This window comes from Niallia endozanthoxylica, from assembly GCF_008710145.1.
Classification (GTDB): domain Bacteria; phylum Bacillota; class Bacilli; order Bacillales; family Cytobacillaceae; genus Bacillus_BD; species Bacillus_BD endozanthoxylica.
In genome coordinates, this window is the sequence record NZ_VYKL01000044.1 from 1 (window position 1) to 46,749 (window position 46,749).

The 46,749-nt window shown below is 34.7% G+C and carries 40 protein-coding genes and 3 pseudogenes; 20 read left to right on the forward strand and 23 right to left on the reverse strand.

Going from position 1 to position 46,749, the window contains the following annotated elements; all coding sequences use genetic code 11:
- From F4V44_RS23050 to F4V44_RS23075, 6 genes and pseudogenes are all read right to left on the reverse strand, one after another.
- Positions 1 to 651: pseudogene (locus F4V44_RS23050) on the reverse strand (peptidase G2 autoproteolytic cleavage domain-containing protein); the annotation flags it as partial.
- A gap of 764 nt (positions 652 to 1,415) precedes the next feature.
- The gene (locus tag F4V44_RS28460; RefSeq protein WP_150442361.1) at positions 1,416 to 1,517 is read right to left on the reverse strand and encodes a DUF3105 domain-containing protein; all 102 of its coding nucleotides are present in this window, start codon (positions 1,515 to 1,517) and stop codon (positions 1,416 to 1,418) included.
- 1,057 nt (positions 1,518 to 2,574) lie between these two features.
- Entirely contained in the window at positions 2,575 to 2,733 is a 159-nt protein-coding gene (locus F4V44_RS27600) for a hypothetical protein (RefSeq protein WP_191090820.1), read from the reverse strand.
- Positions 2,730 to 5,027 carry an FtsK/SpoIIIE domain-containing protein gene (locus F4V44_RS23060; protein ID WP_150442362.1) on the reverse strand — a complete coding sequence of 766 codons (2,298 nt, stop codon included), beginning with the start codon at positions 5,025 to 5,027 and terminating at the stop codon, positions 2,730 to 2,732. Before F4V44_RS23060 ends, F4V44_RS27600 begins: the two co-directional genes overlap by 4 nt.
- A 107-nt stretch (positions 5,028 to 5,134) precedes the next feature.
- Positions 5,135 to 6,256, reverse strand: a complete 1,122-nt coding sequence (locus F4V44_RS23065) for a hypothetical protein (RefSeq protein WP_191090821.1) — start codon at positions 6,254 to 6,256, stop codon at positions 5,135 to 5,137.
- Positions 6,257 to 6,875: 619 nt separating this feature from the next.
- Entirely contained in the window at positions 6,876 to 7,319 is a 444-nt protein-coding gene (locus tag F4V44_RS23075; protein ID WP_150442365.1) for a helix-turn-helix domain-containing protein, read from the reverse strand.
- A gap of 1,092 nt (positions 7,320 to 8,411) precedes the next feature.
- Between F4V44_RS23075 and F4V44_RS23085 the strand changes: the two genes are divergently transcribed.
- Positions 8,412 to 8,726: a hypothetical protein gene (locus F4V44_RS23085; RefSeq protein ID WP_150442366.1), complete on the forward strand. Its 315-nt coding sequence runs from the start codon at positions 8,412 to 8,414 to the stop codon at positions 8,724 to 8,726.
- Positions 8,727 to 9,068: 342 nt separating this feature from the next.
- Here F4V44_RS23085 and F4V44_RS23090 read toward each other — a convergent pair whose 3' ends face one another.
- Complete coding sequence (locus F4V44_RS23090) at positions 9,069 to 9,572, reverse strand: DUF402 domain-containing protein (RefSeq protein WP_150442367.1); 504 nt, start codon at positions 9,570 to 9,572, stop codon at positions 9,069 to 9,071.
- Positions 9,573 to 9,738: 166 nt separating this feature from the next.
- Positions 9,739 to 10,134 (reverse strand): SRPBCC family protein, encoded by a 396-nt coding sequence (locus tag F4V44_RS23095; RefSeq protein WP_150442368.1) that lies wholly within the window; start codon positions 10,132 to 10,134, stop codon positions 9,739 to 9,741.
- 372 nt (positions 10,135 to 10,506) lie between these two features.
- Here F4V44_RS23095 and F4V44_RS27605 point away from each other — a divergent pair, with 372 nt between their 5' ends.
- Together F4V44_RS27605 and F4V44_RS23100 are read left to right on the forward strand one after the other, a co-directional pair.
- Positions 10,507 to 10,677 (forward strand): hypothetical protein, encoded by a 171-nt coding sequence (locus F4V44_RS27605; RefSeq protein ID WP_191090822.1) that lies wholly within the window; start codon positions 10,507 to 10,509, stop codon positions 10,675 to 10,677.
- 66 nt (positions 10,678 to 10,743) lie between these two features.
- Positions 10,744 to 11,016, forward strand: coding sequence for an HU family DNA-binding protein (locus tag F4V44_RS23100; protein WP_150442369.1), 273 nt, complete (start codon positions 10,744 to 10,746; stop codon positions 11,014 to 11,016).
- A gap of 344 nt (positions 11,017 to 11,360) precedes the next feature.
- Here the strand turns inward: F4V44_RS23100 and F4V44_RS23105 are convergent, their stop codons facing one another.
- Complete coding sequence (locus F4V44_RS23105) at positions 11,361 to 12,743, reverse strand: coiled-coil domain-containing protein (RefSeq protein WP_150442370.1); 1,383 nt, start codon at positions 12,741 to 12,743, stop codon at positions 11,361 to 11,363.
- Between the two features lie 551 nt (positions 12,744 to 13,294).
- On the opposite strand from F4V44_RS23105, the gene F4V44_RS23110 reads away from it, so the two are divergent.
- Positions 13,295 to 13,546 carry a hypothetical protein gene (locus tag F4V44_RS23110; protein WP_150442371.1) on the forward strand — a complete coding sequence of 84 codons (252 nt, stop codon included), beginning with the start codon at positions 13,295 to 13,297 and terminating at the stop codon, positions 13,544 to 13,546.
- Positions 13,547 to 13,733: 187 nt separating this feature from the next.
- Positions 13,734 to 14,861, forward strand: a complete 1,128-nt coding sequence (tnpB, locus tag F4V44_RS23115; RefSeq protein ID WP_396897513.1) for an IS200/IS605 family element RNA-guided endonuclease TnpB — start codon at positions 13,734 to 13,736, stop codon at positions 14,859 to 14,861.
- Between the two features lie 244 nt (positions 14,862 to 15,105).
- Here the strand turns inward: tnpB and F4V44_RS23120 are convergent, their stop codons facing one another.
- The 5 genes from F4V44_RS23120 to F4V44_RS23140 all read right to left on the reverse strand — a co-directional run bounded on the left by F4V44_RS23120 (position 15,106) and on the right by F4V44_RS23140 (position 21,166).
- Complete coding sequence (locus tag F4V44_RS23120) at positions 15,106 to 16,464, reverse strand: FtsZ/tubulin family protein (protein ID WP_150442373.1); 1,359 nt, start codon at positions 16,462 to 16,464, stop codon at positions 15,106 to 15,108.
- Positions 16,465 to 16,482: 18 nt separating this feature from the next.
- Positions 16,483 to 16,815, reverse strand: a complete 333-nt coding sequence (locus F4V44_RS23125; protein WP_150442374.1) for a hypothetical protein — start codon at positions 16,813 to 16,815, stop codon at positions 16,483 to 16,485.
- Between the two features lie 1,239 nt (positions 16,816 to 18,054).
- Positions 18,055 to 19,167, reverse strand: coding sequence for an RNA-guided endonuclease TnpB family protein (locus tag F4V44_RS23130; RefSeq protein WP_150442375.1), 1,113 nt, complete (start codon positions 19,165 to 19,167; stop codon positions 18,055 to 18,057).
- Positions 19,168 to 19,230: 63 nt separating this feature from the next.
- Positions 19,231 to 20,691 (reverse strand): transposase, encoded by a 1,461-nt coding sequence (locus F4V44_RS23135; protein WP_150442376.1) that lies wholly within the window; start codon positions 20,689 to 20,691, stop codon positions 19,231 to 19,233.
- Positions 20,692 to 20,899: 208 nt separating this feature from the next.
- Positions 20,900 to 21,166 (reverse strand): hypothetical protein, encoded by a 267-nt coding sequence (locus F4V44_RS23140; protein ID WP_150442377.1) that lies wholly within the window; start codon positions 21,164 to 21,166, stop codon positions 20,900 to 20,902.
- A 264-nt stretch (positions 21,167 to 21,430) separates the two neighbouring features.
- On the opposite strand from F4V44_RS23140, the gene F4V44_RS23145 reads away from it, so the two are divergent.
- Complete coding sequence (locus tag F4V44_RS23145; protein WP_150442378.1) at positions 21,431 to 22,096, forward strand: HAD family hydrolase; 666 nt, start codon at positions 21,431 to 21,433, stop codon at positions 22,094 to 22,096.
- Between the two features lie 158 nt (positions 22,097 to 22,254).
- Entirely contained in the window at positions 22,255 to 23,022 is a 768-nt protein-coding gene (locus F4V44_RS23150) for a class I SAM-dependent methyltransferase (protein ID WP_150442379.1), read from the forward strand.
- Positions 23,023 to 23,362: 340 nt separating this feature from the next.
- On the opposite strand, the gene F4V44_RS23155 is transcribed toward F4V44_RS23150, so the two are convergent.
- The 8 genes and pseudogenes from F4V44_RS23155 to F4V44_RS23195 form a co-directional block, all read right to left on the reverse strand.
- Positions 23,363 to 24,460 carry a GerAB/ArcD/ProY family transporter gene (locus F4V44_RS23155; RefSeq protein WP_150442380.1) on the reverse strand — a complete coding sequence of 366 codons (1,098 nt, stop codon included), beginning with the start codon at positions 24,458 to 24,460 and terminating at the stop codon, positions 23,363 to 23,365.
- A 233-nt stretch (positions 24,461 to 24,693) separates the two neighbouring features.
- Positions 24,694 to 25,188 (reverse strand): annotated as a pseudogene (locus F4V44_RS28465) (GerAB/ArcD/ProY family transporter).
- Entirely contained in the window at positions 25,185 to 25,424 is a 240-nt protein-coding gene (locus F4V44_RS28470) for a GerAB/ArcD/ProY family transporter (protein WP_150442397.1), read from the reverse strand. Before F4V44_RS28470 ends, F4V44_RS28465 begins: the two are co-directional and overlap by 4 nt.
- An 18-nt stretch (positions 25,425 to 25,442) precedes the next feature.
- The gene (locus F4V44_RS23175; RefSeq protein ID WP_150442383.1) at positions 25,443 to 25,676 is read right to left on the reverse strand and encodes a hypothetical protein; all 234 of its coding nucleotides are present in this window, start codon (positions 25,674 to 25,676) and stop codon (positions 25,443 to 25,445) included.
- Positions 25,677 to 25,679: 3 nt separating this feature from the next.
- A complete protein-coding gene (locus F4V44_RS23180; RefSeq protein WP_223882011.1) occupies positions 25,680 to 26,873 on the reverse strand; it encodes a Ger(x)C family spore germination protein in 1,194 nt (397 codons plus the stop codon).
- A 30-nt stretch (positions 26,874 to 26,903) separates the two neighbouring features.
- Positions 26,904 to 28,439: a spore germination protein gene (locus F4V44_RS23185; protein ID WP_191090825.1), complete on the reverse strand. Its 1,536-nt coding sequence runs from the start codon at positions 28,437 to 28,439 to the stop codon at positions 26,904 to 26,906.
- Positions 28,440 to 29,528: 1,089 nt separating this feature from the next.
- Positions 29,529 to 31,376, reverse strand: a complete 1,848-nt coding sequence (locus F4V44_RS23190) for a helix-turn-helix domain-containing protein (protein WP_223882012.1) — start codon at positions 31,374 to 31,376, stop codon at positions 29,529 to 29,531.
- 34 nt (positions 31,377 to 31,410) lie between these two features.
- Positions 31,411 to 31,581: a ribbon-helix-helix domain-containing protein gene (locus F4V44_RS23195; protein WP_150442384.1), complete on the reverse strand. Its 171-nt coding sequence runs from the start codon at positions 31,579 to 31,581 to the stop codon at positions 31,411 to 31,413.
- A 952-nt stretch (positions 31,582 to 32,533) separates the two neighbouring features.
- On the opposite strand from F4V44_RS23195, the gene F4V44_RS23200 reads away from it, so the two are divergent.
- On the forward strand, positions 32,534 to 34,078 hold the full coding sequence (locus F4V44_RS23200) for a primase C-terminal domain-containing protein (protein WP_150442385.1): 1,545 nt from the start codon (positions 32,534 to 32,536) through the stop codon (positions 34,076 to 34,078).
- Positions 34,079 to 34,411: 333 nt separating this feature from the next.
- Positions 34,412 to 34,708: pseudogene (locus tag F4V44_RS23205) on the forward strand (branched-chain amino acid transporter permease).
- A gap of 144 nt (positions 34,709 to 34,852) precedes the next feature.
- Here the strand turns inward: F4V44_RS23205 and F4V44_RS23210 are convergent.
- Entirely contained in the window at positions 34,853 to 35,758 is a 906-nt protein-coding gene (locus F4V44_RS23210) for a tyrosine-type recombinase/integrase (RefSeq protein ID WP_150442386.1), read from the reverse strand.
- A gap of 193 nt (positions 35,759 to 35,951) precedes the next feature.
- Here F4V44_RS23210 and F4V44_RS23215 point away from each other — a divergent pair, with 193 nt between their 5' ends.
- The 11 genes from F4V44_RS23215 (at position 35,952) to F4V44_RS23265 (ending at position 46,718) form a co-directional block, all read left to right on the forward strand.
- Positions 35,952 to 36,791: a hypothetical protein gene (locus F4V44_RS23215; RefSeq protein WP_150442387.1), complete on the forward strand. Its 840-nt coding sequence runs from the start codon at positions 35,952 to 35,954 to the stop codon at positions 36,789 to 36,791.
- Positions 36,792 to 37,634: 843 nt separating this feature from the next.
- Positions 37,635 to 37,892, forward strand: coding sequence for a hypothetical protein (locus F4V44_RS23220; RefSeq protein ID WP_150442388.1), 258 nt, complete (start codon positions 37,635 to 37,637; stop codon positions 37,890 to 37,892).
- Between the two features lie 59 nt (positions 37,893 to 37,951).
- A complete protein-coding gene (locus F4V44_RS23225) occupies positions 37,952 to 38,173 on the forward strand; it encodes a hypothetical protein (protein WP_191090824.1) in 222 nt (73 codons plus the stop codon).
- A 24-nt stretch (positions 38,174 to 38,197) separates the two neighbouring features.
- On the forward strand, positions 38,198 to 39,205 hold the full coding sequence (locus F4V44_RS23230; RefSeq protein ID WP_150442390.1) for a conjugal transfer protein: 1,008 nt from the start codon (positions 38,198 to 38,200) through the stop codon (positions 39,203 to 39,205).
- Between the two features lie 70 nt (positions 39,206 to 39,275).
- Entirely contained in the window at positions 39,276 to 39,497 is a 222-nt protein-coding gene (locus tag F4V44_RS23235) for a hypothetical protein (protein ID WP_150442391.1), read from the forward strand.
- A gap of 27 nt (positions 39,498 to 39,524) precedes the next feature.
- Positions 39,525 to 40,040 (forward strand): TcpE family conjugal transfer membrane protein, encoded by a 516-nt coding sequence (locus F4V44_RS23240; RefSeq protein ID WP_150442392.1) that lies wholly within the window; start codon positions 39,525 to 39,527, stop codon positions 40,038 to 40,040.
- The gene (locus F4V44_RS23245) at positions 40,018 to 42,681 is read left to right on the forward strand and encodes an ATP-binding protein (protein ID WP_223882013.1); all 2,664 of its coding nucleotides are present in this window, start codon (positions 40,018 to 40,020) and stop codon (positions 42,679 to 42,681) included. The genes F4V44_RS23240 and F4V44_RS23245 overlap by 23 nt, the downstream gene beginning before the upstream one ends.
- Before the next feature lie 25 nt (positions 42,682 to 42,706).
- The gene (locus F4V44_RS23250; RefSeq protein WP_150442393.1) at positions 42,707 to 43,195 is read left to right on the forward strand and encodes a hypothetical protein; all 489 of its coding nucleotides are present in this window, start codon (positions 42,707 to 42,709) and stop codon (positions 43,193 to 43,195) included.
- A 20-nt stretch (positions 43,196 to 43,215) separates the two neighbouring features.
- The gene (locus F4V44_RS23255; RefSeq protein ID WP_150442394.1) at positions 43,216 to 45,396 is read left to right on the forward strand and encodes a glycine zipper family protein; all 2,181 of its coding nucleotides are present in this window, start codon (positions 43,216 to 43,218) and stop codon (positions 45,394 to 45,396) included.
- Positions 45,397 to 45,411: 15 nt separating this feature from the next.
- A complete protein-coding gene (locus F4V44_RS23260; protein ID WP_150442395.1) occupies positions 45,412 to 46,104 on the forward strand; it encodes a hypothetical protein in 693 nt (230 codons plus the stop codon).
- Between the two features lie 11 nt (positions 46,105 to 46,115).
- Complete coding sequence (locus F4V44_RS23265; RefSeq protein ID WP_150442396.1) at positions 46,116 to 46,718, forward strand: lytic transglycosylase domain-containing protein; 603 nt, start codon at positions 46,116 to 46,118, stop codon at positions 46,716 to 46,718.
- Positions 46,719 to 46,749: the final 31 nt, after the last annotated feature.

Sequence of the window (46,749 nt, forward strand, 5' to 3'; positions counted from 1 at the left end):
CCCCCCTTCAGCATGGGAAAAAGTTCCACTAGCGGTTGTTAATTGGCCTTCAGAGTGGGAAAAATCACCACTGGCGATTGTACTAACTCCTTCGGCGTGGGAAGTTCTTCCACTGGCCGTGCTTCCTTCTCCTTCCGCATGGGATTGAGGTCCACTTGCTGTTGTACCACTTCCTTCGGCATGGGAGGCAGGTCCACTTGCTGTTGTGTCGCCCCCTTCGGCATGCGCATTGCTAGCGCCTACCGCGGTTTGCGTATTCAATCCCTCAACGTGAGAGTTGTCACCCCTCGCTATTGAACCTTGACCTTCGGCGTGGGAAGCCTGACCACTGGCGATAGTGTTACTTCCTTCGGCATGAGCATGGTGGCCACTTGCTGTTGTGAGATAGCCTTCTGCATGAGAAGCATCCCCGCTGGCCGTTGTTGAATTTCCCTCTGCATGTGCTGTATCGGCTGTTGTTTCAGTCAGGTGTCCTTCTGTATGAGAAGCCGCACCTCCTGCTGTTGTTGTATTTCCTTCCGCATGGGAGGTATCAGCATTTGCAATCGTTTGAAATCCTTCGGCGTGGGAAGCCGCCCCGTTGGCGGTTGTATTTAACCCTTCCGCTTCTGAACAGGACCCAATCGGATTTTGATTACATCCATTGGCCATTTCTTTTCACTCCTTTTGTATAAAATAATTAAAAACTCGTTAAGATTCTGAACAGTTCGAAATTTCTCTCTAATAATTAAAGTATGTTTTAACGACAAATTAGCTTGGACGAATATATTCTGCGGTGCTACAAGTGAAACATTTTTTGGCTAATCCTAACAGGTGAATAGTTCAGTTAAAAGCATTAAGTCAGCAACTTTTTCACTGTACATCACATAACCGTCCCTCTGAAAAACTACCTGTATCATGAATCTTTATTACTTCCAGAACCCCTTTAATCCAAGGTATATCCAATTCCGTCCACATTGTTCCCCTTGTTAACATAATGCGATGTTATCAGCACTGAAAAAGGATCCTCAAACGAAGATCCTTTTTTGCGGTTTATTTAAGTAACACACCCGTTTAGTTGAAATTGACCTGTCATTTAGAACTGGTATAATACTTAAACTATTAAAGTGATAATACCCATAAAGCCTATCAAATTAAAAGCAATTTGTTTAACTTGTGTTTCTTTCAGACTAATTAAACCAAGTATTAGTCCAGCAATACTAAGAAGCGTTCCTTCCTCAATAAAAATAAGTCCAAAAATAAAAATAGTTTTGGGATTTGCTTAAATAATGGAAAAAGTGGCTTGAATTTATAACGTAAACTCAAGTTTAATCAGTGATTAATTTGAATCTCAGTCCTTCACGTTTTGTAAGGGGGAATAATTTGAAATCTATTAATACGATCAAAAAGAAAAGCATAAGAATACGCTTTCTCTGCTATAATTTCTCGGGTCCTTCATAAATAAACTCATAAATAAACTGCTTAATCCGCTTAGTATCAACTGAATCCAATTTTAACATTTTAGTCCAAGCTGTCAAAACAATCCGTTGTCACCTAATTGGTAAAATTACCCAAAGTTATTGGTAAAATACATCAAAAGCAAAACTTCTATGTAATTATTCTTAAACAAACCCGTTAGTACAGAAGTACGGCTCCACAAATATGTATAAAAATTAGTACGTATACAGTTTCGAGTCATGATTCAAAAGAATTAATTAACATACTGCCAAAACATACATCAATTAATTGCCGAAACAGAAACTTTCAAAATTATTAATATAGGTAGTTCAGATTCCTTTAATCCTGGAAAAATAAATAAAATGTGTTAGTAAATTGTTTGAACTCAAGTAGTTAGTAAATACACATGTATATGAACCTCTCATGACTAAAAGTCACGAGTTTCCGGGTTGATGATTACGCACATTGACCACAGGTGGTGGGGAACACACCGCCGCTATCCCGTTGGCAAAAGCCTTTGGGACTACTTTTTTAGGCTGCTAAGTTCAAACGGTTTCCCCCTTTTCGGGCGGACCCTCCTTTTCTTCGCCTGAGTAGTTTAAGCTTTAATGCTTGAACATTTTACGTGACATGGGATGAATTTGCAGTTGGCTTTAGCCAAAATCACTGAATAATACAAACAAATGTGCCATAATTTACTTGTATAAATTGTGCAATTGTTCTTTGAAAACTGAACATATGAGGTTGTGACAAGGAGTGCTTTGTCTAAAGACGGGCTAACGTCCTGCACGGGTGTTCTTTTCGGAAAACAATAAAAAAAGAGATCAAACTGTTTATTTTGAATCTCCTTTTAAAATTTAGATTGATGAACTTTGTTTAATTGACCTACTCATCGGTTAATAACCTTCCAGCCACGCAGTCCCTGCAGTTAAAAAGTCTTATTGCTTCGTTTTTCACACCTATAAGGAACCTATGTACTTATAGGTGTGAGGATACTTTGGCTATCGCCAACCGGCATTCAACTCCTACTTATTCATTTGGGTTACAGCCCTTTGTATTCCTTGAAGTGGGGGCCTTTTGTCGGGGAAAGATAAAACAATCCCCGGAAATTATTCTTTAATACATATAAATTTATATTCAATGAACTACTATTGATGTCTGTTCATTTCCATACTTTGAACCAATCATCATTTTAAAGGTATCGATTTCAATTGGAAAATAACCATTAAGCAGCAATAAATTATAATTTTCTTCCCCAATCAGAAATTTTACTCTCTCTAGGCTTTGTTTGTTCATTTTTCATCCTCCTTCGAATTTGCAGATAAAAAGGATTCTCTCTCTTGGTCACTTTTTACTAGCTTGTATCCAGAATTCCTATTCTTTGGCGCCTCCAACCATCCTTCCTCCACCAATACCTGCATGAGATCTTTGACATCATTCATTCTCATTTTCATGTGTTTACGAAGGTGAGTGATCCTTGTTTCTCCTGTAAAGGCAATATATCGTTTTAATTCATCAAGAGGTCCTGACGTATTCACTTCCTTTGATTGTGAATGAATATCTAACAATAGTGGAGCTGAACCCGATTGATTTTTTCCATAAGTCTCGATAATGGCATCCATCTCTTCTTCGGTGCCTGCAATTAAAGGGCCTTGAAATCTGGTTAAAACTTTTCCCTCCAAAAGACAAGCCCCATCCCCATTTCCTAATAAGTTAAATGAAGGTTTTTGATCTAATACAGTGCTGTAATCATTACGACCACTACATTTAAACACGACTCTACTAGGCAAATTCGCTTTAATTAATCCTGTTACTACATCTACACTAGGACGTTGTGTTGTGATGATTAAATGAATGCCACATGCCCGTGCTTTTTGTGCCAAACGGATAATGCAATCTTCGACAGTTCCATTTTCTTTATCCTGCATCAAAAAATCGCTGAATTCGTCTATAACGGCTATCACATAAGGAATAGGAGCATCTTTTACTTTTCGATTGTATTGAGCTATATTTCGAACTCCCTCTTTTCCAAATAGTTCATATCGTTTTTCCATTAGATCAATTAATTTTACTAATAACTGTTTCGCTTCTTCTATTTCGGTATATACTTTAACGTTTTTAAATTTTGAAAACCCTGGGAATTCGACTCGTTTAGGATCAATTAAATACATCATCAGTTGTTCCGGTGGAACCCATATCAATAATGTTAAAATAAATTGCAAGAGCCAAATACTTTTCCCAGAACCAGTCGTACCGGCCACAAGTAAATGTTTCACTCTCGTTAAATCGTCATAATAAGGTTCTCCCGTTTCGGTTGCTCCTACAACGAACGGCAGAATCTTATCTTTGGAAAAGTTCTTAAATTCCCTTGTATCAATTAAATTCCGGAGATATACCGCCTGTCGGTTTTTACGCGGGAGAGTAAGTGTACCTGTACCTTTCTCTTTTCCTTGTAACACTAATAAATCAGTAATACCTAATTCTGTTTGCCAATCCATTAACACTTTTTGAAGATCGGACAATCGAATCCCTTTTGGCAGCATAATATTTAATCGAATCAATGTGGGTCCTTGTTCAAATCCAATGATTTTTAGTCCTTCTTCTTTAATCACGCCTAGCTTTTCTAAGGAGCCATTTAACTCTTGCTCGAAGTGATCCAGTAATAGCGGTTCTTGTTGTAATGTACCAAAAGGAAGAAATTGAAATATCGGTATAATATTCTCTTTCTTAGTTACTGTTTTCTCTTGTTGAATGACTTGAGTTGTTTTAATTTTTGATGTACATGGTAATAAAGAAACGAGTTCACTTTCAACAATAAACGGATGAATATGCCTTAAATAAGGTGCTTTCAATGAGCTCCACTTTTCTATTCGCTCTTTATTTCCCTCTTTTTTGCGACGAACTTCCCACTCATTTTCTTTACATTGTCGATTTAAACTTTCTAATAAGTCCTCAATAAATACTTTTCTATCTATTTCCTCCCCTCTTACGTATCCCCTTATTAAAAATCGGTATACGGTCTGATTCTTACGTTCTTCAAAAGAAGGGATAGTAGGAATAGAAATAGGAATGTTATGGCTTATTTCGGCTATTTTGAGCTGTAACGAGCGTACAGGAGCAAGCATACTTGGATAAGAAATTCCCTTCAAATAATCGTCGTATTGTTGCCTTAAAAGCGATTTCCATTTATCATTTCTATCTTTTTGAAATAACACTTGAATCCAAGCTTCTCCATTGATGAAATCAACGGAACTTAACCAACTTTCCATATTTTCTTGAGTGATTGAATAAATTGAAGGCTTTATTAAATAAAACTCGAAACTTTCTATATCTGTTACTTGAGATAAGGGAGAATCAGATAATAATAGTTTCTTTTGTTCATGCGAGGAATTAAAAGAAGGAATCGTATTCATTAGTTGGATTTTTACTTCCGTTTGATTAAGTAAAACCTCTAATCCCGCAACAGATCCATTTGAGAGCTTTTTTAACCACCTTCTAGCATCATCTCTGGACAAGCAAGGAGGATAACTATATATAAAGGCAGGCTTTCGAAATGGACCGATTTCAGCCATTTTTTTAATGATGTTCATTATTACCAGCCTCAATCTGCAGTAATATTTTTCAGATAAATCCAAATCAACGTGACAGTGTTTAACATAATAAAACCCGTATTAATCCATAGAATCGTTTCCATCGTTTACACCCTTCTTAACACGAATTTTCCCAGTTTTTGAGCGACTACTGCATAGGATTGTTTTGGAGTTGGTCCATGGTCGAAGTATTTTTTGACTGATGCAGGTGGAATCGCCATCATATAGAGTCCTCCTAAAATCACCAATAATTTCGCAAAGAACCCTTCTATTGTAGTGGGAAATGGAACAGCAAACATTAATAGGGAAAGAATGGTAACATATATCGAATAAACGATTTGAACTAAAAACAGTTCTTTTAAAGAATTCCACCAGCTATGATGCAAACTTTTCAATGAATCAAAGATGTATCCTAGCATAGCGAAGGGAGTTAAGATTCCTAAAGCGGTCATATTAAACCATCTTTTCCCATGATTTAGCAACATGGGAATGAGCAGAGCGATATAGAGCAAAATAAATAAGAATAACCCTATTACTTCAAATGCATCATTTATAAGACTAAATTCCTCATAAGTAGAGTACGTTGAGCTGCTGAGAAATTTAGTACCCATTCCAAGAAACATATTTGTTATCCCATTCATTACTTCAATTGCTTTGACAAAACCATATGGGGCAAATCCGCAAACCGCAATTAGGATGGGCAGCCGAATAACAATCTGTCTTAACGGAGTACCACTCCACCCTAGTACCTTTTTAAACCCTTCCAACATACTGGCAACGGATACTATTGCAATAGATAGACCGGAAAAAACACGAATCATATGGCGGAAAAACTCATTATCAAAAAGGAATACAGGAGTATAGATTATCATGCTGATTGTCTTGTACAGCCATACCATAAATTCTTTCATTTGGCTCTTAGGATTTAATACATCTTCTTTTGCTGCAGCATTTAGTGCTTCGAACCAATTTCCGGCATGTTGTAAGGTATCAGATATAGCTGAAAGAGTGGATGCTGATGCTTCTACGGAACACCCTGTTAAAAAGGCACTAGGAATTATTAGGACAGCTAATGGAAGAAGCTTTCCCTGATTCAGACGGATATGTTCTAGAAATTTTGATACCCTGGCAGCGGACTGAATAATCCTTTTGCCACCGTAATTATTAGCCATATTAAAACGGGTGCTGATATCACTTGGATTAATCCCTTTATTATCTCTTTGGACCATGCCTTCGCTTTTTCTCCCATCCCTACTATCCTCAACCCGCCTGCTAACATGAGGCAAATTGTCGCTACTGCTGCGACTAGTCCTAAGCATATGAGTTGAATGGTTTTCAGAAGAGAGTCTACTTCTGGTAGAATGGTCGGTTGCTCTGTTTGTGCGAATGCTGGTGTAGCATATACGAGAACCGATAACGATACGGATAAAGTTTTCAGAAGAAGAGTTTTGTACTTCTTTTTTTGTTTTGGTTTTGCTAGCTTCACCTCTTTCAGGTAGGACTGGAGAAAAAAATCAATATCATCCATTAAATTTTTTTGTTCTTTGTGTTCCGTTCGGTGTAAAAATTCAGTAATGGTGAAGGTTTCTTGTCTTCGAAACATATTTTCTCCTCCCTTTGATAAGGGTATAGCCAAATACACTAGTGGCGGTTATGAAGCATATTGTTTGAATCACGACAAAACCTACCATTGAATTTCCCCCTTTTTTTACGTCTGACTAAACTTATGAACGGATAGGCTTGTCTTATTCCATACAAAAAAAAGAAAATCTTTGTTTGTATGGAAGAATGCAAAAAAAAATCCTACCTCTAGGGTTAGGAATGCGAATACGTCACTTATTATTATTTTTAAAGATTTTCTCTATATAAACAGTCAGCAATCGGCGGACAATCTAATGCTAACCAAATACGAAGAAAAGAGTCCAATGTCATATTTAAATTTTTGTTATTTAGTAACTGTGATAAATTACTTTCACTGATACCAGTATCTCGATGGATTTGAACAGCCTTAATTCCTTTTTGCTTCATGATTTCTTTGAATCGATTTTTAATGGCATAAGGTTTTTCATTATTAGGCTCAAAAAGTAGGCTTTTAAGAGCCGTCGTATCAGTATCAGAAAGCGGCGCCATCATATCTATATAGTCAGCAATGGCAGCTCTAATTATTCTTTCAAGAGGAACTTCTTGTTGTTCCCTAACGGCAAGATAATGACTTATTTGTTTAAGTTGCTCTACTGTTGATGGTTTTAAATAAATTGTTACAGGTATTCTTGAATCTTGATCAGTTATCAAGTATATTCCCTCCTATTTTGGACAAACTCTAAGTAATTAATGAATTTTTTATTTAGGGGTGTAAAGTATGATTGTTCAAAAAAGAGATCGTGGAGATCACATTAAAAGTTCTTCTGGTCGTGGAGATAATTTGTAATTGTTCTTTCCTCAATTCAATGGGTAAAAACCCTCTTCCATACAAACATAGAAGTTTATATCGGTAAATAGAACTCGGAAAATACAGAAAACCTGAGAAGACATTCTAATTCATTTGCTAATAAAGTGAATTAGAATGTCTTTTGTCTTTCAGGTATATCCTTTTATCTAATTTACTAATGGCAGTATCTTTTATGAATGAAAAAAGACCTAAAATACGCAAGTAGTGCATAAAAACTTGCATATTTTAGGTCTTTTATTTTTATTCCTTATTGCGTTAAAGTACCCATTTTAGTTTAGTAAGGTTTAGTTAAAAACAAGGTTCAAATAATCTCCATGTCTCCTTATGAGTTCAACTTCTTTTTCAGATGAAATCCGAAAGAAATGGAAGATTAATCCCTCTTCTTCTCCACCTCCTGTTGGTTGGTAGTCCCATTCATCTAGAACATCTGAGACAGTTGTTTTATAAAAAAATCTATTATGTATGACACTATTATCGTTCCCCAAAAAATCCTCAGCAAGCAAACTTTCAACATGAAAATTTCTTAATCCTGTTTCTTCTTCAATTTATCTAATTACTGCATAATGAGTATCCTCTTCTGGTTTTACCGTTCCTTTCGGTATCTGTATCCCTGCTTCAGCAATGGGATGCTGAAAAACTAAAACCAGTGTTTTAATCTTCTTTCATTCTTGTTTCATAACCATAGGCTTTTCTAATCGTTGTCATTAATCTTCCTTCTTTCATCCCACATATTTTCTTCAACCTTCTTAAATAAACCTGCCCCTATAATTTAATTGTATTTTTCACCAACTTACATTTTAAAAACAAGAGTTATAGTGTGTTTATTGGGTTGATATTAGGCTAGTAACTAAACTGTAAACTGAATGTAACGAAAATAGGATTGTTGGTGAAATTTTCAATATATACAATTAGTATTCGTTAAGGAGTGATGGAAGATGATAAGTGTTACAGTAGATCAGTTAAAATTCAAGAAACAATTATCGATGATTGAACAAATCGCACTGAAAAATTTTCTATATAACTGGGTTGGGGGCTCAAGTAAAGGGTTGGATGATTTTTTCCAACTTGAATACACAGTAGATGTATTTGCCAAAATGGAAAAAACGACGAATGACACCGATTTGTTGATATCTGATGATTATTATTTTAGATACATAACAGTGACCGAAAATAATCAAATTGTCATAGGTGTTTTAGATATGAATTCAGAATTAAAACATAGAATCATTACACGAGAAGAGATTAAATAAATCTTAAAAATAGGTTACTTAAATCAAATTTAATTAAAGGTATGAAGAGAGTAACTTTATTCAAAATCGATTCCTCACAATATACAGGATTTTATACAATTCGAAGGGCGCGAACCGATTCACACCTTCTTCTGAAACCTTGATAAATCAACCATGTATAAAAAATAAATAAAGGTTATTTTTAAGTCATCGCAAAAATGTTGATCTATTAATCTTTTAAATTAAGATTACTACGTAAAAACATGGTTTTGCGTAGTAATCTCTGTATAAATATAAAAAGGCTGTCGATCGACAGCCTTTTTATTGGATTAAGGCACTCATTAATTGAATAAGTAGGTTTAATTAACTCCAATCTAACACATTAAGAACTTCGTTATTAAATGGGAATTCTTTATTAATGACTGTTCTTTTCAACTTTTCTAAAGCTTCAAAAGCGCTTTCTTTCATCTTAGCTGAATAGTCATATTTAGAACTATTCAGTTCAAACTCATCCTCATCTACGACTTTCCAATTCTCATTATGCTTCTTTACAAAGTCCAAATCCAAATCTACGAAACTGATTTGGTTATTACTTATTATTGGTGGTAATGCAACATTACAATAATAAGTAATTATCTTTCCATGTTCAATTTCTATTGAAACTGTGTACCATTCTTTTATAAAGAAAAAATCAAGCCAGTTATTGTTTGTTGTGTATGTCCTATTTTTTGTGTGATGTATAAATGGAGTCCCTGGTTTACAATGAACTATTGCATAATCAGATGTTTGTGCTATTAGTTCTCCTTGCCACTCGTAGTGAAGAATATCTGGGTGTTTTAATGCTTTGATATTAATGGATTTTTTCATTTTATTCCCCTATTCCACTAAAAACTTATAAAAATTTTATCATATATAATTCCACTATACTCTATCAATAAAGAAAGTGAAATCTGCACCTTCGTTCAATAAAAATGGCCACCATATTGGTTGTCTGATCTTAAAGGAACGCCCCCGTTAGCGTTTAAGACTTTTATTAAACGTAAGGAATCTCCTTTCCCTCGACCAAGGCTTTTAAGTTTGCTAAAGACTGATTGAAGCCTTCCAAATTTATAGTAACTCTTATTCCAGTACCTTCTTCATTTAAAGTAAACGATAGAAGTATTTGTTGTTCGTCTATATATAGAGAAAACTCCTGATAAGGGATTATTTTTTCAATCGTTGAAGACATCGGATATTCATCTTTCAGATTATTATGAGCACTTGGCATTAACGTAAAGATTACTTTCTCCCCAACTTTGAGGTTCGGTATTTTCCAAGGTGAGCCTGGTGCATACCATTGTAAAAGTTTCTCCGGGTCAGTAATTGCATTCCAAACCGTTTCTATATCGCTATCAATTAAAATAGAACTATTATCTGTACTACTACTCATTTATTAGCCCTCCCATTAATATTGAACAACAGATAAAATCCTTTTTAAACTAATCTCCCCCGTTAGCTAACCGAAATTTATCTCCCACTACTCATTGGGCTATCTCCCTTCATATTCCTTGAGGATGGGAGACTTCTTTCGGAGATTTGTTAAAAAGTAGCAACCTGACGTTTTCCGTAAATGGAACAGAAACCTACGAAATATAAATGTTAGCCGTGCAGACCGTGGTTATTGGGCGAAGCGACTCGTAAATGCAAAAGGTTGATGTTATTAGAAAGTAAATTTTTACGTTATTTTATTGATTTATATGTATAAAAGATTAATAGTTTGGGAATTATGAAGATAAAGTAGTTAACTAGAAGGAGAATAATCATGTACAAAGAAAGTGAAATAAAGTTTTCAGACTTTGTTGGCTATGATCAATTTGAACTAAACGCTTATCTTTCTTATCTGTTTCATCGATTTTATGATCATGACTCAAATTGGTCAGAAAAAACAAGATCGCAGTCTAGTAAAGACATTAGTGTTTGCTTATTGAAGTAGAATGCGAGGATACTATATGCTAGATTGGTAGATCCTACAAAAAATTATAAAATCGAGGTGTTGTAAATGAATAAAACAGAATTAGTAAAAGCTGTAGCAACACAAGCTGAACTATCACAGAAAGATGCAGCAAAAGCAGTTGATGCTCTATTTGACACGATTTCTAACACACTTGCTCAAGAGGAAAAAATTCAATTAATTGGATTTGGAACGTTTGAAGTACGTGAACGTGCAGCTAGAACAGGGCGTAACCCGCAAACCGGTGAAGAAATACAGATTGCTGCTTCTAAAGTTCCAGCCTTTAAACCAGGAAAAGAATTAAAAGAAGCTGTAAAATAAATATATGGTAAAACATAAAATACTCTGGGAATCCAGAGTATTTTTTATGTGCGTCCTGTCAATTTCCTAACCTTCTCAATGTCGTTTATTCGTGGCCTTTAACACTCATTTACAGAAAGTATGCTGGAACATATGTGGGGTCAATTTCTCATTTGGTAAACTTATAATCTTCAACCATCGTTTGGATCCTTCGTACAGTAAATCATGGAGATATCTAGATGTAGACCACATATGGAGAGTGGTCCATATGTGGTTTCTTTTTTACCATTTTCGCTAATAATGTTAGCTAATTCTGACTTGCTTTAAGCAGTATATTTGAAATCGGAATCCTCGTCAGCTAATTTTTACTCTTCTATGCCACTAAGCATTGCTATTTTTCTATCTAAAAGTTGAGATAAGTTCAATTTATTGCTTTCTTTTTCCAGGCTGCTTTGGAGAATCTGTTTTTTATTTTCTAATTCCTCATTAGTCGCTAAATACTTTTTAATTTTTTCTTGAACATTAATCTCAAGTACATCGATTAGATTAATGTTTATTGATGAAGAATAAATTTGATCTATTATTACGTCCAATTTACTTTCAATAGCTTCTTTCCTTATTTGGAACTCTTTAATATTAGTTATATACTCTTTGATTTCATCTTGAATCTTAACGTCAAGTTCATCTAATAGATCGTTATAGAACGAAAAAGAATGTAATTGATTTTTTATAGGTTCTACTTTACCTTCAATAGTTAATTTCTTACTTTGTAAATCTTTAATAATAGATTTAAATTCATTTATGTTTTCTTGAGCTTCATTCTCATATTTTGTTTTTAAATCTGAATTAATTTCATTTGCAAGTTGATGTACATTAACTTCACTCTTTTTTAAAAAACCGAAAAGTGAAGATTTCTTAAAAGAGCTTTTTAAAGAATTAGCTATGAGCAAGGTTTGTTTATCTTCTAGGTATTTCATTCTTGATTGGTTTTGAGCTTCACTAATTTTTGACTGAGTATTAGTTATTTCTTGCTCTACTTCAGATAGCTCTTTTTCATATTCCATTAATGAACGCATTAGAATTTTATTGATTTTTGATTGATTGTGAGTGATTTTCTGTTCTACTTCAGATAATTCCTTTTCATACTGCATTCTTGAAAGAATAAGAATTTCATTGATTTTTGATTGATTGTGAGTGATTTTACTTTCTAAATCAGATATATCTTTTTCATATTTTAAGATATTTATCATAGTGTTTTGTAAATCGATTTTTTTTTCAAACTCTTGTATCCTTGTTTCGATTAGAACATTATCTTGTCCAGTATCTCGACTTTGAAGATCATTTCTTTCATTATGAGGAGCCAGTCTTTTAATGTTACTTGAAACCGTCACTCCAGGCTCTAGACCCAACTCAGAAAGAAAATCTATAGTAGTTTTTCCAGCCTTGTCCATTAAGAGGAAGATTAAATGTAACTTAAAAACACTCTTATAATTAAGTCTATAGAATTTGCCGTACTTTTCAGGAGCAATATAGTCGACTAGTTCTGAACGGAAATGATTTCGGATGGTTGAATCTGCACGATCTATAATTTTACCGGTTTCAACCGTACTATAAGTTGTATCTTTATGTAATGCTAAAATTGATTCAGTAAAGATGCTATCCTCTAGTTTATTTAGAAGAGCCAATCGATATATTGGATCGTTTTCAAATTCTCTTATAAGGATTTCTTTCATATCTAATTCTTCCATTATTAGCACCTCCTACTCTAGCATCTATTACGAACTTCCACAGTTCTCTATAAATCTTACACTGAAAAAACTTACAAATCAATAATAAAACGTTGATTTGTAAGGCGTTACCCCCTTCCAAACGACTCGCAGCGTTTCCGTTGCGTGCCGTCGAACGATGTTTAGCGATATAAATCAAATGCGTAGATAAATCATTCATTATCATAAGTGAATGTTCGTTATCAATCGTTCTCATTTTAATTTATAAGAATCATTCTGTTTCGAATTTGAATCGATATGAATGATAATGATTGAAATGATGACGATTAATGTTGTAGTTGAATAGGACTTGATTTATCAGTATTCTTTTATTAATAAAATGGATTTATAATTCAAAATCGATCTATACCGAATTTGTATCATTCTGAATCATGATGAATGATGATTTATGATTAGCAAACGACAGCGCTGCGAATCGTTCGAAGGGAGTTAACGCTTGATTTAACAACGTTCTTCTTTTTTGATTTTTATAAACATCATTATGAATGAACTTGAATGATAAGTTTTTTTATATGGAAAGAAAAATTGCACTGGAAAACAGATATTTAGGCCGTTCAAGACGGATGGCCACTCTGGCAAACTATTATGCAGACGAGACGATAAAAAAGGGCAAAAAAGAATGGGAAAAATCTAAACGATATATAAGCAGGCAACCGAAATTGAGGGATTTACAGAGAAAAGCTGCATTGAGCAGAAAATATGCTCCTAATGAAGAAGTTAATAAACTTCGCTCATTAGGAAACGAGTTGTTTATCCTTTTCTGACAGAAGACTCCCACCTCAAGGAATGGGAAGGGCTACAGCCCAATGAGGTGGGAGATGAAGGTCGGTTGGCGATAGCCAAAATCCCCTTCCTATGATATAATTAGAACGAACGTTCCCGTAGAGAAGGTGAAATACTGTGCTAGTCAACAAAGCTTTTAAGTTTCGCATTTATCCAAATAAAAAGCAAATGGAACTGATCAACAAAACAGTAGGTTGCTCTAGGTTTGTGTTTAACTTCTTTTTGGGAAAACAGAAAGACAAAGATGCCTATTGGTATATGGTTGAAGAAATGGTTCAAAACGGCCAGCTTCCAGCGAATAACTGGAAGGGTAAATGTCTAAATAAGCATGAAACAGTAAAAGCCATTCCGGAATTAAAAAAGCAATATTCCTTTTTGAAAGAAGTGGATAGTATTGCTTTACAGAAGTCTGTTGAAAACTTAGCCGACTCTTACGAAAGGTACTATAAAAAGCAGAATAAGTACCCAAAGTTCAAGTCGAAAAAGAACCCTGTTCAATCCTATACGACCAAGCAAACGAATGGAAATATTGCGGTGGTAGACAACTATATTAAACTTCCGAAATTAGGACTTGTTCGTTTTGCGAAAAGCCGTCAAGTGGAAGGACGTATTTTAAATACGACTATTCGGCGTAATCCTTCCGGAAAATATTTCATTTCTATAGGGACAGAAGCAGAAGTCTCTGAATTACCTAAAACGAATTCAGCTATTGGAGTAGATGTCGGTCTTAAAGATTTTGCGAGTCTTTCTAATGGAAAGACTTATGCCAATCCAAAATTTTTCCGCACACTAGAAGAAAGGTTAGCCAAAGCCCAACGTATGATGAATCGACGAACGATTGGCGGTGCAAACTGGTACAAAGCTAAAAGAAAAGTCGCCCGAATTCATGAAAAGATGGTCAATGCACGTAAAGATTACTTAGACAAAATCTCAAGCGAGATGGTCAAAAACCACGACATCATCGGGATGGAAGATTTGTCTGTAAGTAATATGCTGAAAAATCATCATCTTGCAAAAGCTATTAGTGAAGTCTCATGGTCACAATTTAAAACCATGATGGAATACAAAGCCAAATGGTATGGAAAGCAAGTTGTAACGGTTGCGAAAAACTTCCCGTCCAGTCAGCTTTGTTCCTGCTGTGGCTATCAAAATAAAGACGTTAAAAATCTTGGTTTACGTAAATGGGAGTGTCCAACGTGTCATACCCATCACCAACGAGACATTAACGCAAGAATCAATCTAAAAAATGAAGCTCTAAGGCTTCTAACCGTCGGTGCGACGGGGCTCGCCTACTAAACAACTGAGGGATACTTCAGTGTTCGTAGGAATCTCCCGCTTCAAACAGACCGTTAGGTCGGTTAAGCGGTGAGTAGTTTAATGAAACAATGAATATAAAAGGACTGCAAAAGACGGCAAAAATAGTAACAAAAAATGAAAAAAACAGGGGTTTGACTTAGCATCTGTCTTCAATGGAGAGAAAATAAAAGGGAGCAATACTTAGACTAATCACAAGTATTGCTCCTTTGTTATTTCATATGAATTAAAAATCTATATCATCTAAGTCTGCTGCTTTTACTTTTATATTGTCATTATTATCATCAGTAGTATCAAAATCATCATCAAGATCGGTTAATGAGGCTTTTTTTCTAGTTGAGCCAATCTTGGCCGAAAAGAAGTCATCAAACTCATCCAGTCCTAGGCTAACAGAAGCTTGCTTTTTAGCTTCTTCTTGTTCTTTTTCAATTCGTTCCCATTGTGCCTTTTCCTCTTGCAATTGACTAATTCGAGAGGAAGGTGTTGAGAGTACTGATAAACCATAGAGTGTTAGTTCATCTAGTTTACTATTTTTGCTGATTGATAAATTTACCTTTGTTTTTAATAGTTCTGATGAATATTTGTAAACATCATCGGCGATACGGGGTGAAATATTTTTAGCATTCGGATATAGGATTGCAATGGCTCCAGTTAGAGCATGTTCAAACTCGTAATCTGCTAAAACTTCATTCTCTTTATAAAGGTTATATATTTTATCTTCTAAATTATCATCTACACTAATTTCTTTTACCTTTGAAATAGATAGCCAGCCAGGTGTTGATAGAGTTGTTAGTAATTCTGTTTTGTCAAACACAGAACGGCCTTCTAATAATGGTATTGTGGAAATTTCAGCTAGTATACTTGCAACCACCATATTACTGTAAGATTTAGCATCTATTTCTGTTCCGTTATATGTTTTTAATGGTGAATTTGCATAGTAATCATTCATTTTTTCATTATCAATGACTAATGTATTACCGATTTTTCCTTCATTCATAAATTGTTGTATAAGAGCTATTCCAGCAAGAGCATTTTGTCTAAAAGAAGAACCTTTTTCTTCTGTTGAAGGGAGTGAACAGATGACACCTAAAGGAATTTTCCCTCCAAATAATGCACGTGCTTTACGGACTTGAGATAAATACGTTAAAGCTACTTTTAACGCTCCATTTCCAGTTCCACCACCTAGGGATACTGTAACCCAAACAAACTCTGCATTTTGAACATCATTACTTAGAGCTACTTGTTTATAAATCTCTTTATTTTCTACAGCAATTTGATATCCTAATTGAGCATTTTTATCTGTACCCTCTAATTCAGGGAATTCAGCGCTCTTAGTTACAATCCTTTTGTCTTCAGGAATAAGTTTGCGGTGCTCTTCCATATCGGATTTAGAGGAGTTCAGCAAGTATGTAGGGAAACCAAAGCGAGCTAGTTCGGCAGCAATTCTTCCTCCGCCTTGTCCGAGACCTATAATTGTTTGAGAAGGAAAACGATCTATTTCAGAATTTACTTCATCGGAAAAAACATGCGTAGATAATAACGCTTTTAAAGCACCTAATTGTTCATTTTTATCAAAAGTTTTCATATTAAGTATCTCACCTCATTAGTTTTTTTGTTCTTTATTTAATATTGTCATCAGCTGTCTGCCTCTTATAGTTACAAAATATGGAGTTGATGTACCATCTTCCTTTTTCTCAATAAATCCTTGTGCTTCAAGAATAAGAAAGGCAGCATCATAACGTTTTCTCATGCTGTGATAGTTTTCTAGTCTGGTTTTAACAAGTCCTCTATGATTCTTGTTTTCTATAGCAGTCTGGCGAAATACATCAATTGTAAAATCATCTAGTTTTTTTCTGAGAAATCTTAATGTTTGTATGTTATATTCCAGTTCATCAAGATCCACATATGTATTTTGGGCTTGGTTTATATCGCTCATTGACCTAATAACACCCCTTTTTTATGTTCCTTAAAGGACCCTTATAATGTACTCTTTAGGTACATTATAGTAAAACTACTAAAATTAAGCAATTCATTGATAAAATAACATTAATTGAGGCAAACTACAACTAAAATTCATTTCTTATGTTCCTTAATGGTACACTATTATGCACCTCAAATAGAAGCCTTATAGAACAATAGGTTTCTCTAAATTTATCTATCTATTGTTCCTTTAAGGACCTTATTTATGGTACATAATAATATTGATAGTATTTTCTTTGGTATTCAGGTTAATTTTTAAATAATAAATTTTTAAACTTTAAATTTATCGAAGGCTTAAGAAAAATGATAAAAATATCTCTGAAAAATTGAGTGGTACCAGTAATTTATCAATCAACATCATTCTCAACTATAATTGGACTGTCCATAAATCGTTGAGCGATACCCAATTTACATGAAAACAGCTGTAACTAAATTGAACGCATTTGAATGTTCATTTTTTTTGTGAACCGATTTGAATATAAGTGATTATAAAATTGAAATTGAGTTTCTTAAGGATCAATTACGTTAAATAGCGTAAGCGCTGGCTAGCGTTTACGCTATTTATATAGGGGTAGGAATGAATTTCAAAATGTTGTATTTGGAAAATCATTTGTACATATACCTTTTATAACATTGACCAATTAAGCAGCGCCTTTAATATCATTCCGAAAGCGTTCCGAACGGTAAATTGCGCTTGAATGGAGGCGATTCCACTTTATGAAAGATAAGATTATTAGATTTAAAGAGATACTTTCCTCGAGGTGTATTCAATTTAAAAAGCTTCTTGTTCCGAATTGGTTTGCGATTGCAGTAGGGGAGCTACATTTACTACTAACGTTTATTATGTTTGTTCCAACCATCATAACTATTGTGTTGCTATTATAGTTAAGCAGACAGTATGTTTAATATTCAGTCGAGATAAAAGAAGTCCTTAGTGAATTTAAATTTAAAAATGCTCATTTATAAAAATGATTCAAACTAGAGACAAAGGAAATTTGGCCAGATATTTCATTAGGCTCTGAATCATATACAAAGGAATTACTGATACAACCTGTAAAATATCATCCCGTGAACTACTCCCACCACTTACCACCCTTACGGATCGCTTGAAGTGGGGGCTTCTCGACTTATCGTTACTTTTACTAGCTAACGAAAACTGACCGAGCTAACCCTCTTGTTCCAAGAGTTTTTGTCTCTATACTAATGCCAATAGGCGTAATCCCTCATTTTTGATATTGATAGCTGAATTATAGTCCCGGTCTGCCACATAGCCACATGAACAATGATAGGTACGTTCAGATAGTGCCATAGGTTTTTCTTCACCACAACAAGAACATTTCTTAGTAGAAGGAAACCACCTATCAATTTTTACGAGCTGCTTTCCTTGTTCTTTTAGTTTGTACGCTAAAAAAGTAGTGAATATACCCCAACCATTGTCATGAACGCTTTTACCAAAGTGAAAAGCTTGGGACATCCCTTTCATGTTCAAGTCCTCGATCACGACAGCGTCAAAGCTAAAAGCTAACTCTTTTGACTTATGGTGAAGGAAATTCATCCGTTGGTTCGCTACTTTTTCATGCAATTTAGCCACTATTGTATGTTGCTTGTTCCAACGTGCGGAACCTTTCTTACGCTTGGATAAGATACGTTGTGCCTTTGCTAATTTTTCTGACATGACACGATAGTAACGAGGATAATTGGCTTTCTCATTCTCACTACTCACATATAATTCAGACATAGCAAAATCTAGCCCAACGACATTTTCTATTAATTTAAGTTTTATCTCTTTTTCATATTCTGTTAGTACAGACACATAGTATTTCCCTGAATTTGTTTTTGAGATGGTACAGGATTTTAGTTTGTAATTCTCTGGGATTTCTCTATGTTGTTTGATTTTTACAAGTTTTAATTTGGGTAGTTTGATATGACCGTCTTTCAATTCAATGTTTCCATTGACTAAGTTAGTCGTATAAGATTGTCTAGCTTTACGGTTTTTGAACTTTGGAAATTCGGCATTGCCTTCAAAAAAGTTTTTATAAGCATTTTGTAAATGGAGCTGTGCGTTTGCCAAAGCTAATGAATCCACTTCTTTTAGGAATGGAAAGTCACCCTTATATTTTGCAGGGGTCGGAAACTTTTGCTTTTTAAGCGTTTCTTTATCATCCTTGAACTTTTCATACGTTTCTTTCCGTTCTGATAACATCTTGTTATAAACAAAACGAACACAGCCAAATGTTTTGGCTAACAATACTGCTTGTTTTTTGTTAGGTAATAAGCGAAATTTGAAAGCTTTGTTTTGCTTGGTCATATCCATTCACCTCCTAGTCATATTATAGAACATTTGTTCTTGATTTACTATTATTTTTAGGACTTACCCACTTTGTGGAATCATATTCCCATTTCGATTATAATCCATGTCAAACCAAGCCATCCGTAGTTGCGGAGGCCAAAATTCTCTAAAAAAAGTTGCGAAGGGCTTAGCGGTTGTGTCAAAATATACTTGGATTGAGTCTTTGCTTTTCGCATGGACTTCGCAGCGGATATGAAAGAGATGATCAACTACTTGGCCGTGGGTGATTTCTTCTTTCCTATCCGTTTTTTGATTATATTTCCACTGCGCAAATCGAACGAGGACTTCCGCTGTGAAAAGAATACTTAAATGGGCATGGATATGATTTTCATTTGTGGAATGACAATTGTTTAACCCTAATTCTTGTTTCGCGTTTCTGAAAAAGACCTCAATTGACCATCTTCTTTTGTAATTTTGTACGACTTCTACAGCTGTAAAGTCTGTATTATTAGATAGAAGTAACGCAAATATCCCTTTGGCATTGCCTTGTTCAAGATCTTCTTGTAAGTTTGCTGTTACAACAGCTGAAACAGGTTTTAGAATAGGCTTTTTAAGATAGCCCTGTCCATGATGAATTTCATCTATTTTAATGTATATATCTTTAAAGGCCATACACACGGATTTCTTTCTTCTCCAGAAAGCAAAAAGGGGTTTCGCCTCTTTAAATAGCGCTTCGGGAAGAATTTCAATAAAACGTTCCTTCCCCCGAATCATCACTTTCCGATAGAGCAGGGTATTTTTTCTTGCTTTCGTTACCCAATCAAATTCAAGTTTTTCAATTTCAAGATAAAGGCTCTTCACAAAATACCAACTATCCATCGCTACACATAAACGTACCGGACGAGGGAGTTGTTCTTTTAAGGCTTGTAACATCTGAAGGGCTAAATCCAGTTTGGTTAAATGAATCTTGTTCGCCTTTTCTTTATTCCATATGGAATAAAATAAGGGATACTGGAGTCCGTTTGCCTTTCTAGCATGAATGACCACTAGATTCATAGCCTTTACATAGGTATTCGTACAGTGATCAAATAAACGATACAAAAAAGGCATTTTTGTGGCGTGTTCATGAACCACTAAGGTGTCATCTAAGGCGACAACATCTCCGTCAACTAGTTTGGTCTCTTCATCTAATTGAAATTGTCGCACCCGTTTTAAATGAAAGAGATCCCAGTGAAAAGCAGACACCATAAAGCGACTGAGAACCGATTGAGTCACTCCTTTTTGGGAAAACATGGCCTGTAAAAGACGTTCTTTTGAATAGAACTCTACTGTTTTTGAACAAGAAGAGCACTGCGCCAGCAGCCCAATCACTAATAAAAAAGCTAATTGCCAGGTAGGTATGCCACTCTTCTTGTGCATACCACTTTGAGCCATCAATAAGGATAAATCAAATCGATCCCACAACGACTTTACTAAAGGAGCCCCTCCAAAAGAGCTATAGGCAAGTTTTTTGAACTTTGGTTTGTTTAAAGTTGACATCATTCCAACACCCTTAATCAAGAAAGATAGTAGCAATCTACATTTTTACCCTGATTATGGGATTTATTTCAAAAAGTCAGGTACTTTTAGGTATTTTATTTGATCACCTGATGAAATAAAATACCAGTAATTTACAATAAGTGGGTAAGTCCTGATTATTTTGTCTAACGCCAACTGAAATTCATCTCCCACCTCATTGGGCGATCGCCCTTCACATTCCTTGAGGATGGGAGACTTCTTTCGGAAATCTGTTAAATAATATTGGCGTAGGTAGTATAGGCACTGTAAGACTGCCGGGAGAGGTTTCTTGTTGAAAGATAGTAGGAAGCCTAATTATATCTCCTTCAGGGAAATGGCAAGCTGCATCGTATGGAAAGGCTGTTAAAAGCAGAATACACGAGCTGACTACGCTATCCGATTTATCCCGTTCAGGCGTTAATTGGTCATTATCCGGATATGTTGCTGTCCAATCTTCCAATAGTAAACTTCCCATTCTTACGATTCAATATGGAGGAAACAATCTCTACATGTAAATCATTTAGTGAGTTCTCTATCATTTCTAAAATTCTAAGATTTGGTTACTTCTGTTAGATAACAATAAAGGTGTTAAAAACTAATAAAGTTGTTGAATAAATGTTAATGGAGTAAGGGTTATTAAGCCAATTGAACAATGGATTTAAATTATTCCAAATATTGTATAGTAAAATGAGGAAAGGAAATAGATACAGAAAGGACGCTTAATATGAACAAATATAAAATAATTTTATTTGATTTAGACGGAACGCTTTCAGACCCCAAAATAGGTATAACTAAATCTGTTCAGTATGCGTTACAGAAAATGGATATTGATGAACCTAATATCAATAAACTTGAATGTTTTATCGGTCCACCACTTCAAGTTTCATTTGCTGAATATTACAATTTTGATGAAGAATGTACACAAAAGGCCATTCATTTTTACAGAGAAAGGTTCAAGGATAAGGGGATGTTTGAGAATGAGCTATATTCAGATATTCCTTCTCTGTTAAAATCATTAAAAGATCAACAATATATTTTAGTTGTTGCAACTTCAAAGCCTACGGTATTTTCTGAACAAATACTAAAGCATTTTAATATTGACCAGTATTTTGAACTTGTTGTTGGAAGTAATTTGGATGGAACACGAACATCAAAAACTGAAATTATTCAATACATACTTGATAAGTACAATAAGCATAGGCTAGATGATTTTATTATGATTGGTGACAGAAAACACGATATTATCGGTGCAAATAATATTGGTATTGACTCTATTGGAGTAACTTATGGATATGGTTCATTGAAAGAATTAAGTGATTCTAACCCTACACATATTGTTAATAGTGTTGACGAGATAAAAGATGTTTTAATAACAAGTAAAGTTGAATAAATGACGACATTTTATTATTCAGCAAATGGACACGCTTCTTAAGTAAGAAGGTGTTTTCTTTTATCGAGCCATTGTAGAAAAGTATAAGGATTTAAGTTTATATTGAGGAATATCTATAAAAGATAATGGGATAATTGAATAGGTTAGGTGGTATTAAAATGGAAAAAAATATTGGTACAGAAGAAGCGATCAAAAGGTGGGATAGGTATGCCGAAACATACTCAGCAGCACATACTGAACAAGGAGACCTTCATAAGGAAGTTTTTTTAAATCCTACTTTATTATCACTTATGGGAACGGTAAAAAATAAAAAAGTTTTAGATGCTGGATGTGGAGAAGGTTACTTTAGTAGGATTTTAGCTAACTCTGAAGCCATTGTAACAGCAGTAGATTATTCAGAAAAAATGTTAGAAATCGCCAAAGAAAGAACTCCAATTGATTTAAGAATTAATTATAGACATGGAAATTGTGAGAATTTAAATTTTTTAGAGGATAACAGTTTTGACCTAATAATATCGAATATGGTAATACAAGACCTTGCAAATTATGAAAAAGTATTCCAAGAAATGTATCGTCTATTAGTAGATGGAGGATATTTTATTTTTTCAATTTTACATCCTTGTTTTGTTACTCCTGAAAGTGGATGGGAGAAAACAAAGGATGGTGAAAAGCTACATTGGAATGTAGATAAATATTTTTATGAAGGTGTTTATGAACAAAGACTAGGCGATAAAGAAAAAATGCTATTATTCCATAGAACTTTAACCAGCTATGTTAATAATGTAATTAGAGCAGGGTTTATTTTAGAAGGATTAATAGAGCCAAAACCATCTGAAGAAATGTTGAATAAATATCCTTCTTTTGAAGAAGATTTCAGAAGTGCTGATTTTATAGTTTTTAAATTAAGAAAGAAAATTGAATATTGAGGGACTCATTTTATCTATGTCATAAGATTTAAACGACATGTGAGTCTGTCTAACAATATGCTTAGAATTTTTTGAAAAGTTCAATATTATAATCAAGTTTATTAAAAATCTTAGTTTATTGAAGATTTTCTTAAGATGGTTGCCATAATCTCTATCAAATAAAAATGGGCTGATTACTTACGATGATAATCAGGACATTTCGTTGATAAAGCCTTCAGCAAAGAACATTAGTAAAATGTATTTAACATTTAGCTGTCATAAAGACAGCTATTTATATTTTGAGTGGATAAGGAGAATGCTCTTCGATTAATGATTATAGCATTTAGGTATTGTTGTAAGCTTAAGTACTTGAGATGTTTTTTCTAATCTTTCCTACTGACAATAATAACAGTGGTAGAAAAAAACAAATGGTTATGGAATAAGGTGGCAATGTTTTTGTAATATAGTTACTAACATGAACAACATCCGAATGCATAAAAATTGAAAAGGTAATAATTAAAATCCCCAATGGATAAGCAAGAATTTTATAACTTTTCAAGCCCAATACTTGAGCTAGTCCAAGGGACAGTCCATAATAGCAAATCGTAAGTTTGAAATATATAGTAAGGATCCAAATGATAGTGACAATGACTTCAATTCGTTCTAGGAAATCCCCAATACTTATTTTTTTCCCCAATACATAGGCGGCATAGGATTGTCTTGCGGAAGTATCAGTACCCAATATTAAAATACTAAACATAACTAAAATGGTTAGAGTCATTCCACCAATAATTGTTCCTATATAAAAAGTTTTTCTCATTTTGGCTTCTTGGGTCACAAATGGTGTGATCATTAATAATATCGCAAGCTGTAAATAAGGTAGGGACAAATTTGTATATAAGCCATTCATAATAGGCTTCAGACCTTCTCCGAAAATAGGCTGAATATTTTCGAATTTGAGTTCAGGGATTAGTAGCAAAGATAACATCAAAAGCAGCATCATAATCCATGGAAAAAAAATTAATGCTGAGCGGCAGATCACTTCTAATCCCAACCGTACACCTATTAAGCTTGTAAGCACGAACATAATAATAATGATTTCGATGGGTGTTTCCACCATGACTTGAGTGGTAAAAAAATCTCCGATACCTCTGTATCCTCCTCCAAGAATATGAAAAATATAAAATAAATATAAAAACGCAGTTATTTTACCTATCCATTTCCCCAATACTTTTTCATTCATTTCGACAAAAGTCATGAAGGGATAAAGGGAAACTAACTGGTTATATATATAAATGAAAAATAAGCTGAATAAAAGTGTTAAAGCTGAAGCAATCCAGGCATCCTGATTTGCAGTCCCTGCAAGTAAAGAAGGTGCATGAAGTATCGCAGTTCCAATCGTAAAAGCAATGACTATAACATGAAATTCATTAGGATCTATTTTCCCTTTTTCAAGCATAACGGATCTTTCACCTACCCAAACAAGATGACTAAAATATGAAAAATAAGGTTTAAGAATTTATAAAGGCTATTTTTGTTGATTTATTTTTCCTAAGCTTTCCTACGACCAATAACAAGAGTGGCAGAAAAAACAAATGATTAAGGAATAAGGTGCTCGCATATGCGCAACAGAGTAGCGAATACTAACAACATCAGGGTGTATAATGAGAGAAAAAGCACCTATTAAGAATGCTAATGGAAAATGGGAAAATCAGAATTTAGTAGTTCCTTCATCCACCAGAATATTTGAGTTAATCCTAAAGCAAGCCCATAAAAGCAAATCTCCATTATCAAATAAATGGTTAAAACCCAAACGATGGAAACAATCACTTCAATCTGTTCTAATAAATCCCCAATACTAATTTTCTTTCCTAATATGTAAGTTGGATAAGCTTGTTTGGCAGTAATGACCGAACCTAATACTAGAATACAGAAAGTAATCAGAATAGTTAGGATAAATCCCCCAATCAAGGTACAGTATTAAAAGGCTTTTTTCATTTTGGCTTTATCTGTAACAAAGGGAGCGATCATTAAGAATATGGGAAGCTCTGAATAGGGAATCGCAACATTATGATAGGAGCTCCACATAACTGATTTTATCGCTCCTTCAAAAAAGGGCTCAATTCTTTCAAATATGATTTCCGGGATAAGAAGAAGGCATAGGATAATAAGAATTATTACAATCATCTGAATATTTTTTCATTCATTTCAACATAGGTTTGATTCGGATAAAGGGAAGAAATTTGATTATAGAGAAAGATAAATAGGAGACTGACAACAACAGTTAAGACAGAAGCCAACCAAGAATCCCGCTTCGCCAACTTTGCAAGTGCTGCTGGTGTAACAGGAATCGAGGTTCCAATTGTAAGTGTAATTACCAAATTATAGAATTGAAAGATGTCTATTTCCCCTTTTTCAAGTATAAGTTGTTAAAATTCTCCCTAGGTCAGAATTCGTTCCATAAAAGAAGCTACTGGGCTATAAATTTTAATTAACAAGTCAATAGGATTAAGTATGGCAACATCTTTGATGATTAGAATTGATAATGTAAGACCTGTTGTTAGCAGCAGAAAATAGACGACTATTTCTCTCCACCATTTCTTTTTTACAAGGGGAGAGATCTCAAAAAAAGAAATAATCGCCCCAATAAGCAAAACTCCAATGATTGCAAACATGTTTTACTCCTCGATATCTTCTTGAATAGATTCTGTTATTGTACCTAAACGCCGAATATCTGCCTTCACATGAATGCTTACTTCTAAATTTTCAAATTCCTGTTCCCAAGTTGGTTCAAGACGTTTCCAGGCTTTCGGTTCAGCCCGATGTATGGCTTCCCCGAAACCAAAAATATCACTTTGAAAATCTTTCTGGGCCCGATGGATTACTTTTTTCATTTTTTCTTCTATCTGATTTTTGTATTTCTCTTCTATCGCTTTAATAGTTTCCAGTTTCGATAAATCAACCGAGCACTGAACATCACCAATATTGCCTTCTGAATTAATGTGGATGTCAATCTGGGGTTTTCCATTTTTCATTTTCCCTTTCACATCCGTTTTAGAGCGAATCGTTCCAATCGAAATTTTCCCGCCTTCACAAGGGATGTTTACAATTGAACTTTTTATATTATCTGTTATGTAGTTAAATCCCTTACTTTCGTCGCTATTTAACCAACCTATAAGTTTATCCTTCTTAAAAACAGCAATTTGGTCTATCTTTAGCTCAGATTCTGGTGACACATCTTGCACATTGGAAAACTTACTCCCTGTTTTAACATCACCGTAAGCGTAAATTCCTGTTAAAACCGGTTCTTTTCCTTTGCTGGTTATGCTAGAGATTAACTCATCTAATTGAACGGTCTTTGTTCGGGACCATACCGTTTCAGAATTTTCCAAGGCCCCAAATAGTTTATTTGCTGGGATAGGTTCTAGCGCAGTTTGAACATTTAAAATATCGGAAGCAGTACTTCCTTTTGCAACAGTAATAAAAAAGTCTGTCCGCATCTCATGATGTCTAGAAAGAAAATCGAGGGTTTTTGCAATCCCTTCTTTTGCGAATTCCTCGCCAAAGATAATTTGACGAAGATGGGCTAAATAAATTCTTCTTGGTGATTCAACGGATAACATTCTCCCAGCTTCAAGTAATGTATCTCCTGTTTGTTTCATACTTATAACTTCGGTCCGACCAGACCTAACTTGACCAGCGAGCTCTGATGGGTTAATAATTTGAACGGTTAAAAGCAACCCATCATCCGTTTTATCAATCCCTAAAGCAACCGCAATTGCGAGTTCGTTTAGCTCTCTTCTGCTCCAACATCCGCTTAAAAAAATGCTAATGAAAAGAAATATAATGAGTAAATAAATTATTTTTTTCAACTTTTTCCCCCCTGATGCTTATCACGTTCTTTATGAATTTGGAGGCTTTGGTACTGGTGTATCTTCCCGGTCTATGTTTTTTTGATTAACTAGCCGCGGCCGTGTATAAAATAGCCAACGCGGGAGTCGAATAAAGTTATCCTTTTGATCTTGTAATATAAATGGTGCATTCGGTGTTAAATAGGGGATTCCGAAGGATCTTAGGCTATTTAAATGCAGGACCATCACAATTAGTCCTAATGTAATTCCTAACAAACCGAATGATGCTGCAAGAATCATAAGTGGAAATCGTATCAGTCTTGCTGCAATGGCCATATTAAAGGCTGGAGAGACAAAGCTAGAAATCGCCGTTAAAGCAACGACAATCACCATTGTTGCTGAAACAACTCCCGCTTCAACAGCCGCTTGTCCAATAACTAAAGCTCCGACAATCGAAATGGCGGAACCAACAGCTCTAGGCATTCGAACCCCTGCTTCACGCAAAATTTCAAAGGTTGCCTCCATCATTATTGCTTCAACAACTGCTGGAAAAGGAACACCTTCCCGCTGCGAAGCTAGGCTTACCAGTAGCTGCGTAGGAAGCATTTCCTGATGAAACGTTGTTACCGCAATATAGGCAGAGGGTGTTAATAACGCAAGGAAAAAAGCAAAATACCGAAGTAATCGGATGAATGATGAGATATCTGTTCTTTGATAATAATCCTCACTCGATTGGAAAAAGTGGGCAAAAAGAGCAGGAACAATAAGCACAAAGGGGGTCCCATCAACTAGAATGGCAATTCTTCCTTCTAAGATCGCTGCAGCTACTGCATCCGGTCTTTCCGTATTGAAAACGGTTGGAAACGGGGAATATTGATTATCCTGAATCAGCTCTTCAATATAGCCACTTTCAAGGATGGCATCAATGTTAATCTGATTGATACGATTTCGTACCTCGTCCACGATTTTTTCATTGGCAACATTCTTTAAAAACATGATTGCAACATCCGTTTGTGTCTTTGTTCCAATTTGTTTTGTCTCAATCCACAGGTTTGGATCTTTTATTCTTCGGCGGATTAAAGCTGTATTTTTCCTTAATGTTTCCGTAAATCCATCCTTAGGGCCTCTAACCACAGTTTGTGAAGAAGGTTCTTGAACACCCCGATCAGCCCAAACTCTAAAACTAATAGCCAGCCCTTTTGAAAAGCTATTCATTAAGATAATGGCATCACCCGATAACAGGTTTAAGAATAACTTTTTGAAATCACTAATATCTGTTACCCCTGCAACAGGGAGAGATTCTTTTTTTATCGCTTCAAGACAGTCCAATGAATGAAGGTTAGTTGAATCCATTTCGGTATTCCGAATCTTCACCATTAAGGTCTCCAAAACAAATTGTTCAAGTTCTGCTGAACTGGTTAATCCGTCTGTGTATATAACAGCTAATTGAACCTCCCCATTTTTACCAACTTGAACCTCTCTGATGATAATGTCTGTACTATTACCAGTGGTTTTTTTTATGTGTTCTAAATTCAATTTCAAATCGGAATAGATACTCTTTGGTTGTTGGGACTCATTATCCTGCATTTGTTCCTCTTGAGTTTTGATAATTGACTTTTTAGATTTACCATCCGCTTTTTCTTTTAATAATTTTTTTACGGAAATGGGAGCTCGGGATTTCAAGGTTATCACCTCACAGTAAGAATAATGAGTCTTTTATTATAAAGGATAATCTTTTACTTTATCATTTCCCGACAGAAGACTCCCGCTTCAATTTTGTGAAGGGCGTAGCCCAAAAATAAGTGGGAGATGAATGTCGGTTGGTGATAGCTAAAACGCATGTTCTTATGGTGTAATATTCCTGTAAGTTGTTCTTTGAAACTGGATATATGGGGTTGTGACAGGAAACGCTCTGTCACGTAAAATATCCAAGCGTCAATTCGCCTACCACGCACACCGAAGTTGCGAAAACCAAGCTAAAATAGGGTGCGTGGCGGGTTCAACGTACAAGTTTGTAACACTTGCAGGAGGCTCACGCCACTTGTACTGCTAACCGTCGGTGCGACGGGGATAGCCTGCTAAAAAACTGAAGGATACTTCGGTGTTCGCAGGAATCTTCATCTTCAAATTTCGTCAGAAATTAAGGTGCAGTAGTTCAAAGGGTGGTTGCCTACACAATTGTAGGTTATTTCCTTTATAAGCATTATTTGTAATTGCAAAGGTTTTTATTTATTTTTTTCAAAGAATTTAGCACGGTAGACGTGTAATGAAATCTTGGATATCGTTTTTATTACCGAATTGATGCATATAAGAAAAAATGAATGTTGTACTTTTACTCTGAAGGTTCAATAACACTTTTGTTTATTCTTATAGCTTTGATTATGTACAGCAACTAAAATGAATGGATTGAAATAGTAGGATTATTATTAAGTGTTACTTTACTTTGTTTTTTACTAATCACATTTCTCTATAACGTTTCTATAAAAGAAATAAAAAATTATTATAGTAAAAAAATGTAAAAAAGTATTTAAACAAGCCGAAAATATGCAAGTTTTTATTCATTCCTTGCATATTTTCGGCTTGTTTAGATTCAAAAAACATACGGACATAAACAGCATTATTAAATTGCTAAATAAAGTAAAAGAAGTAATATAGTTTAGCAGAGAGGGGGGGGCATTATGTGTTAATTAAAGTTTTTCCTTTTAACCAATTAAGCATTTTTTCATCGTTTTTATTGTTTTGACGCTTATTCTCTTTCCTTAAGTATCGAGAAAGGGTAGTGTGGGCAATTCCGATTTCTTCAGCTGCCTGACGTATACTCATATTTAATTGCTGAATCGTTTCTCCCATGGTTTCAGGCGATAATGTAATTTCCTCTTTTGCATCAAGATCAAAAGCTTGTTGTTGAAATTTGACCGGTTTCGGTTTCTTGCTTGTCTGTGGTGTTTTTTCAATGGCAGCTACTTCTAAAGTAGAAGCAGATTCTCTCATTGCATATGTTGGACTGCTGGCAATCTTTGCATCTTCCGTTCTTAACGAGGTGCCTTCTAAATTTGAAGGATGTATCTTTTCTAAAATGGTTTGATCAAGAATAGCTTGGGTGGAAAGCTCCACATTCTTTTTATAGCCTTGAAGTAAGTCGTCTGTTGGATAAATACTAATACTATAGTTGATCCAATCCTTATACCAGCCTTTTTTTCCGACGATAGATTCATCAAAGACTTCTTTATACTCCCAATCTTTTATAACCCCATCAGATTTAAAGTCATCCAATACATTTTCTAACTTATCCTTTTTGTCACTCCAGTTATAGCGTATAGGAATATCCATCTCTTTTAATAACGTTGCTATTTTAAATGGCTGAGTCAATTTAGATTTGAGTCGGATTCGCATCTTCCATTGCCGATCAATGTATCGCAGCAGCCGTTTATGCTCTTTTTGTGTCTGATGGCTATATTGAAAAACCTTGAGGTGTAATAACCCAATCATTTGGCTAGACGCACTAATTAAAGGGGTCAGTATGGCTGTTGGTTTAATTTGAAGTGCATAGACGCCTTGTGCTTCTCCGGTCTTCTTATCATAGGCCACACGTATTGCTCCAATATCAAACATTCGCTTAAAATCTTGAAAATCATATTGTTTATCTTCTTGAGTAATAATTTTACCCTCACTTAAAGACACCCACATGCTTGATAGAGCGACAACTCGTTTCATGATATTAAAACGATCACGTTCTCTAATTATTAACCCTTTTGCACTTGTCTGCTCTTCAGTGTCCGGTGTATGTCTTAACCGTAAAGCATCATTGCTATGAAATTCAATATATCCTTCACTGTTTTTAGGAGATAACAGCCATAAATAGGTAATTAAGTCAAATAAATCTGCTGTCCATTCATCTAATGAATTGTAGGCTGAATCAACTAACTTCATCCAAAGGTCTTCTTGATCTTCCTTAAGTAATATGTTTGTTGTTTGAGTGGGGCGGAGTTCGGCCATTCCTCTAAAGTTGCCTTTGTTATCAATCAGATCAGCAGCCAATTGACCCTCACCCCTTTCTTTAAATTCCTTCTTTTTAGCTACAATATTCCGTATCATATGGTAGTCATTATCCATACTGGTGTATAAATAATCTTGTTCCATGGCCTGATCAATGGTTTTTTCGTTCAAACTTAGATTGACCTCTTCATGAAATTCATTGTATAAAAAACTCGATAGGGTAGCCTGGATGGTTCCTGAATGTCTTTGAACGGCTTCTTTTATCATGCCTTTTGTAATATGTTTTTGAAAATATAAGCCTTCTGTCAGGAAAACGTATAATGTTTTAAAACTCGGGCTCATTCCGGCAGGAGGATATTGATTCCTGATTTCATCCTCAGTCATTTGATAGGCCTCACTGAACCATTTTTCTATAATACTTGGTCGGTCTTGAAAAAGATATTTAGTTTCTTCAAATATAGCAATCTTTAATAAATGATACGGTAGTATTAATTGATCCTCAATTTCCGAATAATTGGTCGTCAGCAACTATAACCCTCCTCTGCCTTTTTTCTATGCTCCCTTAACGGCCAGAAGGGGTTATAGCATTATGCTTTTGGATTAAATCCTTAACAGCTTCATCCAACAAGCGCGACATGGGGATACGAGTCACCGCAGAAAGCTCTTTTAACTTTTCTAGTAATTTCGTGTCTAAAGTATTTCCTATTCTCGTTCTAGTTTTTAGATCACTCATTTGCACCACTCCTCGACAAAAATATGTACATAAACTTATATAAGTTTATAGTAATCTATTTAAAATAAAAACGCACCATAAATTTGCACCACTCTGTCCAACATGTGTATCAAAATGATTTAAAATGCACCACTTCGTCCAAATCATTCGGAAGAAAGAAGGATTTTATAGAACTTCTCGAACGAGAAAACCCACTTCTTAAGCTATGGGAGTAGTCAATAAGTGAAATGTCTATTACTATAGTTTCCTTTGCACCAAATGGTAGAATAAAGTTGGTTATTAAAGCCTTTTAAAAGATATCTAAACTAAATAGGGTAAAATGCACCACTCATTTGCACCACCTCGTCCAACTTGTTCCTCAATTTCATTAAAATGCACCACCCCGTCCAACTCGTACCCCAATCCCATTAAAAATGCACCATTTCGTCTAACCTGTGTGGAAAAAGGCACAGTTTTGAACCAGTAAAAATAGTCGTTAATCCCACTTCGTCCAACCCGTGTGTCAGAAAATGTTAATATATCAATGATTTTAGAAAAAATTAAAACTAATATTTAGAAAATGCACCACGTATTCGTACTATTTCGTCCAACCTGCGTGGAAAAAATGCACCACTCATTTGCACCACTCCGTCCAACCTGTGTGTCAAAATACAAAATGGGTAAGCACAAAACTCAAGTAAATGAACGCTTTTTCATGTACATATTAAAATAAGCATAAACGGAAAAAATGGTGCATTTTAATTATTTTGGTGCATTTCTCCGTCCAACCCGTGCAATAAAAAAATTTCAAAGTTTTTTTCTATCCCTTGGGGCGCTTGACTTCAAGGGCCTTTTTTTTTTGGTGCATTTTCTCTTAGAGAGAGCCATTTTTCAAAAATTGAGTTCGCTATAATCTTTTTAATAAATATTGGTCGAAATAACAGTTTTATTAGGAAAGAAGGTGAACTAGATAATGAATGCAATTAAAAATGTATCACGTAATGTCGTATCAGCAGTGGAAATCATGCAGTTTATGACACATAACAGTCTATTTTTATACAAGAAAAAGGGATCTAAGGTTTCACATGATAAATTGAAAACATATGAAGTAAAAGAAAATCAAAATCCATTCCGTAAAGGTGTGGTCTTTGTTACACCTTCAAAGGAAGATCTTGTTGAAGGGAAGGGATATGTCGTTACTTCCTATGAAACGCTCCATGAAAAAAGAAACTCTTTATCTCATTGGACCCCTAATACTTTTCGAGGTGGTACATACTATAATTTTCATAGACGGATCATCAAAGGGCATACGCGTGATAACCTAAAACAAATCAATGTGATCGGGTTTGATATTGATACAAAAGAAATTGATCTTTATGCCCTTTATTTGGGGTGCGAAGAATTAGGATTACCACGCCCTAACTTATTGTTAGAGACTCCTAGAGGTTTTCAAGTTTTCTTTGTTTTGGATACACCTTTTTATATACATAGAAATCAAGATTATAAGTCTCTAAGAGTAGCAGAACGCTTAACAGATAACATTCGTAAAGCATTGTCTACGTATGTACCAGTGGATACAAATTGTGCACCATTTGGGTTTTACCGCATACCAAGAGAGGATAATGTGCTTGATTTTTATGATGAACCGGCTAATACAAGAGAGCTCCTGTCCTGGTCTAAGAACTATGAAGAACAAGAAAACAGAACCTTTTTACGTGTTGTTTACAATAAAGACAGTGCAGCAATCGATCAAGCGTCATCAGATTGGTATCGTGCGCTTATTAGTGCTACAAATATTGACAGAGGCCATCATAGTGCTAGTCGAAATAATGCATTAATGACACTAGCTCTTGCTAATTATGCAAGTGGACGTTCCATTGAGGATGCTTACGATGAATTAGATCAATTCAATAGTAATTTAGCTAATCCGTTGTCTAAAAGTGAGTTTGAGAGAACATTGAAAAGCGCTTATTCCGGTAAGTATAAGGGAGTAAAGCGTTCTTATGTTGAAGGTTTATTAGAAATTTGGACAGATGGACAGACTCAATTTTCTGGAAGAGAAGGCTGGTACAAATTTAAAAAGCCGCGTGAGGAAAGAGTACGATCCCATTATGAGGAACGGGAAGAAGATATCCTTGCCTATTTGACAGCACATACAAGCCGGGAAAATCCCTTTTTAGAGGGTTCTTTAAGTATGCTTGCTGAAAAATTCGGAATGGCTGTCTCAACACTTAAAGAAGTTTTGAAACGTTCAACTAAGCTTATCAAACGAACGGTTGGCCGTGGTCGTGCAGCTGTTACGAAAGTGGCTACTCGATCCATGCTGTTTAAAAGCATGCTTCTTTTACGTAAAAGACAGATTAAACAAGCCCAACTAACATTTGCTGAACTATTACCAGAGTTAAATGCATCTTTTCGTACACTAGAGATTCCATCCTTAGAAGAGAAATTACTCCTTCATGAGGTTGATTTATTGTACCGGGCTGGAGAGTCTCCACCAGATCGAATGACTAGTTGAAAATTAATAAGCCAGTCTGCCAATACATATCTATATTCTCCTTCTCTGGGTTTGTTTTTGCTATTCTTGGTGTTTATTGATTTTTAACTTAGCTCTATTTATGGAGGATGGATTAATTAGATTTATAAAGACTATATGGGGTATTGGTTTAGTTATTTTAATGTTATGTGTATTTAGTTCATTGTGTTAATTACACATACTTGATTAATAGTGGTGGGCGCTAGGATATTGATAATTTGTAGGGTTAACAATATTTGAAAGAGTTATATAGGAGTTATATGGAAATTATGGATAGGTATTTCTTATGGGGGAGTTTGAAGATAAGTATTTACAATGTTAAGAATTTTGATAAGAGTGATTGCAATGGTGGTTTTAGGTATCCTAATAACAAGATTCCTTCCATTCATCGTTTTCCCATCGGGTAAACCCACGCCGAAATATGTTCAATTTCTCGGGTAAGTGTTACCTTCAGCGGTCATTGGACTTTTGGTTATTTATTGTTTTAAGGATGTAAGATTATTATCTGGAAGTCATGGTATCCCTGAATTTTTAGGAGTGGCAATTGTTGTACTTCTTCATGTTTGGAAGAAAAATATGCTCTTTTCAATTGCAAGTGGAAGGATATGTTAGATGTTATTCGTGCAGATAGTTTTTTAAAATATTACAAATACCCAATATGGGGTAGATATAAATGAAGGAGAGAATTGATGAGTATGAAATTTATGAAAAATATTATGAACAAATATATGATCATGTTAAAAATAACCGTTATGTTCATTCGTTAGGTATCCAATTAACAAAGTTTGAAGCTGGATTTACAGAAGCAACAATAAAGGTGCAAAGCCATATGGTAAATGCATATGGGACTGTTATGTATGCTTTAGCTGACCATGCTTTTTCCGTAGCGTGTAATTTTTCATGACTTAATAGGTTTTGAATAACATCTAGAGGTGCTCCATAATGTAATAAGTGGGTTGCATTGTTGTGCTTTAGTTGGTGTGGATGAATGTCTTTGTTATTACTAGCGCGGTTTGAAATCTGCTTAATAATGTATTGCATCTGGGCAATGCTCATTCGATGAGGATCCCGTTCCGTGACAAAAATAGCAGTGTCCCTGTCTTCACGATTATTTAGGTATCGTTTTAACCAAATTTCGCAGGGGATATTGAAATAGACTTCCCGTTTCTTATCGCCTTTACCTCTGATAATGGCGGATCGGTTCGACCAATTAATTCTACATCTATCTAATGAAACAATTTCTCCTATTCGGTATTCAGTGGAAAACATGAATTTAAACAGAGCCATTTCCATTGGGGTGCAGCATGCTTCACGTAAATGCTCAATTTCCATTTCTATAAGAAATTTTGGGATTCCTTTCCCGGTTTTAGGTTCTTTAATTTTAGCGGAGGGGTTTTGGGGAATATGCTCTTCTTTATGAGACCATCGAAACAATGATTTCATAAAACGAATTCGATGAGCCAAACTTGCAGGCTTAAGGTTTTCACTTGGTTTTGCTACATAAGATTTTAATTGTTCCGTAGTAATCGTATCAAGTTGAACATCTTTTACAAAGCGAATCAGTAACGCTGATTGAAGTTTATATGCTTTTAATGTTTTCGGCGAAAAACCTTCGATTCGTTTATCAGATTCATACGTCTCCCATGCTTTAGATAATAACAAATTTGCTCTCTCCTAATAATATCTTTTTAAAAAAATTATTGACCGGATTTACAAAATTGAAACGGCAGATCTTATTAAGCTAAAGTGGTAGGTTAGTACAATTAAGACTTTAATCATAATTCATATTACCCTAATATATTGGGAATACTTTTATATAAATTTGAATTGAACAAAGGAGAGGAAGGGAGGGACAGTGTTTAAAAGGAGTAATAACAGTAACAAAATTTATTATTTAGGACTTATTTTTTTACATAGCGTTCTTTTGTTGTATGTTTTTTGTAAAAAGAATAACAAAAGAGAGATTTTCCTCACATTTTTATCACTAATGGGATTAACTTATCATTTTGAATATCCAATATATATACTGAAAGGATATAAATATAAAACAAATATTATAAAAAACAAAGAACAAGATAATTCATTTGGCTCTGTTTTGTCTCAAGGGTTATTTGTTCCCTCGGCTGCAATTTTTATTTCAGCTTTTAATTTCGGATGGAGCATAAAGTTATTGTTTACTATTTATTTTGCATTAATTGAAAGGTGTTTTTTAAAGTTAAATATATACAAAAATAATTGGTGGCGTACAACATATACATCAATTTTAATTTTTACTTTCTTTTTTATAAGTGATGTTTTGTATAAAGGTATTAGGGGCGGGAACAAGTTAATTTTAAAACTGACTTTAAATAATGTGTTTCACGTAACTTATATGAATGTGTTATTTTTACTTTCTATGTTTAAAAAGTTCAAATATCAACCTGTATCATTTACTACAAAACCTTGGTATTATCACTACGCATTTGTAAAGATTTACACCGTTATCGAGACCATTATGACAACTTATTTTTTGGAGCAGAAGAAAAAATGGAAAAGGTTTCTACCCATTTTAATAACTTTAATCTGCGATTCTTTTTTTCATAAAATAAAAATCTTAAAAGTAAAAGGGAGCTATTGGGCATATCTTTTTCAAGCAAGATTTGTCCCTCATTTAATGGCATTCCTGTTTAAAAAGTGGATTGAAAAGTACGAATAAAATCACTTGCACTTTAGGCCGTTCCTTACAAGCCCGTGATTTCAGTCACGGGTTGTTGAGTGTGTTGGATAATGTATCTATATTTTGGATAAGCTTTTCTTCACAATGTTTACAACCAATTATAATTTTGAACTCATTTTATGATCTTGATTTTTGTATTATTTAATAAATAATACATCTATAAAAGGCTTTAAATCAATATTTTGCAAAATTCCAAAAATTATTGATATTTTCAATAAAATACCGTATAGTATTACATAAAATAATAGTGTATACATTTTAGTGGAAAATAGTGGTGAATATGTGGTAGTTTTAATTTACTTAAAACCTACCATGCTCTTGGGTTTATATCAAATATCATATTAACGCCAAGAGATAAACTTTTTTGTAAATTTTTTAAAAACCCTTTTTATTAAGATAAAAATTAGGACAAGAGAGTGAAGAAATACATTAATTAGAAATTAGAGATTGTATAGTAATAAAGAGGCCTAAACAGATTTGACCTTTATGATAGTAGTGCGTTTATTTAGATGTAATTCAGGTCTAATGTGTTTATTATTATTGGGCTTATTTATTTATAAAAATCCAATAGAAAGTCAGAATGACCATTTCTATATCTATTTTCAAACTTGTAAAGTGAGAGATTAGATAGGAAATTAGGGTGTCATTTTTGGCTTTCTATTTTTTTGTTCCCACTTTTCTTTATTTATAAATTAATTTCAAGCCAAAGGAAGGATTCATATACATAATATTCAACGATTTGAGGAGAACAGGTCTATCCTCTTAAAAATTTAATGAGGGTAAAAACAAACCAGAGAAAATCTCTGATTAAGGGGGGTGAGTATGTTTTTAAAAAATGTTTACTCTATTCGACTCAATAGACAAGACACTTTAATAAAAGACTATCTAAAAAAATATCCAGTAGCTAATCAATCCTTGATTATTAAAAGCTTGATTATTGATGGTATTCATGCTCGTCAAAATGAAGCACACGGTATTAAAGGGGCCAATGAAAAATTAGAAGAAATCTTAGTGCTACTAAAAAAAATGCAGATATTAGAAAAGTCTACGAAGGGTATACAACTGGAAGAGGGGAATTAGGAGCATGATTAATAGAACCGTCTATTATCTATATGTGGGTGAACGGGGGTGAAGGGGTGATGTTTAAGTCATTGATATATGTTGTATTAATGATTTTTCTTATTGTCATACTTGGTAGTGTTTTGTTAGAACAATTTCCTCAATTAGTGCCATTATGGAATGAATTTAAGGCAATCATAGTTGAACTTTATGAATCATCAAAAGTCAAATATGGAACGATTGCTACAATCGCGATTATCGTTGCTGTTGCTATGATGATTGGTACTAGTCGTATTGGATAAGAGAAGCAGGGAAGAGGCGATAGGATGTTTAGTAAGAAGAAACGATTTTCTACGGAACAATACGATGAGCATCAGAAAATCGAACAATTATCTAAAAAGAAAAAAGTTAAAAATAGATCGATTAGACCTAGAGGGTTTATTGCAAGGAAGGTAGGTGTTATCTCGTTTTGGACCTTATTTGGGTTCATGCTGCTTGTTGTTTTTGTAAATGTGTTTGGTAGTTCGGATGAAGTAAATGCTGATCAGAAAATCGAAATTAAAACTAATAAGGCCATGTCGCAAGAAGCTGTACAATTTGCAAAAGATTTCTCTCAAGATTATTTTACATGGGTGAATTCTACAGAAGGTATCAAACAACGTCAGGAAGCATTGGCTAAATACTTAGGGAGTAATTTAAATGAACATGCAGGCCTTGGAATTGACAACTTATCGTGGAACTCCCAATTTGTTGATGCAGTAGTAAAAGGTACAGAAGATAAAGGAAATAATATTTCTACTATTACATTGAAAGTAAACTTTAAGCTTTATCAATTTGAGGAAGATGGTGTAACGGTAAAGGACGAAAAAGCAGGAGTTAAATATTTCGTAGTTCCGGTTGCTTATGATGGACAGTCTTTTGGTATTTATGAATTGCCAAAATTCACTTATGTACAAGAAGGAACAATACTAGATAAGGTAACTTATCCAAAACTAAAACGTGCTGAAGAAAAAGATACTACAGAAGTCAGAGGGTTTTTGACAACCTTTTTCCGTAGTTATGCGGAAGATCCCCAGGATCAATTAAACTATCTTTTAGCTAAAGATGATGTCATTCAAGGTTTAAATAAAACCATGGCATTTGACAAAGTAAAGAGTGCAGAAATATTTAAAGCCAATGAAAATAAAGAATTTGTGGTTTATACGGAGGTTACTTTTATTGATCCTGATTCAGGTATTCCTTTTGATACAAACTATCAACTTACAGTAGTACAGAAAAATGGAAAATATGTGATGAGTGGAATCGATGAACATAAAGGGCAATCAGTAAAATAACTTGCTGTTGATTTCAATGAGAAAGAAGAAAAAAATGGATAAATAAGAAATAGACAATGGGGTGAGTTAAATGGGTTTGGAAGAAATATTCAATTGGGTTAAAGAGCAAGCAGGATATGTGCTCATGATTGTGTTAATTGTGGTTGTTTTAGTAACAGCTGCAAAACGAGCCTGGATTGCCATGTTAGGTGCTGTTATTGGTATCGCGTTTGTAGGGATCTTTATCGTAAATCCAAACGTTATTGTGAATTTGTCTGAATGGTTTGGAGAAAAATTAAAGCTGGGTGCTTAATTATTTAACGGCTAGAAAGGAATACTCATGGAAAAAAATCAACGAGTATTGTTGCTTGTTTTAAATGACTTTTTAAAGTTTGATAGAAAAATTTATCAGTTATTTGGATTGAAATTGGGAAGACCCCTAAAATTAAAGACATTACTTTATTTCTTATTCATCTTGATTTTAGAAGTGGTACTTTACTTTACCCCTGTACTGGGATTCCCCCTTCACTTGTTACCAGAATCGTTTCTTTTAATTATACCGGCCTTTTTGGCTTATCTGCTATCAGATATTCCAGCAGAAGGGCGTATGCCATTGGCATTCTTAAGATCCTTTTTACTCTATCAATATAGGAAAATGAAAAAAGTAACTTATTGTCGGGGGAGAGAAATTCAAAAGCCAACTAAATATGTGTTCTCTGGTTATGCCACAGTAAGTGTAGACAAACAGAAAAAGTTCAAAGGAATAAGGGTAAAAATGAATCCTCAAATCTCGATTTCTTATACTTTCGGGAGGGATTGGAAGAGAAAGGAACATGCCGATGAGAGCAGTACTTGATTTCCCAATTAAACATATTGATCAAAATTTAGTATTTGGAAAAGATGGAACGGTGACGGCATATTACAGGATTTCTGGATTTAACTATGACTTTCTAGATCATGATGATAAGTTCATTCCATTCGTTAAGCAACGATCTTTCTTAGAAAACAATAGTAGCGATTTACATTTTATTTTAGAACCTTTTCCCACCAATGTTGAAGAGATAATTGACAATACGATTGCTGAAATTAAAGAAAAAGATTATTTATTACGACAAAGCGGGATTAGATATCTGAGTATTTTGAAAGATACTATTTCTAAACAAAAGAACATTACGGAAACAAGCGAAAACATTCAGTATATCGGAATTCAGTTAAATCCACAAAGCAATAGATACGAAGACAGTAATTATGGAACTTCTGCTTTCAAAATCATAAAAGAATTTCTGAAGGGATTAAATTCTCCGGTTAATAAAGCGGTGGGATTGCACGCAACAGACATTTTAACTGATGAGATTCTTGCTTGGAAACAACAAGCTGAAATTGTGAGAGAGTCTCTAGCTTCAGCTTATAACTGCCTAGTTCAATCAGCAACACAGGCTGAATGTATTTATTTAATTGAGAAGGAAACCTCTGTTTCTCCCTCAAATAATGATGTAGAAGTCAGACATAATTATACTTTCGGTGAAAAGGTAAGAGGAATGAATAAAGAGGGGATGGAACATGAAGCAGTTCGACCACATGAGATGGGATTTGTGGAGCTGCAGGACGCTAATATTGAGGAAATATCGCCAACCTCACTTTTAATTAGCAAAATTATTGAGGATAAAGAAAAGAAGCTGTACACTCGTTATTTTGTTGCCAAACAATTGAATACGGAGAACTATTTTCCTGGATTTGAATGGTTGTATCATTTGCAGTCAAAAGTGCCATTTCCAGTATCGGTATCCATCAGAGCCTATTATCAGTCAAATAAATTGATGCTGAAGAAGCTGTCAGATAAACGTTTAGAATATCAAGACCAACGGGAAGAGGCTAATAAGGCTGGCAGCTCAACTGATTTGAGCTTGAACCAATCAGAAAAAGGGACCATTCAAGCAGAAAGTTTATTCAGCAAAACTGGAATTCCGGCATATTCATGCTCATTTGTATTTAAAGTATCTGCAGAAAGTGAAAAAGAATTAGAGATTCGCTCCAGAAGGCTAAAAGATGAGCTAAGTACATATGGGATTAAGATTGTTGCACCATACGGGGAACAATTAAATCTCATGATGGAAAAACTGCCTGGCAGCCGTCAAATTAATAATGATTATAAAATTGAAGTGGAAAGTGGCGTATTGTCGGGAATGATGTTTGGGGCAACCACCAATATTGGCGATAATCGGGGCTTCTTTATTGGCTATACTGAACGTCTGCAACGTCCCGTATTTATCCAACCAGATCTTGCTGCTAAATCATTTGAAGGCCTAAATAATATTGAAGACTCCATTTCAGCTCTTGTGGCCGGAGCAACTGGAAAAGGGAAATCCTTCTTTATGAACCTTTACACGTATTTATCAGTGTTAACGGGTTCGCAAGCTTTAATCATTGATCCAAAAGGAGATAGAAAAGGTTGGAATAGCCTCCCTATGATTCCTTCTGAATACATTTCAAAATGGACATTGGGAGCAGATAGGAAAGACGCAGGCTGTCTTGATCCTTTCCGAACAAGTGTTGATGTGGAAGAAGGAAAAAATCATGCGTTGGATATTCTTTCTTATCTCGTAGGTGTGGATATTCAAGATATTGGCTACACCATTTTGAGTGATGCTGTTGAACAGGTGAAGAATATGCCAGATCCATGTATCGGAGCCGTTATCTCATATCTAGAAAATCAATATGAAAATCCAGACGAAAAGATGTCCGAAAAACGCTTTACTGCATTAGAAACAATCAAAAATACACTAGTGTCTTTGAAGCGACAATCACTATCTCTATTACTCTTTGGAGAAGTTGGTCAAGACTACAATACTATGAAGATTGATAAACCAATACAAATTCTTATGGTTCAAAATTTGAATTTGCCGGATGGTTCATCAGAAAAGCTAAGACCATCTGAAAAAATATCAGAAGCAATTCTTATTTCCATTACTGCTTTTACAAAGCAATATATGTTCACGCAGGATAGAAGTCGCCACAAAGTCATTTTGCAAGATGAGGCAAGTGCTATTGATAATACGCCTGTTGGACGAGAGTTAATGAATTTTATTGTACGAATGGGTCGTTATTATAATACTACTCTGTTAAAAGGATCCCAAAATGCCACGGATCATAATAAAGATGTAGCAAATATAGGGATGAAGTTCAGCTTTGGTTTACGTACCAAGCAAGAGGCTATGGAGATGCTCGAATTCTTAAATCTTCCACAAACCAATACAAACATTAATAGGATCCGCAACATGAGCAAAGGAAATTGTTTATTCCAAGATATATATGGCCGTTCGGCTATTATCCAAATTGATCCGGTTTTTGCGGACTTAGCAAAAGCGTTTGACTCTTCTACTTCTACTGAAGAAGAACGGGAGAGAGAAAGAAAACGGAGAGGTTATGTTAATCAATTACCAGATGAATCGACAAATACAGAAGAAACACCAAAAGAGCAAGAAGGAGCCATTGTATAACTCAAAGAAAGGGGAGAGTAATTTAATGCAACAGTTATTAAGGAATGTATTGCTGTGTATGGGAGTTATTTTATTACTTGTGGGGTGTTCTGAGAAGGAAGCATCACAAGTTGAGAAAAGTTATGAAGAATATGATATAGCAGCTGAAGAGCATCTTCTAAATGAAATGTTGATCGATAAAAAGGAAACAGGAGAAAAATATGAAATTGTAGCATTTAATGGTTTTGAAGAAAAGTATAATCAAATGTTATATCGAGTAACCTACTATAATCCTGAAATTAAAAAAGATAGTTTGTATATGATAAGTGTTGTAAAAAAAGGTGGGGAATACGAAGCTGAAGATTCAATTTTTTCTATAAAAGGGGATCATTTTAGAAAGGATCCATTAAAAATTGAGGTACTAAGAGAAGACCAAAGAAGTCTCAGTTCCATAGATAACGGACAACTAGAACGACTAATTGAAAAGTATCCAGAAAAATCATCTATTGTGCATGAATATACAGTTTCCCAATAAAAGGGGGCGATTAAATAGCTATGAGAGAAAATTATAAAATATTTATTGTATTTTCCTTGATTATATTAGTTTCAACTAGCCTATTTTCTACGCCGTTATTTGCTACAGAAACAGAAGTTACAACTTATCCAGAAGCAAACAATGAGAATAGCAATAAACAGGAAATTCAACTTGGTCCGGAAGATCCGATGTATGGTTCACACTATGGGCATTATCAAGGTAATAACATCTACTATACGCTTGACCTTGCCAGTCCGAAAGATTTAGAAGAGCAGGGGTGGTTTAGTCAAGCATGGGATTTTATTTCGTTACAAGTTGTAGATGAAAAAATATCTGAGTCCTTACATTATTCAATTTTCTTTATTGTAGATATGAGCTTTAAACTTAATGTATTTATGACAAATATAATGTTGGCTATTCTAAACTTTGCTTATAATACCAATATTTTAAATTCGCTAGTAGATAGTACAGAAGGGACAATCAAGAGCTTAACTGGGATATCAGGTACGAGCTTCGGAAACACTGGGTTATTTGGTGGGTCTTTAGGGCTTATTGCATTGCTAGTTGCACTTTATACTTTGTATCAGTTTATCATTAAAAAAGCGTCTATTTCAGCCTTTAGTGGTATTTTAAAGTCAGTATTCGCTTTGACGTTAGCTTTGTTATTTTTTAGTAACTATGCAGATGTATTGAAAGGGGCACACACAGTGTCAATTGATTTATCAGCTGCTTTGTTGTCCGGAAGTATTGATATAAACGTTGATGAGTCAAATGGTGTTATTGAAAATACTACAGTTCGTGAAAAAATGAACGATAATATTTTTACAATGTTTGTTCACAAGCCATATCTCATGCTGCAGTATGGAACAACTACAGAGGAAGAGATTGGTTCAGAGCGAGTAGAAGAATTACTGAAAATCCAAAAAAGTGAGGAAAGAACAGATATTGTTGTCAAAGAAGTTACAGAAAAGGGTAATGATACTTTAACATATGCAAGTGTTGTTAATCGTCTTGTATTTGTAGGAGTGATGACAATTACGAATGCGGTTAGTTCCATTCCTATCTTTCTATTAGCATTATTCCTCGTGATTTTCCAATTTTGGTTTCTAGTGATTGCACTAATTGCACCGTTTGTATTTTTGTGGAGCGCTATGCCAAACCAATTTGGTGTGTTAAAACGATACTTTTTTGAAATGTCTATACCGCTTTTATTAAAGATGGGCTTATCAGTTATCGCTTTGGTCATTTTCGGTATTACGGATGTTCTATATAACCTTGATACACTGGGTGGAGGAACACAAGGGTATATCATTACAACACTGCTTCAAAGTTTAATCCTTTTTACCTTATTCCTCTTGAGGAAACGCATATTTAATGTATTCTCACTGGGTTCAAAAGAACTTAGCATAATGAGAGAACAAATGAATTCCACATTTATCAATCCAGCGAAAAAAGGTATAAGCAATACATTAACAACAGGTGGTGCTATAGTTGGCGCAGTAGCAGCTGGACCACAAGGTGCTATGCTGGGGGCCAATATAGGTGGCTCTTTGGGTAATGCTGTGACTGGAGAGTCTGACTTGTCGGAAATGACAAGAGGAGCTTCCATTAACATGATGATGATGGACCGAATGAATCGACAGGCCCAAACGAGATCAGATAATAACCTATCTGAAGTGAATTTAGGTGATTCGGCAGCAATAACTAATGAAAACAATAATGAAGTATTAACTCAACAACATTTGTTAGAAGAAACGGTCCAGTCCACTACGGGTGAAATGGAAACGAATAATGTAATTGGAGATAGTGAAAAGCAAGCAGGTCAACCAATGGAAGCAACCTTAGATAGAAATGGGCAACACCAATTGAACAGTACATCCGATGGAAGACTTACAAAAGGTATTCAAAATGAAAGACCTCAATTAGAAGAAAGAGATAATGTACTAAGGTCAGGTAGAGATATTAATGGGGTAAATGATTTATCTTCTTCCTCGATTCAAGGCAGCTCAATATATAACCAGACTGGTCAATCAATACCATTGCAAGGTCCTAGACTTGAGAGTACACCTGTAGATCACTCTTCACCACCTATACTTGATTACAACTTCGATCAAGCTAATCACCAATACGTCGAGGAGAACAGTGACCGACCAATTAATCTTGAAAAAACAAATGTAGATAGAACGGATCTAGATGACTAACAAAGTGAGTGATATATGATGGATCCTAAAACGAAAAATATCTTGAATAATGGCATGATTGGAGTAGCCTTTGTACTTCTAACATTATCTTTGATAGTGGGGAGAAGTATGGAATCCGAGCAAAAAGAAAAGGAAGTAATCAAACAGCAAAGAGAAGGTGAGGATTTTTCTTTTATCAGTCCTTCTGCAGAAGATAATAGAGTAAAAGAAAATGAGATTGATAGTTCAAGTGATTTGCAAAAAATGGAATCAAACAAAGATCTAGTCGAGGTAATAGAGGATGGAAATCAAGGAGAAATCGCAGATATTAAGGAATTGAAGGATTTCTTTTCTGAAGGAGATATTAACTCTTCTAAAGAAATAGCGAGAAAATTCTCTAAAAAATACTATCCATTTAATGGTGAAGATCCATTATCTCATGTAGAGAATGCAAAACAATATATGACTTCAGATTTATATAATCAATTATCAAAAGAGGTTCCAAGACCGACTTTATCTATATTTAATAAGACGGTAAAGACTATTGAATTGTACGAGCCGTATGATGTTTCCAATAAAGAGATTGTCTGGATGTCACGAATAAATGGAACAGTACATAATGGCGAAGGCAACATAACAAAGGAAGAGGTATTAGAATATAGACTAAATCTGATTAAGGAAGCAGAGGGATTTAAAGTGAACAATGTGAAAATAACTTTAATAAATTAGGTACTAAATCTATGAAAAAATCAAAATGGATTTTCATTTTATCCATTCCTTTGTTAGCTATTTTGATATTTTTAACAATATTAGTGGTCTCAATGGGAACTTCTTTACTATCAATTTTTACCGAAGATAAAACTGAATTTAATGGTATGTATTTAGGTCCAATAGGTGAACAGGAAATTCCTGCAGAATTTATTCCAATTTATCAAAGAGCAGCAGAACAATACGGCTTAGATCAGTGGATTATTCTAGCTGCCATTCATCGGGTAGAAACCAGATTCTCAACTCTTGGTGTTATGGAATCACCGGTTGGGGCAACGGGGCCTGTCCAGTTTATGCCATGTACTTGGATGGGATGGAGTCACCCCTCCTGTGGAGGATTAGGAAGGGGAGGTATATCCAATGGGGATTTAATAAATCCTGAATTAATCACAAAATATGGAGGCTATGGCGTAGATGCTAATGGGGATGGTAAAGCTGACCCCAGTGATATTGAAGATGCTATTTTTTCAGCAGCTAAATATCTTACTGCCAATATGTCAATGGATGGGAAATATTCGGATCCCTTAAAAAATGCTGTATATGCTTATAACCATGCCGATTGGGTGCGTCCGTAAGGGCGATATAAAGATCGGGTCCTTGGCAAGA

What these genes read in the sequence shown, in the direction of transcription:
- F4V44_RS23200 (WP_150442385.1), top strand. Translation starts at nt 32,534, where the DNA reads ATGAATGCAATTAAAAATGTATCACGTAATGTCGTATCAGCAGTGGAA.
- F4V44_RS23230 (WP_150442390.1), top strand. Translation starts at nt 38,198, where the DNA reads ATGTTTAGTAAGAAGAAACGATTTTCTACGGAACAATACGATGAGCAT.
- F4V44_RS23110 (WP_150442371.1), top strand. Translation starts at nt 13,295, where the DNA reads ATGGAAAGAAAAATTGCACTGGAAAACAGATATTTAGGCCGTTCAAGA.
- F4V44_RS23150 (WP_150442379.1), top strand. Translation starts at nt 22,255, where the DNA reads ATGGAAAAAAATATTGGTACAGAAGAAGCGATCAAAAGGTGGGATAGG.
- F4V44_RS23185 (WP_191090825.1), bottom strand. Translation starts at nt 28,439, where the DNA reads ATGCAGGATAATGAGTCCCAACAACCAAAGAGTATCTATTCCGATTTG.
- F4V44_RS23250 (WP_150442393.1), top strand. Translation starts at nt 42,707, where the DNA reads ATGCAACAGTTATTAAGGAATGTATTGCTGTGTATGGGAGTTATTTTA.
- F4V44_RS23240 (WP_150442392.1), top strand. Translation starts at nt 39,525, where the DNA reads ATGGAAAAAAATCAACGAGTATTGTTGCTTGTTTTAAATGACTTTTTA.
- tnpB (WP_396897513.1), top strand. Translation starts at nt 13,734, where the DNA reads ATGGAACTGATCAACAAAACAGTAGGTTGCTCTAGGTTTGTGTTTAAC.
- F4V44_RS23060 (WP_150442362.1), bottom strand. Translation starts at nt 5,027, where the DNA reads ATGAACATCATTAAAAAAATGGCTGAAATCGGTCCATTTCGAAAGCCT.
- F4V44_RS23175 (WP_150442383.1), bottom strand. Translation starts at nt 25,676, where the DNA reads ATGTTTGCAATCATTGGAGTTTTGCTTATTGGGGCGATTATTTCTTTT.
- F4V44_RS23155 (WP_150442380.1), bottom strand. Translation starts at nt 24,460, where the DNA reads ATGCTTGAAAAAGGGAAAATAGATCCTAATGAATTTCATGTTATAGTC.
- F4V44_RS23125 (WP_150442374.1), bottom strand. Translation starts at nt 16,815, where the DNA reads ATGAGCGATATAAACCAAGCCCAAAATACATATGTGGATCTTGATGAA.
- F4V44_RS23225 (WP_191090824.1), top strand. Translation starts at nt 37,952, where the DNA reads ATGTTTAAGTCATTGATATATGTTGTATTAATGATTTTTCTTATTGTC.
- F4V44_RS23255 (WP_150442394.1), top strand. Translation starts at nt 43,216, where the DNA reads ATGAGAGAAAATTATAAAATATTTATTGTATTTTCCTTGATTATATTA.
- F4V44_RS23120 (WP_150442373.1), bottom strand. Translation starts at nt 16,464, where the DNA reads ATGAAAACTTTTGATAAAAATGAACAATTAGGTGCTTTAAAAGCGTTA.
- F4V44_RS23135 (WP_150442376.1), bottom strand. Translation starts at nt 20,691, where the DNA reads ATGATGTCAACTTTAAACAAACCAAAGTTCAAAAAACTTGCCTATAGC.
- F4V44_RS23265 (WP_150442396.1), top strand. Translation starts at nt 46,116, where the DNA reads ATGAAAAAATCAAAATGGATTTTCATTTTATCCATTCCTTTGTTAGCT.
- F4V44_RS23235 (WP_150442391.1), top strand. Translation starts at nt 39,276, where the DNA reads ATGGGTTTGGAAGAAATATTCAATTGGGTTAAAGAGCAAGCAGGATAT.
- F4V44_RS23130 (WP_150442375.1), bottom strand. Translation starts at nt 19,167, where the DNA reads ATGACCAAGCAAAACAAAGCTTTCAAATTTCGCTTATTACCTAACAAA.
- F4V44_RS23085 (WP_150442366.1), top strand. Translation starts at nt 8,412, where the DNA reads ATGATAAGTGTTACAGTAGATCAGTTAAAATTCAAGAAACAATTATCG.
- F4V44_RS23100 (WP_150442369.1), top strand. Translation starts at nt 10,744, where the DNA reads ATGAATAAAACAGAATTAGTAAAAGCTGTAGCAACACAAGCTGAACTA.
- F4V44_RS23245 (WP_223882013.1), top strand. Translation starts at nt 40,018, where the DNA reads ATGCCGATGAGAGCAGTACTTGATTTCCCAATTAAACATATTGATCAA.
- F4V44_RS27600 (WP_191090820.1), bottom strand. Translation starts at nt 2,733, where the DNA reads ATGAACAAACAAAGCCTAGAGAGAGTAAAATTTCTGATTGGGGAAGAA.
- F4V44_RS27605 (WP_191090822.1), top strand. Translation starts at nt 10,507, where the DNA reads ATGTACAAAGAAAGTGAAATAAAGTTTTCAGACTTTGTTGGCTATGAT.
- F4V44_RS23145 (WP_150442378.1), top strand. Translation starts at nt 21,431, where the DNA reads ATGAACAAATATAAAATAATTTTATTTGATTTAGACGGAACGCTTTCA.
- F4V44_RS23220 (WP_150442388.1), top strand. Translation starts at nt 37,635, where the DNA reads ATGTTTTTAAAAAATGTTTACTCTATTCGACTCAATAGACAAGACACT.
- F4V44_RS23195 (WP_150442384.1), bottom strand. Translation starts at nt 31,581, where the DNA reads ATGAGTGATCTAAAAACTAGAACGAGAATAGGAAATACTTTAGACACG.
- F4V44_RS23260 (WP_150442395.1), top strand. Translation starts at nt 45,412, where the DNA reads ATGATGGATCCTAAAACGAAAAATATCTTGAATAATGGCATGATTGGA.
- F4V44_RS23065 (WP_191090821.1), bottom strand. Translation starts at nt 6,256, where the DNA reads ATGGTCCAAAGAGATAATAAAGGGATTAATCCAAGTGATATCAGCACC.
- F4V44_RS23105 (WP_150442370.1), bottom strand. Translation starts at nt 12,743, where the DNA reads ATGGAAGAATTAGATATGAAAGAAATCCTTATAAGAGAATTTGAAAAC.
- F4V44_RS23095 (WP_150442368.1), bottom strand. Translation starts at nt 10,134, where the DNA reads ATGAGTAGTAGTACAGATAATAGTTCTATTTTAATTGATAGCGATATA.
- F4V44_RS23090 (WP_150442367.1), bottom strand. Translation starts at nt 9,572, where the DNA reads ATGAAAAAATCCATTAATATCAAAGCATTAAAACACCCAGATATTCTT.